General features: G+C 66.4%; 60 protein-coding genes, 1 tRNA gene and 1 pseudogene (2 of these 62 cut by a window edge). 30 read left to right on the top strand and 32 right to left on the bottom strand.

What is annotated here, in order from left to right:
* Positions 1–95, top strand: partial view of a type IV toxin-antitoxin system AbiEi family antitoxin gene (locus tag C6A82_RS22020; RefSeq protein ID WP_105345101.1) — the end only. Its footprint begins 769 nt before the window's first position; 95 of the gene's 864 nt are visible here — the last part of the coding sequence; the start codon falls outside the window, past its left edge; its stop codon occupies positions 93–95.
* 54 nt (positions 96–149) lie between these two features.
* On the opposite strand, the gene C6A82_RS22025 is transcribed toward C6A82_RS22020, so the two are convergent.
* The 6 genes from C6A82_RS22025 to C6A82_RS22050 are packed head-to-tail and all read right to left on the bottom strand — an operon-like array spanning position 150 to position 6,750.
* Complete coding sequence (locus C6A82_RS22025; RefSeq protein ID WP_105345079.1) at positions 150–1,415, bottom strand: DUF4032 domain-containing protein; 1,266 nt, start codon at positions 1,413–1,415, stop codon at positions 150–152.
* Between the two features lie 5 nt (positions 1,416–1,420).
* Positions 1,421–2,503 (bottom strand): ABC transporter ATP-binding protein, encoded by a 1,083-nt coding sequence (locus C6A82_RS22030; protein WP_105345081.1) that lies wholly within the window; start codon positions 2,501–2,503, stop codon positions 1,421–1,423.
* A gap of 28 nt (positions 2,504–2,531) precedes the next feature.
* Complete coding sequence (locus C6A82_RS22035) at positions 2,532–3,401, bottom strand: carbohydrate ABC transporter permease (protein ID WP_105345082.1); 870 nt, start codon at positions 3,399–3,401, stop codon at positions 2,532–2,534.
* Positions 3,401–4,375, bottom strand: coding sequence for a carbohydrate ABC transporter permease (locus tag C6A82_RS22040; RefSeq protein ID WP_105345084.1), 975 nt, complete (start codon positions 4,373–4,375; stop codon positions 3,401–3,403). Before C6A82_RS22040 ends, C6A82_RS22035 begins: the two co-directional genes overlap by 1 nt.
* Positions 4,375–5,745, bottom strand: a complete 1,371-nt coding sequence (locus C6A82_RS22045) for an ABC transporter substrate-binding protein (protein WP_396836507.1) — start codon at positions 5,743–5,745, stop codon at positions 4,375–4,377. Before C6A82_RS22045 ends, C6A82_RS22040 begins: the two co-directional genes overlap by 1 nt.
* A 12-nt stretch (positions 5,746–5,757) precedes the next feature.
* A complete protein-coding gene (locus tag C6A82_RS22050) occupies positions 5,758–6,750 on the bottom strand; it encodes a sugar-binding transcriptional regulator (protein ID WP_105345103.1) in 993 nt (330 codons plus the stop codon).
* 146 nt (positions 6,751–6,896) lie between these two features.
* On the opposite strand from C6A82_RS22050, the gene C6A82_RS22055 reads away from it, so the two are divergent.
* The 4 genes from C6A82_RS22055 to C6A82_RS22070 are packed head-to-tail and all read left to right on the top strand — an operon-like array spanning position 6,897 to position 11,260.
* Positions 6,897–7,895: an NAD(P)-dependent alcohol dehydrogenase gene (locus tag C6A82_RS22055; protein WP_105345105.1), complete on the top strand. Its 999-nt coding sequence runs from the start codon at positions 6,897–6,899 to the stop codon at positions 7,893–7,895.
* Positions 7,892–9,316 (top strand): mannitol dehydrogenase family protein, encoded by a 1,425-nt coding sequence (locus tag C6A82_RS22060; protein WP_105345087.1) that lies wholly within the window; start codon positions 7,892–7,894, stop codon positions 9,314–9,316. Before C6A82_RS22055 ends, C6A82_RS22060 begins: the two co-directional genes overlap by 4 nt.
* Positions 9,313–10,281 carry a carbohydrate kinase gene (locus tag C6A82_RS22065; RefSeq protein ID WP_105345088.1) on the top strand — a complete coding sequence of 323 codons (969 nt, stop codon included), beginning with the start codon at positions 9,313–9,315 and terminating at the stop codon, positions 10,279–10,281. Before C6A82_RS22060 ends, C6A82_RS22065 begins: the two co-directional genes overlap by 4 nt.
* A 22-nt stretch (positions 10,282–10,303) precedes the next feature.
* Positions 10,304–11,260: a Ku protein gene (locus C6A82_RS22070; protein ID WP_105345090.1), complete on the top strand. Its 957-nt coding sequence runs from the start codon at positions 10,304–10,306 to the stop codon at positions 11,258–11,260.
* Between the two features lie 14 nt (positions 11,261–11,274).
* Here C6A82_RS22070 and C6A82_RS22075 read toward each other — a convergent pair whose 3' ends face one another.
* Positions 11,275–11,622 carry a DUF732 domain-containing protein gene (locus tag C6A82_RS22075; RefSeq protein ID WP_158261632.1) on the bottom strand — a complete coding sequence of 116 codons (348 nt, stop codon included), beginning with the start codon at positions 11,620–11,622 and terminating at the stop codon, positions 11,275–11,277.
* A gap of 322 nt (positions 11,623–11,944) precedes the next feature.
* On the opposite strand from C6A82_RS22075, the gene C6A82_RS22080 reads away from it, so the two are divergent.
* The 10 genes from C6A82_RS22080 (at position 11,945) to C6A82_RS22125 (ending at position 19,589) form a co-directional block, all read left to right on the top strand.
* The gene (locus C6A82_RS22080) at positions 11,945–12,736 is read left to right on the top strand and encodes an SDR family oxidoreductase (protein ID WP_105345093.1); all 792 of its coding nucleotides are present in this window, start codon (positions 11,945–11,947) and stop codon (positions 12,734–12,736) included.
* A 13-nt stretch (positions 12,737–12,749) separates the two neighbouring features.
* Positions 12,750–13,835, top strand: a complete 1,086-nt coding sequence (locus tag C6A82_RS22085) for a diacylglycerol kinase (RefSeq protein WP_105345095.1) — start codon at positions 12,750–12,752, stop codon at positions 13,833–13,835.
* A gap of 20 nt (positions 13,836–13,855) precedes the next feature.
* Positions 13,856–14,173 (top strand): hypothetical protein, encoded by a 318-nt coding sequence (locus C6A82_RS22090; RefSeq protein ID WP_199193764.1) that lies wholly within the window; start codon positions 13,856–13,858, stop codon positions 14,171–14,173.
* A gap of 36 nt (positions 14,174–14,209) precedes the next feature.
* Positions 14,210–14,446 (top strand): hypothetical protein, encoded by a 237-nt coding sequence (locus C6A82_RS22095; protein ID WP_105345097.1) that lies wholly within the window; start codon positions 14,210–14,212, stop codon positions 14,444–14,446.
* A 77-nt stretch (positions 14,447–14,523) separates the two neighbouring features.
* Positions 14,524–15,750 carry an Nramp family divalent metal transporter gene (locus C6A82_RS22100; RefSeq protein ID WP_105345098.1) on the top strand — a complete coding sequence of 409 codons (1,227 nt, stop codon included), beginning with the start codon at positions 14,524–14,526 and terminating at the stop codon, positions 15,748–15,750.
* 101 nt (positions 15,751–15,851) lie between these two features.
* Positions 15,852–16,313: a DUF2834 domain-containing protein gene (locus C6A82_RS22105; protein ID WP_105345100.1), complete on the top strand. Its 462-nt coding sequence runs from the start codon at positions 15,852–15,854 to the stop codon at positions 16,311–16,313.
* Positions 16,314–16,396: 83 nt separating this feature from the next.
* Entirely contained in the window at positions 16,397–17,473 is a 1,077-nt protein-coding gene (locus C6A82_RS22110; protein ID WP_311101473.1) for a poly-gamma-glutamate hydrolase family protein, read from the top strand.
* Between the two features lie 51 nt (positions 17,474–17,524).
* Entirely contained in the window at positions 17,525–18,289 is a 765-nt protein-coding gene (locus tag C6A82_RS22115; protein ID WP_105343250.1) for a DUF1365 domain-containing protein, read from the top strand.
* A 2-nt stretch (positions 18,290–18,291) separates the two neighbouring features.
* Complete coding sequence (locus C6A82_RS22120) at positions 18,292–18,870, top strand: sigma-70 family RNA polymerase sigma factor (RefSeq protein WP_304597976.1); 579 nt, start codon at positions 18,292–18,294, stop codon at positions 18,868–18,870.
* Positions 18,867–19,589 (top strand): anti-sigma factor, encoded by a 723-nt coding sequence (locus C6A82_RS22125; protein WP_105343246.1) that lies wholly within the window; start codon positions 18,867–18,869, stop codon positions 19,587–19,589. Before C6A82_RS22120 ends, C6A82_RS22125 begins: the two co-directional genes overlap by 4 nt.
* Positions 19,590–19,621: 32 nt before the next feature.
* Here C6A82_RS22125 and C6A82_RS22130 read toward each other — a convergent pair whose 3' ends face one another.
* Positions 19,622–20,716, bottom strand: coding sequence for a glutamate--cysteine ligase (locus C6A82_RS22130; protein WP_105343244.1), 1,095 nt, complete (start codon positions 20,714–20,716; stop codon positions 19,622–19,624).
* A 182-nt stretch (positions 20,717–20,898) separates the two neighbouring features.
* Between C6A82_RS22130 and C6A82_RS22135 the strand changes: the two genes are divergently transcribed.
* A complete protein-coding gene (locus tag C6A82_RS22135) occupies positions 20,899–21,720 on the top strand; it encodes a TIGR03621 family F420-dependent LLM class oxidoreductase (protein WP_105343242.1) in 822 nt (273 codons plus the stop codon).
* 54 nt (positions 21,721–21,774) lie between these two features.
* A complete protein-coding gene (locus tag C6A82_RS22140; protein ID WP_105343241.1) occupies positions 21,775–22,005 on the top strand; it encodes an ANTAR domain-containing protein in 231 nt (76 codons plus the stop codon).
* A 181-nt stretch (positions 22,006–22,186) separates the two neighbouring features.
* Here the strand turns inward: C6A82_RS22140 and C6A82_RS22145 are convergent, their stop codons facing one another.
* Positions 22,187–22,369, bottom strand: a complete 183-nt coding sequence (locus C6A82_RS22145; RefSeq protein WP_158261609.1) for a CsbD family protein — start codon at positions 22,367–22,369, stop codon at positions 22,187–22,189.
* Positions 22,370–22,432: 63 nt separating this feature from the next.
* Here C6A82_RS22145 and C6A82_RS22150 point away from each other — a divergent pair.
* Positions 22,433–22,505: transfer RNA gene (locus C6A82_RS22150), tRNA-Arg, on the top strand.
* A 322-nt stretch (positions 22,506–22,827) separates the two neighbouring features.
* Here C6A82_RS22150 and C6A82_RS22155 read toward each other — a convergent pair.
* Positions 22,828–23,172 carry a hypothetical protein gene (locus tag C6A82_RS22155; RefSeq protein WP_142405900.1) on the bottom strand — a complete coding sequence of 115 codons (345 nt, stop codon included), beginning with the start codon at positions 23,170–23,172 and terminating at the stop codon, positions 22,828–22,830.
* A gap of 262 nt (positions 23,173–23,434) precedes the next feature.
* Here C6A82_RS22155 and C6A82_RS22160 point away from each other — a divergent pair.
* A pseudogene (locus C6A82_RS22160) lies at positions 23,435–23,625 on the top strand (helix-turn-helix domain-containing protein); the annotation flags it as partial.
* A 21-nt stretch (positions 23,626–23,646) separates the two neighbouring features.
* Here C6A82_RS22160 and C6A82_RS22165 read toward each other — a convergent pair.
* On the bottom strand, positions 23,647–23,946 hold the full coding sequence (locus tag C6A82_RS22165; RefSeq protein ID WP_199193658.1) for a hypothetical protein: 300 nt from the start codon (positions 23,944–23,946) through the stop codon (positions 23,647–23,649).
* Positions 23,947–24,700: 754 nt separating this feature from the next.
* On the opposite strand from C6A82_RS22165, the gene C6A82_RS22170 reads away from it, so the two are divergent.
* Together C6A82_RS22170 and C6A82_RS22175 are read left to right on the top strand one after the other, a co-directional pair.
* Positions 24,701–26,149, top strand: a complete 1,449-nt coding sequence (locus tag C6A82_RS22170) for an amino acid permease (protein ID WP_105343235.1) — start codon at positions 24,701–24,703, stop codon at positions 26,147–26,149.
* A complete protein-coding gene (locus C6A82_RS22175) occupies positions 26,146–27,021 on the top strand; it encodes a universal stress protein (RefSeq protein ID WP_105343234.1) in 876 nt (291 codons plus the stop codon). The genes C6A82_RS22170 and C6A82_RS22175 overlap by 4 nt, the downstream gene beginning before the upstream one ends.
* A gap of 9 nt (positions 27,022–27,030) precedes the next feature.
* Here the strand turns inward: C6A82_RS22175 and C6A82_RS22180 are convergent, their stop codons facing one another.
* Complete coding sequence (locus C6A82_RS22180) at positions 27,031–27,726, bottom strand: GAF and ANTAR domain-containing protein (RefSeq protein ID WP_311101474.1); 696 nt, start codon at positions 27,724–27,726, stop codon at positions 27,031–27,033.
* Between the two features lie 243 nt (positions 27,727–27,969).
* Here C6A82_RS22180 and C6A82_RS22185 point away from each other — a divergent pair, with 243 nt between their 5' ends.
* From C6A82_RS22185 to C6A82_RS22200, 4 genes are all read left to right on the top strand, one after another.
* Entirely contained in the window at positions 27,970–29,196 is a 1,227-nt protein-coding gene (locus C6A82_RS22185) for an acetyl-CoA acetyltransferase (protein ID WP_105345070.1), read from the top strand.
* Complete coding sequence (locus C6A82_RS22190) at positions 29,196–30,713, top strand: carotenoid oxygenase family protein (protein ID WP_105345069.1); 1,518 nt, start codon at positions 29,196–29,198, stop codon at positions 30,711–30,713. The genes C6A82_RS22185 and C6A82_RS22190 overlap by 1 nt, the downstream gene beginning before the upstream one ends.
* Positions 30,714–30,746: 33 nt before the next feature.
* On the top strand, positions 30,747–31,592 hold the full coding sequence (locus tag C6A82_RS22195; RefSeq protein WP_105345075.1) for a helix-turn-helix domain-containing protein: 846 nt from the start codon (positions 30,747–30,749) through the stop codon (positions 31,590–31,592).
* A gap of 152 nt (positions 31,593–31,744) precedes the next feature.
* Complete coding sequence (locus C6A82_RS22200; RefSeq protein WP_105345067.1) at positions 31,745–32,185, top strand: Hsp20/alpha crystallin family protein; 441 nt, start codon at positions 31,745–31,747, stop codon at positions 32,183–32,185.
* A 26-nt stretch (positions 32,186–32,211) separates the two neighbouring features.
* On the opposite strand, the gene C6A82_RS22205 is transcribed toward C6A82_RS22200, so the two are convergent.
* Genes C6A82_RS22205 through C6A82_RS22215 form a run of 3 tightly spaced genes read right to left on the bottom strand, consistent with a single transcriptional unit; the run spans position 32,212 to position 34,010 of the window.
* Complete coding sequence (locus C6A82_RS22205; protein ID WP_105345074.1) at positions 32,212–32,808, bottom strand: GNAT family N-acetyltransferase; 597 nt, start codon at positions 32,806–32,808, stop codon at positions 32,212–32,214.
* Positions 32,805–33,236: a hypothetical protein gene (locus C6A82_RS22210; RefSeq protein ID WP_105345066.1), complete on the bottom strand. Its 432-nt coding sequence runs from the start codon at positions 33,234–33,236 to the stop codon at positions 32,805–32,807. Before C6A82_RS22210 ends, C6A82_RS22205 begins: the two co-directional genes overlap by 4 nt.
* Before the next feature lie 9 nt (positions 33,237–33,245).
* Positions 33,246–34,010, bottom strand: coding sequence for an alpha/beta hydrolase (locus tag C6A82_RS22215; RefSeq protein WP_105345064.1), 765 nt, complete (start codon positions 34,008–34,010; stop codon positions 33,246–33,248).
* A 46-nt stretch (positions 34,011–34,056) separates the two neighbouring features.
* On the opposite strand from C6A82_RS22215, the gene C6A82_RS22220 reads away from it, so the two are divergent.
* Positions 34,057–34,503 (top strand): cupin domain-containing protein, encoded by a 447-nt coding sequence (locus C6A82_RS22220; protein WP_105345063.1) that lies wholly within the window; start codon positions 34,057–34,059, stop codon positions 34,501–34,503.
* Here C6A82_RS22220 and C6A82_RS22225 read toward each other — a convergent pair.
* Positions 34,493–35,218 carry a 3-keto-5-aminohexanoate cleavage protein gene (locus tag C6A82_RS22225; protein WP_105345061.1) on the bottom strand — a complete coding sequence of 242 codons (726 nt, stop codon included), beginning with the start codon at positions 35,216–35,218 and terminating at the stop codon, positions 34,493–34,495. The genes C6A82_RS22220 and C6A82_RS22225 overlap by 11 nt on opposite strands.
* Before the next feature lie 122 nt (positions 35,219–35,340).
* Entirely contained in the window at positions 35,341–36,231 is an 891-nt protein-coding gene (locus C6A82_RS22230; protein ID WP_105345059.1) for an amidohydrolase family protein, read from the bottom strand.
* Between the two features lie 22 nt (positions 36,232–36,253).
* Here C6A82_RS22230 and C6A82_RS22235 point away from each other — a divergent pair, with 22 nt between their 5' ends.
* The gene (locus C6A82_RS22235; protein ID WP_105345057.1) at positions 36,254–36,835 is read left to right on the top strand and encodes an isomerase; all 582 of its coding nucleotides are present in this window, start codon (positions 36,254–36,256) and stop codon (positions 36,833–36,835) included.
* Here C6A82_RS22235 and C6A82_RS22240 read toward each other — a convergent pair.
* From C6A82_RS22240 to C6A82_RS22265, 6 genes are all read right to left on the bottom strand, one after another.
* Positions 36,810–37,247: an SRPBCC family protein gene (locus tag C6A82_RS22240; RefSeq protein ID WP_105345055.1), complete on the bottom strand. Its 438-nt coding sequence runs from the start codon at positions 37,245–37,247 to the stop codon at positions 36,810–36,812. The two genes, C6A82_RS22235 and C6A82_RS22240, sit on opposite strands and share 26 nt — an antisense overlap.
* Before the next feature lie 4 nt (positions 37,248–37,251).
* A complete protein-coding gene (locus tag C6A82_RS22245) occupies positions 37,252–37,434 on the bottom strand; it encodes an antitoxin (protein ID WP_105345053.1) in 183 nt (60 codons plus the stop codon).
* Between the two features lie 15 nt (positions 37,435–37,449).
* The gene (locus C6A82_RS22250) at positions 37,450–39,825 is read right to left on the bottom strand and encodes a cation-translocating P-type ATPase (RefSeq protein WP_105345051.1); all 2,376 of its coding nucleotides are present in this window, start codon (positions 39,823–39,825) and stop codon (positions 37,450–37,452) included.
* Positions 39,822–41,363, bottom strand: coding sequence for a serine hydrolase (locus C6A82_RS22255; protein WP_396836833.1), 1,542 nt, complete (start codon positions 41,361–41,363; stop codon positions 39,822–39,824). Before C6A82_RS22255 ends, C6A82_RS22250 begins: the two co-directional genes overlap by 4 nt.
* Before the next feature lie 78 nt (positions 41,364–41,441).
* Positions 41,442–42,566, bottom strand: a complete 1,125-nt coding sequence (locus C6A82_RS22260; protein ID WP_105345049.1) for an MBL fold metallo-hydrolase — start codon at positions 42,564–42,566, stop codon at positions 41,442–41,444.
* Positions 42,567–42,569: 3 nt separating this feature from the next.
* Positions 42,570–43,304, bottom strand: a complete 735-nt coding sequence (locus C6A82_RS22265; RefSeq protein ID WP_105345048.1) for an enoyl-CoA hydratase — start codon at positions 43,302–43,304, stop codon at positions 42,570–42,572.
* A gap of 27 nt (positions 43,305–43,331) precedes the next feature.
* Here C6A82_RS22265 and C6A82_RS22270 point away from each other — a divergent pair, with 27 nt between their 5' ends.
* Positions 43,332–44,837, top strand: coding sequence for a carboxyl transferase domain-containing protein (locus C6A82_RS22270; protein WP_105345046.1), 1,506 nt, complete (start codon positions 43,332–43,334; stop codon positions 44,835–44,837).
* Here C6A82_RS22270 and C6A82_RS22275 read toward each other — a convergent pair.
* The 5 genes from C6A82_RS22275 to C6A82_RS22295 are packed head-to-tail and all read right to left on the bottom strand — an operon-like array spanning position 44,834 to position 46,280.
* Positions 44,834–45,082, bottom strand: a complete 249-nt coding sequence (locus C6A82_RS22275) for a hypothetical protein (protein WP_105345044.1) — start codon at positions 45,080–45,082, stop codon at positions 44,834–44,836. The genes C6A82_RS22270 and C6A82_RS22275 overlap by 4 nt on opposite strands.
* Positions 45,079–45,294, bottom strand: a complete 216-nt coding sequence (locus C6A82_RS22280) for a DUF3072 domain-containing protein (protein WP_105345042.1) — start codon at positions 45,292–45,294, stop codon at positions 45,079–45,081. The genes C6A82_RS22275 and C6A82_RS22280 overlap by 4 nt, the downstream gene beginning before the upstream one ends.
* Positions 45,295–45,331: 37 nt before the next feature.
* Entirely contained in the window at positions 45,332–45,535 is a 204-nt protein-coding gene (locus tag C6A82_RS22285; RefSeq protein ID WP_233216915.1) for a hypothetical protein, read from the bottom strand.
* A complete protein-coding gene (locus C6A82_RS22290) occupies positions 45,532–45,723 on the bottom strand; it encodes a hypothetical protein (RefSeq protein ID WP_311101475.1) in 192 nt (63 codons plus the stop codon). Before C6A82_RS22290 ends, C6A82_RS22285 begins: the two co-directional genes overlap by 4 nt.
* Positions 45,724–45,740: 17 nt before the next feature.
* Positions 45,741–46,280, bottom strand: coding sequence for a TetR/AcrR family transcriptional regulator (locus tag C6A82_RS22295; protein WP_105342864.1), 540 nt, complete (start codon positions 46,278–46,280; stop codon positions 45,741–45,743).
* An 87-nt stretch (positions 46,281–46,367) separates the two neighbouring features.
* Between C6A82_RS22295 and C6A82_RS22300 the strand changes: the two genes are divergently transcribed.
* Both C6A82_RS22300 and C6A82_RS22305 read left to right on the top strand, forming a co-directional pair.
* Positions 46,368–47,516: an FAD-dependent oxidoreductase gene (locus C6A82_RS22300; protein WP_105342869.1), complete on the top strand. Its 1,149-nt coding sequence runs from the start codon at positions 46,368–46,370 to the stop codon at positions 47,514–47,516.
* Positions 47,517–47,546: 30 nt separating this feature from the next.
* Positions 47,547–48,917 (top strand): NAD(P)/FAD-dependent oxidoreductase, encoded by a 1,371-nt coding sequence (locus C6A82_RS22305; protein WP_199193638.1) that lies wholly within the window; start codon positions 47,547–47,549, stop codon positions 48,915–48,917.
* A gap of 81 nt (positions 48,918–48,998) precedes the next feature.
* On the opposite strand, the gene C6A82_RS22310 is transcribed toward C6A82_RS22305, so the two are convergent.
* The 4 genes in view from C6A82_RS22310 to C6A82_RS22325 are tightly spaced (at most 60 nt apart) and all read right to left on the bottom strand, a layout consistent with a single transcriptional unit that may run on beyond the window.
* Positions 48,999–50,873, bottom strand: a complete 1,875-nt coding sequence (locus C6A82_RS22310) for an ABC transporter ATP-binding protein (protein ID WP_105342865.1) — start codon at positions 50,871–50,873, stop codon at positions 48,999–49,001.
* The gene (locus tag C6A82_RS22315) at positions 50,870–52,813 is read right to left on the bottom strand and encodes an ABC transporter ATP-binding protein (protein ID WP_105342872.1); all 1,944 of its coding nucleotides are present in this window, start codon (positions 52,811–52,813) and stop codon (positions 50,870–50,872) included. Before C6A82_RS22315 ends, C6A82_RS22310 begins: the two co-directional genes overlap by 4 nt.
* A gap of 48 nt (positions 52,814–52,861) precedes the next feature.
* Positions 52,862–54,763, bottom strand: coding sequence for an ABC transporter ATP-binding protein (locus tag C6A82_RS22320; RefSeq protein WP_105342867.1), 1,902 nt, complete (start codon positions 54,761–54,763; stop codon positions 52,862–52,864).
* 60 nt (positions 54,764–54,823) lie between these two features.
* Positions 54,824–54,969: the 3' portion of a hypothetical protein gene (locus tag C6A82_RS22325; protein WP_105342874.1), read on the bottom strand. Its footprint extends 343 nt past the window's final position; only the last 146 of its 489 coding nucleotides appear in the window; the start codon falls outside the window, past its right edge — the gene reads right to left on this strand; its stop codon occupies positions 54,824–54,826.

Consider the following 54,969-nt stretch of genomic DNA (forward strand, 5'->3'; position numbering starts at 1 on the left):
TCAAAGAACACAGCAGGCGATACAACCTGCACCGCGTCCGAGACGCATTCGCCAAACGAGGCTGGACACCACCGAGATCTGCGCGTGGGTCGTGAATCCGCGAGATATACGACCCTCACGTAGAACTCGCGTGCCCGAACAACGCGCCGCTAGTCGTCCAACTCGATGACGGGCATGGGCGCCGTCGGCACCTCCGCGACGACCATCTTGGCGGCGGAGTCGGTCGGAATGACGTCGCCGCGCAGTGCGGCCAGCGCAGCGTTGGTGCCGACGTCGCGGCCCGCCTTCTCGCTGAGCAGCCACCGCACCTCGAGCAGGTCGCAATAGGCCTGGATGGCCGTGCCGGTGTTGTTCAGCGCAGCGTGAGCCAGGTATTCGGTGGGTGTCACCACCTCGATCACCCACAACCGCGCGGCCGTCGACTCGTCGACGTGATGACCGACCTCCCGGCAGAGCTGCGCCCGGTAGGCCTGTAGGTCCCCGAGCAGAATCCGGGCCTGCCCCTCGCCGACGTCCAAACCGGTCAGCTCCCGCAAACGCTGGGCGTGGTAGCGCCGATCACCAACCGCGACATGGATTTTCAGTCGGCTCGGATCGTCGGAGACCGGCTGCAGCGACACCTCGTCGACGGCGAAGCCCAGCTCGTTGAGCCGACGGACCGTCCCCTCGACGCGATAGCGGTCGGCGAAACCGAACACCGGCTCGGCGTGCAGCACATCCCACAGCGCCTCATAACGATCGCGCAGATGCTCGGCCTCGGCGATGAGCGTGTCCTGTAACTGCTCCGGCGCCTCCAGCCGCTCGGCGAGATCGACCAGTCCCATCGCGACGTTCTCCACCATGATCTCGATGTCGTGCCCGCGCTGTCCACGGCTCAACGTGGGGTGCACCTCAGAGGTTTCGGCGTCGACGAGCCACGCCTGCAGCGTCTGGCCGTCGCGGGAGAACAAGGTGTTCGCCAGCGAACAGTCGCCCCAGAACACGCCGTGCCTGTGCAGTTCCACCAGCAGGCCCGCCATCCCGTCCAGCAGCCGGGCCCGGTGTTTCGGCTGGTCGGGCGGCAGCCGCAGGAACAGGCGACGGTACTGCCACGACCCCTCGAGGTAGCGGGTGACCAGGATTGCCGTGTCGAATTCGGGTTGCACAACCAGACCCGCCGGGCGCACGGCGGGCAGCTCCATCTCCTCGAGCCTGCGAAGAACCTCGTACTCCTTGGCGGCGAGCCGCGCGGGCATGTCCTTGACCGCCCATAGCGCGTCGTCCGCCTCGACGAACTTCACCAGGTGCCTGCTGGGGCCGACGGCGATGTCGCGCAGTGGGACATCGGGGATGTTCCACTGCGACAACGGCTGGTCCCACGGCAGCGCCAGCAGACCGGCGGTGGGCGTCCGAAGCCGGAACTCCGGCGCGCGCACGGTCGTTAGTTGATGCGCTCGCCGGTGTCCGGATGGAACAGGTGAACCTTGCCCTCCGGCTTCTGGCGCAGCTCAACGGTGTCGGCGAGCTTGACCGGCGTGCGGGACAGCGACCGCGCCACCAGCTGCACGTCGGGATGGGCGTGGGTGTAGAGGTAGGTTTCGCTGCCCAGGTCCTCGATCAGGTCGATCACCACGTCGATGCCGCCTCCGGGCGAGACCTCGAGATCCTCGGGCCGGACGCCGACGGTGACCCTGTCGACCCCGGCATCGTGAAGCCGGGTCAGCTCGTCGCGCTCGAGCGGCAGCGTGGAGTCCTCACTGATGCGCACACCGTCGGACGCGATCGGCGCGGTCAGCAGGTTCATCGCCGGCGAGCCGATGAAGCCTGCGACGAATGCGTTTGCAGGCCTGTCGTACAGCGCGTTCGGCGAGGCGAATTGCTGCAGCTTGCCGAACCGCAACACCGCGACGCGGTCACCCATCGTCATCGCCTCGACCTGGTCGTGGGTGACGTAGACGGTGGTTGTGCCGAGACGCCTTTGCAGCGCGGCGATTTGGGTGCGCGTCTGCACACGCAGCTTCGCGTCGAGGTTCGACAACGGCTCGTCCATGCAGAACACCTGCGGCTCGCGGACGATGGCGCGGCCCATGGCGACGCGCTGCCGCTGACCGCCGGAGAGCTTGGCGGGCTTGCGATCCAGGAACTCGGTGAGGTCGAGGATCTTGGCGGCGTCCTCGACCTTGCGGCGCCGCTCCTGGGCCGAAACGCCGCGCAGCTTCAACGCGAAGCCCATGTTCTCTGCGACGGTCTTGTTCGGGTACAGCGCGTAGTTCTGAAAGACCATCGCGATGTCGCGGTCCTTGGACGGCACTCCCGTCATGTCCTTGCCGCCGATCTCGATGGCGCCCTCGTCGATGTCCTCGAGCCCGGCGAGCATTCGCAGCGCGGTGCTCTTGCCCGACCCGGACGGCCCGACCAGGACGACGAACTCGCCGTCTTGGATGTCGAGGTTGAGGTTGTCGACCGCGAGCTTGTCGGAACCCTCGTAGATGCACGAGGCGTTCTTGTAGGTGATTGCAGCCATGGTTGGTTCTCCTTCGAAGTGGGGGAAGTTACTTGATCGCGCCGAATGAGAGCCCGCGCACCAGTTTGTTCTGCGCGAACCAGCCGCACAGGATCACGGGAAGTGCGGACAAGGTTGCGGCCGCCGACAGCACGGCCCAGTACTGACCCTGACCGGCGATGAAGCCGACGAGGTACACGGGCATGGTTTGAGCGTTGACGGCGGTCAGGTTCACCGCGAAGAAGAACTCGTTCCAGGCGAAGATCACGCAGATCAGCGCGGTGGCCGCGATGCCGGGTGACACCAGCGGGAGAATCACCTCACGCACCGACCGCCACAGGCTCGCGCCGTCCAGGCTCGCCGCCTCGAGCAGTTCGCCGGGCACCTCGAGAAAGAACGACCGCATCATCCACACCGCGATCGGCAGGTTCATCGCGGTGTACAGGATCACCAGCGCCCAAATGTTGTCCAGCAGACCGATGTTCGACACTATGACGTACAGCGGCAGAATCACCGCGACGATCGGCAGCATCTTGGTGCTCATGAAGAAGAACAGCGCATCCTGCGTCTTGCGCACCGGCCGTAGCGACAGAGCGAACGCGGCAGGGACACCTAGCAGCAATACCAGCACTGTGGAGATGCCGGTGGCGAACACCGAGTTCAGGAACGCCGGGCCGATGCCCTGCTCGAAGACGGCCTTGAACTGGTCCAGTGTCGGGCTGAAGATCAGCTTCGGCGGACTCGTGGCCGCGTCGGCCTCCGACTTGAAGGCGGTCAACACCATCCAGAACACCGGGAAGAAGAACCCGAGACCGGCGAGCCAGGCAAGGACTCCCCACGGACTGAACTTTCGAGCCTTCTTTTTCGATGGCGCGGCGGAACTCGGCGTCGCGGCGGTCTTCTCGACTGTTGTGGTCATCAGGCGGCCTCTTCCTTGCCGGAGAACGATTTGAAGATCAACCGAAGGGCGAAGTTCGCGATGATGATCGTGAAGATCACGACCACCACGCCCATTGCCGCGGCTTGGCCCATATCGAAGCCGAGGAACGCGCGCTGGTAGATGTAGAACGGCAGGTTCGCGCTTGCAATGCCCGGCCCGCCCTGCGTCATCATGTAGATGGCGTCGAAGGTGTTGACCAGATAGATCGCGCCGAGCACGACGCCCAACTCGATGAAGCGCCGAAGGTGGGGCAGCGTCAACTCCCGGAAGAGTTGGAACGCGGCCGCACCGTCGACTCGACCGGCCTCCAGGATGTCGCGAGGCATCGACTGGAGGCCGGCGAGGATCAACAGCATCATGAACGGCGTCCACTGCCAGATCAGTTCGACCATGACCATCGTCAGCGGGTACTCACCGATCCAGTCGACCGGACCGATCCCGAGGAGTGACAGCAGCCAGTTCAGGATGCCGTTGGTGGGATCGAGGATGGTCGTCTTCCAGATCAATGCCGCCGCAACGGGTGTGACGAGGAAGGGCGTGATCAACAGTGTCCGGACGACGCCGCGTCCGAGGAAAGCCCGGTCGAGCAGTAGCGCGAGCAGAAGACCGAGCAGCGCCGACACCAGCACGACCACAACGATCAACAGCACTGTGTTGATGCCGACCCGCCAGAACTGGCTGTCCTGCACCACGGCGATGTAGTTGTTCAATCCGACGAACTGACGTGACCCCGGACGGACCAGATTCCACGACAGCGTCGAGTAGTACAGCGTGAGCAAGAACGGAATCTGCGTCACGACGATCATGAAGATCAGGGCGGGAAGCAGTGGCCCGCGCCGTCGCCAACCCTCGGCACGGCTCACGCCGACGTTCTGGCGCTCCCGTATCTTTCGAACCCGTTCGGCCACGGCCCTTTCGTCGGCCTCGGTCGCGGTCTCAGCGGTAACGGTCATCACTTCTCCTGGTAGGTCCGGCCGACGACCTCGGCGTATTTCTGTGATTGTTCGAGCGCGTCGTCGACCGATTTCTGGCCGGCGATGGCGGCGCTGATCTGTTGGCTGACCCGCGTACCGAGATCCTGAAACTCGGGGATGCCGACGAACTGCACGCCGGTGTACGGAACGGGTTGCACCGTCGGCTTGTTCGGCGTCGCGTTCTTGATCGACTGCAGTGTCAGCGGTCCGTAGGACTTCGAGATCGCCTCGTATTCAGGAAGTTCGGTGTATGTCGAGGTTCGGCTGCCCGGTGGGACGCGAGCCCAGCCCAGCTTTTCGCCGACCATTCTCAAGTACTCTCTACTGGTCATCCACGAGATGAACTTCCATGCACCATCGGGATTCTTGGCTCCCTGCGGAATGCCCAGCGACCAGGTGTAGAGCCATCCCGAGTTCGCCTTTTCGGCGATTGGGGCAGCCAGGTAGCCGATCTTGCCCTGAAGTTCGGGATAGGACTTGGGGTCCTCGAGCACCGACACCGCCGAGGTCGCGTCGTACCACATCGCGGTCTGGCCCTGGCCGAACAGGTTGGCGCACTCCTGGAAACCCGATGAGGATGCGCCGAGTTCGCCGGCCTGACCTATGAGGTCGACGTAGAAGTTGACCGCCCTCTTCACCTCGGGGCTGTTGAGCTGGGCGTTCCAGTTCTCGTCGAACCACCGGCCGCCGAAGGTGTTGATGACGGTGTCCAGCGGTGCGAGCACCTCGCCCCAGCCCGGCTTCCCGCGTAGGCAAATGCCGGCCCGGTCATCGGTCTTGACCGTCTTGGCCCAGTCCGCGACCTCTTGCCAGGTGGGTTGATAGCTCTTGTCCTGGTTGACCTTGATGCCGGCCTGTTCGAACAGATCCTTGCGGTACATCAGAAACGATGACTCGCCGTAGAACGGCACCGAGTACATGTTGCCCTCATAGGACAACGAGTCACGCAGTGAAGGGATGAAGTCGTTCTCGTCGTAACCGGGCGTGTTCTTCGCGTACTCCGAGAGATTGAGCAGCCAACCGTCTCGTGCCCACTGGGGTGTCTCGAAGTTGCTGATCATCACGACGTCGAACTCACTGCCGCCCATCGCCGCCGACATGGTGATCTTTGCGCGGGCCTGGTTCTCCGACAGCGTGATGAACTTGAGTTTCGTGCCGGGGTTCTTCGCCTCGAAATCTGTCGAAAGCTCTTGGGCGTCCGTCATCTGCGAGTTCGAGACCAATGCGATTGTCACCTCGTTGTCCGAGGCTCCGAAGCTTCCCGCGCCGGCACAGCCGGCGGTCAGGACGAGCCCCGATACGGCGGCACACACAGCCAACCGGTGCAGTGCTCTTCGTAACGGCTTCACCTTCAACCTCCCTTAATCCTGCGCCAATAACCAACGGGCACAATCGATGTCACAAACCAATAGTCGGGCGAGCTTTCCTCGGAGCGCGCCCAGCGTGGCGTGGTGTTTGGCCGCGCCGCTGGAAATCAGGATCGTCTTCTCGCAGGCCTTGATGTCCTCGAGCGGAACCGACACAGCACGCAACTGCAGTTCGGTCTCGACCGGTGCGCCATGACCGTCGAAGAACCGCCCGCCGATCTCGCCCACCGCACCGAGCTTGATCAGCTCGTCGAGCATCCTGGTGTCGAGGAAGCTGCCCTCGAATAGGGTTGTCGAGGTGGAAACGGCGCCGACGCCGAACAACATCACGTCGGCACGCCTGCCGGCCTCGAGCGTGCGTGATATCAGCGAGTCGCTCCGCATGGACGCCACGGTTGACGGATCGGCATACAGGGGCGCGGGCAGGCGGATCGTCGTCGCCCGCAACACATCTGCGCAGCGGCTGAGAATGAACTCGGTGCCGGTCTGATACGCGGCGCTCGACATGGCGCCGTCCAGCTGGACTACCGCGCGGCAACTCGCCACACCGGGCGCCATCGCGGTGGCGACCGCGACCTGTTCAGGACCCCAGGTGAAGCCGAGGACGTCGGTGGGTGTCAACCGGCGCATCAAGAGTGCCGCCGCCGCGCGGCCGACGCTGGCGAACGCTGCCGGCCGCCCTGGCGCCCCGACGTCGATGCCGTGACCGGCGACCACCGCTTCGGTCAGGCCGAACCGCCGCTCGAGTTCGCGCTCCTCATCGGCATGCAGATCGTCGCGCAGGTCCGGCGGGACGACGACGTCGATGCGGACGAGGCCGTTGGCCTTGGCCCGCGCGATCAGCCGTCCGGCCGTCGGCCGCGACACCCCCAGCCGACTCGCGATCTCAGCCTGGGTGAGCCCGTCGAGGTAGTAGAGCTTCGCCGCGCGCAAAGCCAAGCGCAGGTCTTCTGGGCTGGCGCCACGGTCCTTGTGCGAGCCATCGATCGTCCCGGCGACCTCGCCGTTCGACGTCGATGCGACCACGGGCCGACCTACCTTTCAGCCAACCTGTGAGCAAATGCTCAGGGGTGCGAGTAGATGTTCATCACGCTAGCATGGTCAGTGTGACGTACACAACACTTCCGACCCTGATGCGGGTTGCCGTCCTCGTCGAACCAGGCCGAATCGAGTTGGAGCAGCGGCCTGTGCCGTCACCGGCGCCGGGTGATGTGTTGGTCCGGGTCTCATCGGTCGGCGTCTGCGGGTCCGACACGCACTACTACCGCCACGGCCGAATCGGCGACTTCGTCGTCAACGCCCCGTTGGTACTCGGCCACGAAGCGGCCGGGACGATCGTCGGTGTCGGCGAGTCGGTGGACCCGTCGCGCATCGGTCAGCGGGTGTCGATCGAACCTCAGCGCCCCGATCCCGACAGCGCGGAGACCCGCCGCGGTGACTACAACCTCTGTCCGCACATGCGGTTCTTCGGCACTCCGCCAATCGACGGGGCCCTGTGCGAATACGTGACGATAGGCGCCGCGTTCGCACACCCGGTGCCCGACACCGTCTCCGATGATGCCGCCGCGCTGTGCGAACCGCTGTCGGTCGGCATCGCCGCGCTTCGCAAGGCGGGCATCGGCGAAGGGGCGAAGCTGCTCGTAGCCGGTGCGGGACCCATCGGCATCGTGATGGTCCAGCTCGCTCGGGCCTATGGCGCAGCCGAGATCGCCGTGTCCGATCTGGATGAATCGCGCCGTGACCACGCGCGGGCCAATGGCGCCACCGTCGCGCTCGACCCCGCGGCGAACGCGATGCGCACCGGCTTCGACGCGTTCATCGATGCCTCCGGCGCGCACGCCGCGGTGACTGCGGGCATCCGCGCGCTTCGGCCCGCAGGAACGGCCGTGCTGGTCGGCTCGGGAGCCGAGTCGATGGAGCTCCCGACGCAGCTGATCCAAAATCGCGAACTGACGCTCACCGGCGTGTTCCGTTATGCCAACACATGGCCGGAGGCGATCTCGCACGTCGAGTCCGGCCGAGTCGATCTCGACTCCATGGTTACCGGACGATTCCCGCTCGAGCGGACCGCAGAGGCCCTGGACTCCGACCGCACGCCGGGTAGCGTCAAGACGATGGTGGCCGTGTCATGAAGCTGTGCAGCTCGACGCTGGCGCAGATACCGATCAGCAAGCCGAACTACGATCGCGCTGAAATCGGCGTTGGCATCGTTCATTTCGGCGTCGGCGGCTTCCACCGGGCCCATCAGGCGATGTACGTCGACCGGCTGTTGGCGGCAGGCACCGCCACGGACTGGGGCATCTGCGGCGTGGGTGTCATGCCGTCGGACCGCAAGATGGCCGACGTCCTCGACGCTCAGGACGGTCTGTACACGCTGGTGCTCGAGAATCCGGACGGCAGCCGTGACGCGCGGGTGATCGGGTCGATCGTGGACTACCGCTACGCCCCCGACGACGCGGAGTCGGTGATCGAGCTGCTGGCCGCGCCGACGACCCGCATCATCTCGCTGACCATCACCGAGGGCGGCTACAACGTCGACACGATCGAACCCGGCGACGTCAGCGTGTTCGGCCTGGTGGCCGAGGCGCTGGCGCGACGCCGCGACAGGAACATCGCGTCACCGACCATCGTGTCGTGCGACAACATCGAGGGCAACGGCGAGGTCGCGCGGCAGGCGTTCACCAGCTTCGCCGAGCGTGTGCACCCCGGGCTCGCGGAGTGGATCGCCACCAACACGCGCTTCCCGAATTCGATGGTCGACCGAATCACGCCCGCCACCTCACCCGAGGTCATCGAGAAGCTCAAAGACGAATTCGGAGTGGAGGATCAGTGGCCCGTCGTTGCCGAACCGTTCACCTCGTGGGTGCTCGAGGACGACTTCTCCGACGGTAGGCCGCCGTTCGAGGACGTCGACGTGCTTCTCGTCGACGATGTGCGGCCCTACGAGCTGATGAAGTTGCGGCTGCTCAACGCCAGTCACCAAAGCCTCTGCTATTTCGCCTATCTCGCCGGTTACCGGCTGGTGCACGATGCAGCGGGCGATCCGCTTTTCGCCGACTTCCTGATGCGGTACATGGACACCGAGGCGACGCCGACACTACTGCCGGTCCCGGGCATCGATCTCCCCGAGTACAAACAGACCCTGATCGAGCGGTTCGCGAACCCCGGCGTGCGCGACACCATCGTCCGGCTCTGCTTCGGCTCGTCGGACCGCATCCCGAAATGGCTACTTCCGGTGATTCGGGCGAACCTGGCCACCGACGGGCCGATCCGGCTGTCGGCGGCGACGGTGGCCAGCTGGGCGCGCTACGCCGAAGGCGTCGACGAGCAGGGTGAGCCGATCGACGTCCAAGACCAGTTGGCCGACACGCTTGTTCCGCTGGCTCGCTCACAGCGCGACAATCCGACGGCGTTCATCGAAAACACTGATGTATTCGGCGATCTCGCCACGTCAGTCCGGCTCGTCGAGGCGTATCGATGGACCCTCGACTCGCTGCATCGCGACGGGGCGAGGGCGACGCTCGAGGCGTTGATGAAGGACGAGTCGGCATGAGCGCGCCCGGCGCACCGCAGCGCGCGCTCGTCATCGGCGAGGCGCTGATCGACATCGTCGAGCGCGACGGTGAGCTCATCGGCGAGCACGTCGGCGGCAGCCCTCTCAACGTCGCGGTCGGGTTGGCGAGGCTGGGACGCGGCGTCGATTTCCTCACCCACATCGGCGACGACGCCCGCGGCCATCGCATCGCCGACTACGTCACGGGTGCGGGCGCGGACCTCGTCGCAGGAAGCGTCACCGCCGGGCGCACGCCCACCGCACTGGCAGCGTTGGACGAGAGCGGCAAGGCGCAGTACACCTTCGACATCGACTGGCAGTTGTCGGGCACACCCGAGGTGTCGCCGCCGTTGGCGGCTCACACCGGGTCCATTGCGACCATCCTCGAGCCGGGGTGCCGCGCTACGGCAGCTCTGCTGGACGCTTATCACCCCTCGGCCACAATATCTTTCGACCCAAACGTGCGTCCCGGGCTGATCTCCGACGACGAGCAGGCGCGCACCCGCATCGACCGGCTTGTCGAGAGATCGGATGTGGTGAAGGTCAGCGACGAGGATCTGCACTGGATCGACCCGAACCGCACACCCGAACAGGTCGCCGCCACATGGCTGAGCCTGGGCCCCGCGGTCGTCGCGGTGACTATGGGCGAGCACGGCGCGTTCGCCCTGTGCGAGGCCGGGATCGCGCGCGTACAGGCGCGGCGCGTCGACGTCGTGGACACCGTGGGCGCAGGAGACGCGTTCATGACCGGGCTGATCGACGCACTGTGGTCGTTGGGTCTGCTCGGCGCCGGGCATCGTCGGGACCTCCGCCGCGTCGCCGTCGACACACTGACGCGAGCGCTGCAGACCGCGGCGCTGTCATCGGCGCTGACAGTCGCGCGGGCGGGGGCCGATCTACCGGATCGGGCGACGCGGGATGCGGCGGCCGCCGAGATTACGAACGCGCAGACGTATCGTGACTAGCTGATTAGGGAATACTGGGGAAATGCGGTCCATTTGGAAGGGCTCGATCTCGTTCGGACTGGTGAACGTCCCGGTCAAGGTCTACAGCGCGACCGAAGACCACGACCTGAAGTTCCACCAGGTCCACGCCAAGGACAACGGACGGATCCGCTACAAGCGGGTGTGTGAGGTCTGCGGCGAGGTCGTCGAGTACCGCGACATCGCCCGTGCCTTCGAATCCGACGACGGCCACATGGTGGTGATCACCGACGAGGACATCTCGACACTGCCCGAGGAGCGTAGCCGCGAGATCGAGGTCGTCGAGTTCGTTCCCGCCGGCGACCTCGACCCGCTGATGTACGACAAGAGTTACTTCCTCGAGCCCGACGGCAAGTCGTCGAAGTCCTACGTGCTGCTGGCCAAGACCCTGGCCGAGACCGACCGAGTGGCGATCGTGCACTTCGCGCTGCGCAACAAGACTCGGCTTGCGGCGCTGCGGGTCAAGGACTTCAGCAAGCGCGACGTGATGGTTATCCACACGCTGCTGTGGCCCGACGAGGTTCGCGAGCCCGATTTTCCCGTGCTGGACAAGGAAGTCGATATCAAGCCGGCCGAGTTGAAGATGGCCGGACAGGTGGTCGAGTCGATGACCGACGACTTCCACCCCGAACGTTTCGAGGACACCTACCAGGAGCAGCTCAGGGAGCTCGTCGAGGCGAAACTCGAAGGCGGAGAAGCTTTTACCACCGAAGACGCCGAGCCCAAGGAACTCGACGAAACCGAGGACGTCTCGGATCTGCTTGCCAAGCTGGAAGCCAGCGTGAAGGCGCGCCGTGGTGGCGGCAGCTCATCGGACGACGGTCAGGCCAAGAAGTCGGCCGCCAAGAAAGCGGCGACGTCGAGTTCCGCCAAGAAAGCGCCCGCGAAGAAGGCGGCCAAAAAAGCCGCCAAGAAGGCGCCTGCGAAGAAGACAGCCAAGAAGGCCGCGGCCAAGAAGTAGCGATCAGCGCGGCGTCAGCAGCCGAGGTGGTTGATCGCGGTGATGGTGATCTCGTAGGCCGCAGAAGCGGATATGCCGTAGTGCTTCACCAGCATCGGGACAATGTCGGAGGCGGGCAGACCGCTAGCGGCGGCCGAGCACACCGAGTTGCCCGCCGAGATCAGCTGTGACGCGCTCATCGACGTGTACCGGGGTTGGAGGGCTTCCAGATAGGTGCCGCCGTCGGCGGCCGCGGGCGCCGCAAGGCCGGTAGCCGCGACCGCGGACAGAGCGCCGAGGGTGAACACCCCGGTGACCCACCTGGCACTCTCCGCTCCTCGCGTGCGCGGTGAACCGGATGCGGTTTCAGCTTGCTTGGCCACGCGATTTGCTCCTATCCAGGATGCGAAGGCTACGGATTCCGTCGCAGTTATTTAACGTTAACACTAATTTCGTTGTGAAAACCCGGTCAGCAGGGCTTTTACGTTTGCCTGTGACCAAATTAACTTCGCTAACCAACTGGACCCCGCTCACAACAAGCGGCCGCGACTTCTGCACCACGGTCGCGGTCACGGACGATCGACGACCCTGGAGCAGACCTCGCGGCTGAGACCCTGGTAAGAAACTAGAACGTGTTTCAGAAACGCGGTACGTCGTGGACCCGGCCTTGTTACGGTGTCGCCCGGCGAGGGAAGAGAGGCTGACGTGATTCTCGACAGATTCCGGCTGGACGACCAGGTCGCGGTGGTGACGGGAGCGGGCCGCGGGCTCGGTGCGGCGATGGCGCTGGCATTCGCCGAAGCCGGTGCCGACGTGCTCATCGCATCGCGGACTCGGTCTCAACTCGAAGAGGTCGCCGAGCAGATCGAGGCCGTCGGGCGGCGTGCGCACATCGTCACCGCCGACCTCGCCCACCCGGAGGACACCGCCACGCTCGCCGGCACCGCGATCGAGGCGTTCGGCAAACTAGACATCGTCGTGAACAACGTCGGCGGCACCATGCCGAACACGCTGTTGACCACATCAACCAAGGATCTGCGCGACGCCTTTACGTTCAATGTCGCGACGGCGCACGCGCTGACCACGGCAGCGGTACCGCTGATGCTCGAACACTCCGGCGGCGGAAGCATCATCAACATCACGTCGACCATGGGTCGCCTTTCGGCCCGTGGCTTCGCGGCCTACGGCACCGCAAAGGCTGCGCTCGCCCACTACACGCGGCTGGCCGCACTCGACCTGTGCCCGCGGATCCGGGTCAACGCGATCGCGCCAGGCTCGATCCTCACCTCCGCCCTCGACATCGTCGCCTCCAACGACGAGTTGCGCGAGCCGATGGAGAAGGCGACGCCGATGCGGCGCCTCGGCGACCCGCTCGACATCGCCGCCGCCGCCGTCTATCTCGCGTCGCCTGCGGGCAGCTTCCTGACCGGCAAGACACTCGAGGTCGACGGTGGGCTGACCTACCCGAACCTCGATATCCCAATCCCCGACCTCTGAGGAGAAGTACTACATGGCCATACGTGTCGCGCTGATCGGCACCGGCAACGTCGGCAAGCCCGCGCTCGTCCAGCTGATCAACGATTCGCGGTTCGAGCTGACCGGCGTCTGGGTCTCCTCGGAGGCCAAGGCCGGCAAGGACGCCGCCGAGCTAGCGGGCCTCGACGGCTCGACCGGCATCAAGGCGACCAACGACCTCGACGCGATCCTCGCGACCGATCCGGAGTGCGCCGTCTACACCGCGCTGGCCGACAACCGGCTACCCGAGGCGCTCGAGGACTACCGGCGCATCCTCGCCGCAGGCGTCAACGTCGTCGGCAGCAGCGCGGTGTTGCTGCAGTATCCGTGGCAGGTCATTCCCGCCGAACTGCTCGAGCCGATCGAGGACGCCGCGGAGGCGGGCCAAGCCAGCGTGTTCGTCAACGGCATCGATCCAGGTTTCGCGAATGACCTTCTGCCACTTGCCCTTGCGGGCACCTGCCAAAGCATCGACCAGATTCGCTGCATGGAGATCATCAACTACGACACCTACGACAGCGCCGACGTCATGGTCGGCGTAATGGGCTTCGGAAGGCCGCTCGACGAGATTCCGATGCTGTTGCAGCCGGGCGTGCTGAGCCTCGCGTGGGGTTCGGTGGTCCGTCAGCTCGCGGCAGGCCTCGGCATCTCGCTCGACGAGGTGAACGAAACCTACGAACGCGAGCCGGCGCCGGAGGACTTCGACATTGCGTCCGGTCACATCGCGAAGGGCAGCGCTGCCGCGCTGCGATTCGAGGTGCGCGGAATGGTCGACGGCAAGGCCGCCGTCGTGCTCGAACACGTCACCCGGCTGCGCAACGACCTGTGCCCGGAGTGGCCGCAACCGGCCCAGGACGGCGGGTCCTACCGCATCGAGATCACCGGTGAGCCGACCTACGCTCTTGACCTCTGCCTCAGTAGCCCGAACGGCGACCACAACCATGCCGGTCTCGTCGCGACGGCCGCCAGAGTCGTCAACGCCATCCCCGCCGTCATCGCCGCTCCGCCGGGTGTCAGGACGACGCTTGACTTGCCCCTGATTACCGGCAATGGGTTGTACGCTGGCGGTGAGTCGGGCTGAACAACCGAAGGACGCTGCCTATGGGGATGCCCCTGCGCTACCTGTTACCGGTTATGGCAGTGGCCGGCGCTGCTGCTGCTGCTGTCGCTGCCGCGCCCGTCGCGGCAGCCGATCCAGACGATTCGACCCTGCCCCAGTGCACCGCCGTCGGCGGCGATCAGGACGTCGGCACCGCGACGACCGAGTGCGCGACGCCGGGCAACGTACAGCTCAATGCCACCGCTCCTAGCGTGCCTGCCTACGCCTACCCGTGGGATGACGAGTTCTACGGTCCTGCCTTGATCATGGGCGGCGGCGCATGGGGAACCCACGGCATGGGTGGCGGCGGCCACCGCTAGCCCGCATCTTTTCTTGGCCCATCGAGGAGGCCAACCATGAGCAGTAAAGCTCGTTCTCTGACAATACTTTTCGCAGCGGCGGGCGTTTCGGCCGCCATCGCCGTGGCACCCGTCGCTGCAGCCGCGCCGCAGTGCACCAACACCGGCCCCAACACCACGCAGTGTGAAACCAACGGAAGCTCGCAGATCGTCACGTCGCCCCCGCCCAACAACAACTACGGGTATTGGGGCTTCCCGATCATCGGCTTCGGCGGGTGGGGCTTCGGTTGGTGACCCCGGCCTAACGACCGCGCCAGCGTTTCGGCTAACCTAACTTTTCTATTCGAAGGCCCGGATAGAAGGGTGGTGAGTTGCTGCGCGATTCCGAGACGCGGTTGCGTCCAAGCTGGTTGTTGCTGGGCCCGGCGTTCGTGGCTGCAATCGCCTACGTCGACCCGGGCAACGTCGCGGCCAACATCAGCGCCGGGGCGCAGTTCGGCTTCCTTCTTGTCTGGGTCATCTTCCTGGCCAACGCGATGGCGGGACTGGTGCAGTATCTGTCGGCCAAACTCGGACTCGTCAGCGGACGGACGCTGCCGGAAGCCGTCGCCGACCACACCCGGACCCCCACTCGCATCGGCTACTGGTTGCAGGCCGAAATGGTCGCCATGGCAACCGATCTCGCCGAAGTGGTCGGCGGCGCGATCGCGCTGAACCTCTTGTTCGAGCTTCCGCTTCTTGTCGGCGGCATCATCACCGGCGCGGTGTCGCTGCTGCTGCTGGCCCTGCAGAACCGCCGCGGTCAACGGGTGTTCGAGCGGGTGATCAGCGGCCTGCTGCTCGTCATCGCGATCGGATTTCTGACCAGCCTGTTCGTCGAACCGCCGCCGCTGGCGGACGCCGCAGAAGGATTGGTTCCACGCTTCCAGGGCGCCGAGAGCGTCCTGCTTGCCACCGCGATGTTGGGCGCGACGGTGATGCCGCACGCGGTGTACCTGCATTCCGGCCTCGCCCGCGACCGGCACGGCCACCCCGAACCCGGGCCACGGCGCCGGTTATTGCTCCGGGTGACACGCATCGACGTCGGGTTGGCGATGCTGGTCGCGGGCACGGTGAACCTCTCGATGGTGCTCGTCGCCGCGACCAACCTGCAGGGCCGGGACGACACCGACTCCATCGAAGGTGCGCACTCGGCCGTTCGCGACACGCTCGGGCCCACCGTCGCGCTGTTCTTCGCCATCGGTCTGCTGGCTTCGGGTCTGGCGTCGACATCGGTCGGCGCCTACGCGGGGGCGATGATCATGCAGGGCCTGCTGCACCGCACCTATCCGCTGCTGGTGCGCCGCCTGGTGACGCTGATACCGGCGCTGGTGATCCTTGCGATCGGCGTCGATCCCAGCCGCGCACTGGTCATCTCGCAGGTCGTGCTGTCGTTCGGGATACCGTTCGCCTTGATTCCGCTGATACGCCTGACCGGCGACCGGGCGCTGATGGGCGACGACACCAACCACCGAATCACCACGCTGCTCGGCTGGGTCGTCGCGGCGCTGATCATCGGCCTCAACGTGGTGCTGATCTACCTGACCGTCCGCGGCTAGCCGAAAACCGTTTTGAACGTGTCCGGATAGTGGCCATGGCCGGTCACGGGCAGGACTGTAGAAATCGCTCGGCGCGTGGATGCGCTGGTTATCGTGCCGACATGACAACGGTCGACCAGGCCAACCGCGCCTCATCCATGCCTACTTCGCGAAAACTTCTCTGTGCCGTCTACGGCGCTATCGCTGTGGTCGCGCTCATCGCGACGTTCAGTCAGATGCTGCCGTACTCGGACAAGGGCGCCGGGTCGCTACTCGCTTTCTGGCAAGACGCCCGGATGTTGCCCGCGTCCCGGGCGCTCACTTCCGACCTGATGCTGTTCGGCCTTGCCGCTGTGATCTTCATGGTGGTGGAGGCCCGCAAGCAGGGCATCAAGTTCGTGTGGCTATATGTCGCGGCGTCATACGCCGTTGCGATCAGTGCGGCGTTTCCCGCCTTTCTGATCGCACGCGAACTACAGGTCAACAAGTCCGATACGTCCGGCCTTCGCGCAATAGACACGGTCCTGCTGGCGGTGGTGGCGATTTTGACCGCGCTGTTGACTATCTGGATAGACCTCGGCTGAGCCGGCTTAGTTGTTGCCCGCGCACGTCGCGGGCTGACGCGCTGCGGCGGGACGTCCGCGTAAGGCCCTATATCCTGGGATGAATGCTTGCCGGAGGCCACACCTACTTCGCGTACGGGTCCAACCTGTGCGTCGACCAGATGGCGCGGCGCTGCCCGAACGCCGCTGACCCCCGGCCTGCGACGCTGGCCGACCACGATTGGCTGATCAACGAGCGGGGCGTCGCGACGGTCGAACCGTTCGACGGGTCGCAGGTTCATGGTGTGGTGTGGCAACTCGACGACCACGACCTCGCCACCTTGGACAGCGCAGAGGGCGTACCGGTGCGGTATCGCCGCGACCGGCTCACCGTGCACACCGAAACGGGGCCGTCTCAGGCGTGGGTCTACATCGATCATCGCGTCGATCCCGGCCCTCCTCGGCCGGGCTATCTCGAGCGAATCATCGACGGAGCGCAGCACCACGGGCTGCCGCACCGCTGGGTCGAGTTCCTCCGCCGGTGGGATCCGTCGCAGTGGCCGGTCCCGAAAGACAACGCGGGTGCCGGTGCGCCGCAATCGCTTTCAGAGCTACTGGCTGATCCGGCGGTGCGCGAGGAGAGCACACTGCGCTCGCGATTCGGCTTCATGGCGATCCACGGCGGCGGGTTGGAGCAGATGACCGACGTCATCGCCGAACGGGCCGCAGACGCGGCGGGCGCATCGGTGTATCTGCTGCGTCATCCCGCGGACTACCCGCACCACCTGCCGTCGAGGCTCTACGTGGCCGAGGAGTCCGAGCGGCTCGCCGAGTTCCTCGAGCACGTCGAGGTGATCGTCTCGCTACACGGCTACGGCCGGTTGGGCCGCAGCACCCAACTGCTCGCCGGAGGCGGCAACCGGGCACTTGCCGAGCACGTCGCCTGCCACTTCGACGTTGCCGGCTACACCGTCGTCACCGATCTCGACGCGATGCCCCGCGAGCTGCACGGCCTGCATCCGGACAACCCGGTCAACCGGGCCCGCGCCGGAGGCACCCAACTCGAGCTCTCACCCCGGCTGCGCGGGATCAGCCACCGAAGCGCGCCGCCGCCTCAGGAGGACGGCCTCTCCGCACCGACGTCTGCGCTGATCCGGGGGCTGGTGGCGGCTGCCCACAGCTGGGAGCTGACGGCCACGTAGTTCTGCACACCCGAGACCCATCCGCACGGCCGCCTGCCCCGAATACCGGATGTGCAACGAACGGACTGGCGCGCCCACGCACCGGCGCTTTATCGAACCCGGATCACCCACCTACGTCGAGCTCCGGTTCACCACTATTTCGAGCATCGCAGCTACAGCTGGTATGTCGACGTCGACGCACTACCAGAGGTGCCGCAGTGGTTGAAGTCCTTCGCCCGTTTCGAGGCTGTCGACCACTTCGACGGCGAACCGGGCGACACGCTTCGCCAGCGCATCGACCGCTTCCTCGCGTCGCGCGACATCGAACTGCCCGGCGGCACCATCACGGCGCTGCTACAGCCGAGGGTGCTCGGGTTGGTCTACAACCCGCTGAGCCTGTACTGGTGCCACGACGCCAATGGTGTACTCCGCCACGTCCTCGCCGAGGTGCACAGCCCACGCGGGGGCCAACACACCTATCTGCTACCGCCCGACTCCGGCGAGCCGACGATCGTGCAGAAGCGGCTCTACGCCTCGCCCTTCAACGGCGAGGGCGGTCACTATCTCGTCCGGGCGCCCCGACCCGAGGCAGAGCTGGATGTGACGATCTCACTGCACCGCGACGACCAGCCGGCCTTCGTCGCGACGCTGCGCGGTACCCGGCTGCCGGCCACCGCCGCCCAACTCGTGCGGTTGCAGATGGTGGCTCCACTGGCGCCGTTGATGGCGAAAGTCGGTATGTGGGCGCAGGGATTGACGCTGCGACTGAGAGGAGTTCCGGTGCTCCCGGAGTCGGTCGTTCCCGAAAGACAAAGACAGACGGTTGGGCAGCTGTGACCCTGGCGCCCGCCCGGGTGGTTAGGCTACCCCTCGTGACCACCGATCTGGCTGCGCTGTTGCGCCAGGTGGCCCAGCGGGATGTCGACGCGTTCGCCACCTTCTACGACCTCACCCGGTCCCGGGTTTTCGGTCTCGTGACTCGCGTGCTGCGCGACCCCGGGTACAGCGAGGAGACCACCCAGGACATCTATTTGCAGGTGTGGCGTTCCGCAGCCAACTACGACCCGAACGCGGGCTCGCCGCTCGCATGGCTGCTCACGGTGGCGCACCGGCGCGCGGTGGACCGCGTGCGCGCCGAGCAGGCGGCCAGCCAGCGCGAGTCCCGGTACGGGTCGGCCAACGTCGACCCGCCGGCGGACCACGTCGCGGAAACGGTCATCCTGGCCGACGAACGCCAGCAGGTCACCGACTGCCTCGGCTCGCTGACCGACGTGCAACGCGAAGCCATCCAGCTGGCCTACTACGACGGGCTCACCTACGTGCAGGTGTCGGAGCGGCTGTCGGCGAACCTCGCCACGATCAAGTCGCGGATGCGCGACGCCATCCGCGGACTTCGCAGATGTCTGGGGCTCGCATGACAGAACCACTGAGTCCCGATGTCGTCGCGCTGGCGACGCCCTACGCGCTGCATTCGATCACCGATGCCGAACGCGCGGAGATCGAACGCCGGGTGAGCGCCGCGCCACCCGAGGTGGCCGAGGAGTTCTACGCGCAGGTGCGCGCCGTGCACGAGACGATGGCTGTGATCTCCGCGGCGACGGCCCTCGAGCCGCCCCCGAGCATGCGCGACCGGCTGCTGGCGACCGTCGCCTACGACGAACCGCCGGTCCAACAGCTTCCGCTGAAGCGCGCAAATCGCTGGCGCACAACAGTTCTCGCCGCAGCCGCCGTGCTCGCAATCGGGCTGGGTGCCCTGGGGGTCGGGATCGCATTGCGGCCTGCGCCGACGGTGTCCACCGCCGAGCAGGTGTTCGCGGCGCCCGACGTGCAGACCGTGTCGGGCCCCATCCCGACCGGTGGCACTGCGACGCTGGTCTTCTCCCACGAGAAGGATGCGGGCGTGCTGGTGATGAACAACGTTCCGCCGCCACAGCCGGGCACCGTGTATCAGATGTGGTTGGTCGGCGAGGGCTCGCCCAAGTCGGCGGGGACGATGGACGCGAAGTCCGTCGCACCCTCGACCACGGCGGTGCTGCCCGATCTCGGCACCTCCCGCACGCTGGCCTTCACCGTCGAACCGGGCGCCGGCTCGAACCAACCGACGGGCCCTGCGTTCGCCGAACTGCCGCTGGCCTGACGAGCTTTCGTGCCCATTCCGCGCGGGCGTCGCTATTCCAGCGTCGCGATGGCCGCCTCGGCCAGAACGTCGTCGATGTCGTGCCCGCGCTGCCATGCGCGGCGCTGCCGCATCGCGCCGTTGCCATGCTCGGCGACGCGGCTGAGTTCGGAACGCACCATCTCGTAGTCGCCGACCTGTTGCAGCGCGGACCGGATGCGATCGACGAGGCCGCCGAGCAGGTCGATGGCGGGCACCGACGCGTGGCTTTCGGCCAGGTCGATCGCGTCGCCGTCGAGGCCTTCGCGAGCCGATTTCCAGTAGGCCGCCCGCAGCGCGTGGGGCGCCAACGGCGCAAGCGGTTCGCCTCGCCGCTCATCGTCCAACGCCGTCATCACGACGCCCCGCACCAGGGCCGCGAACAGAACCGTTTCGGCCACCGTCGCGGGCACGTCGGCGACACGCACCTCGATCGTCGGAAAGTTGGCCGACGGGCGCACGTCCCAATAGACCATCCCGTCGTCGAGCATGGCACCGGTGTCCTGAAGCATCCGCACGACAGCGTCGTATTCGTCGGCGGAATCGAAGTGCGGCGGCGGCCCCGCGCTCGGCCAGCGCTGCCACAGGATGCTGCGCCAGCTGGCATGGCCGGTGTCGGTGTTGCGGTAGATCGCCGAGTTGGCCGTCACCGCCAAGAGCAGCGGCAGCCACGGTCGCAGCCGGTTGCTCACATGAATCGCGGCCTCGCGATCGGGGACTGCGACGTGCACATGGCAACCGCAGATGCCCTGTTCGTGGGCGATCATCCCGAACCGCTCCGCGATGCGGCGGTAGCGCGGGTTGTCGGTGATCGGGAACTCGTGCGGCACCGTCGGCGGCAATCCGACGGCGAGCAGCCGCGCGCCGCCCGCCTCTGCGGCCTCGGCGGCAAGGCGACGCAGCCTGGTCAGTTCGGAGCGCAGTTCGTCGCTGGTATCGGCGACCTCGGTCGTCGTCTCGACCTGGCAGCTGGTCAACTCCAGCTGCAGCTTCACCCCACGCGCTTCGGCATGGCTGGCGACGGCTTCGTTGCGGGCGACAGGTGCACCGGTGTCGCGGTCGACGAGAAGGAACTCCTCTTCGACACCGACGGTGGGATTGACGGGCACGGTGCCTCCAAAATATTGATCCGGCCCGTCGGAAGGGGTTTCACGACGGGCCGGATCGCGCGGTGGCTCCTGTGCGGTGAGTCCGCTGGGCCGACAAGTCTGGCGGGGATTTAAATTGCCCGAACCGCCGACTGCCAAACATCGAATCTCATTGGGTGTTTCGACCGGCCTAGGATCGCGGGATGACCAAGGACTTCCGGTTCGGGGTGGGCCTGCGCGCCGCCAAGTCGCTGTCGTCGGTGCAGGACGAGGCCCGCCGCGCCGAAGCCCTCGGCTTCGACGTGCTGCATCTGCCCGACCACATCGGCGCGCCCGCCCCCTTCCCCACGCTGATGGCCGCGGCCACGGCGACGACGAGGTTGCGGATGGGCACCTTCGTGCTCAACGCGTGCTTCTACAAGCCGGCCTTGCTGGCGCGCGATGTAGAGGCGCTGCGCGACCTCTCCGGCGGGCGGTTCGAGTTGGGCCTTGGCGCGGGTTACGCGCAGCACGAGTTCAAGGCCGCCGAACTGCGGTACCCGAGCGCCCGCGAGCGCGTCGAATATGTAGGACACGTCACCGAATACATGGGCGAGCACATGCCGGATGTGCCGGTGCTGATCGCGGGCAACGGCGACAGACTTTTGACCGTGGCGGCGCGGCATGCCGACATCATCGGCCTCACCGGAGGTCAGCCGATCACCGAGGCGGCCGATCCGCTCGCCGAGCGCGTCGAGTTCGTCCGGCGTGCCGCCGGTGACCGCTTCGACGATCTCGAGTTCAACATCGCGATCACCGCGCTGCCGCGTGACGGGTCCGGGCACCCTGACCTCTCGATCACCCGCAGGGCGCTTCCGCACATGTCCGACGAGGAACTACTCGCGACGCCTGCTGTGCTGTCGGGGTCGACGCGGGACATCGCCGACACGATTCGCGGCTACCGCGACACCTACGGCGTGAGCTACTTGATCGTTCAGGACAAGCACGCCGAGGCGTTCTCGAAAGTCATTGCTGAACTGCACTGATCACGTCGCCGCGACGAGGTTTGAAAGCCCGTATTGCGGGAATAGCAACTTCTCATGGAGATCGATCGCGCAGTCGGGGTGCTGGTCACCCTGCGGCGGTGCGCTCTCGATGAGGCATCGGACGAACTGCTCGACGCCGCCAAGCGACATCGGCTCACGCCGTTGGCGATCGCGCGGGCGTTGGTGGCACTCGCCGAAGGCGTGAGCCATGACGATGCACCTTCGGTTGAGGCCGCCCGCTATGAGTGGGGACTTCTGTTGGAGGGGGAGGTGGTATCGCGATGATCCAACGCGCCGCCGCGCACACCCGACGAGCTCTCATTGGCGTATGGCACTGCCCGGACACCTTCGCCTGCTGGCTGCGCGCCGTCTATCCGGACTGGGCGCCCAGACGCGGCCACGTGGCACTGGTCGCGTTGTGTGGACAGGAAGGTTCGCTGCTCGAGCAGCGACCTCGATCTGCGAACTAGTACCTGCGCCCGCGCAGCCTGTCCTTGACGCGTTCACCCGTCTTGCGTACCCGGGCGCGCATCTGATCGGACCGGCCCTCGTCGCGCATACGCGCGTTCCCCGTAGCCTCGCCGATCTCTTTCTTGGCCCGGCCGACAATGCGGTTGAACTCGTTCTTGGCTTTCCGCGTTGCACTCATGGATGCAGTGTTTCCGCTGCGCATCAGGAGAAACCTGGCGCCACGGTAAGCTCCCAGCGTTCCGCCCTCGTAGCTCAGGGGATAGAGCACGGCTCTCCTAAAGCCGGTGTCGCAGGTTCGAATCCTGCCGGGGGCACTTTTGTGATGTCTCGGGACATCGGTGACAGGTGTCTATCTAGTGAAGTGTCCCGCTTCACTGAAACGCCGTCTACCACCGTTTATCGCGCTCGAGAATTCACTGGCTTCACAAACTAGGAAACTAAATTGGGAGCGCGAGCGGCCTACTCCGGCTATCCCAAGACGCCGGGGGGCAGATCAAACGCCAACACCCAACACAGCAAGAGGTACCGATCCGGCGTCCAGGAGTCGCTGCCGCCACCGCCATCAGTGCCACCTGTCGGTATGCCGTCTGGGTTGGCGCCTCCCGAACCGCAGCCGTCACCGCTGGGCGCGGCGCGTTACTTGATGTTCTGGGTGATGGTCACCGCCGTGTCGCTTGCCTTCTTAAGCATGTTGGACATCGTGCCGACCGCCTTGGCCCTGCGATCCATATACATCTGCATCCGCATCGATTCAATTTCGGTCATTTCGCCGTCCTCGCCGAGGTTGGCGAGGTGGCGCTCGACGATGCGGAACCCGGGCGGCAAGGTCGACAGGTCTTCCGGCGGTGGTACGTCCAAACCGGCGACTATCACGTTATCGTCGGAGCCTGAGTTCGATGGTGGCTGTGCTGATGCCACCCCGGCAAGGGGAACAGATACGGCTGCCGCAGCGGCGGCGATGACGAACAATTTCTTTCGCATGTGCTTTCCTCCCAATGGCTGCGAGCGCGACCGCTCACGTCACCGATCCTCACGCCTGCCGACCGGGCCGCATTCAGTAGTCGACTACTGGGATCCGGAGCGCATGGAGTAGTCGGCTACTGCAAGCTGTGGATCTGCGACCCATCGAACGGCTCGTCGGGCACAGCGGCCACACCCGCCGATCAGTCAACTCGGCAGGCAACAAACCGTTTGTTTCAGGCGGTTTCCGCCTCACTCCAGGTTGATCCTTGACACTCCCTAGATGAGGGAGTTGAGCGTCGCCGCGCAGCGGTATCAGGCCGTGTTGGCGGTGATGGGTTGTCGATTTCGCAGGTCGCTTCGAAGGTGGGGGTGTCGCGTCAGACGCTGCACTCGTGGTTGGCCCGGTATGAGGCCGAGGGTCTTGAGGGGCTGGTGGATCGGTCGCACCGCGCCGCCGCTGCCCCACACCAAAGGACAGATACGACGCCCATGTCAGTCATCACAGTCGTCGCAGGGATGCACACGCGCCCTCCACGCCTCGCGCTGCTCACGGAGGTTCTGAAGTTGTTGACTCAAACGCGTGATATCCGCATGCACGTCGCCACGCATCAGCTTCGCCGCGCTGCTTATGTAATGCTCCAAACTCGCTTCGAGGTTAATCTCCCGTATGACGGCGGCCGATTCGTTCTTAATGGTCGGCTGGGTAGGGCCATCGGACGAGGTAATGGCACCGGAGTCCGCAAGCGCGGCGTCGGCAGGACCGACTAAAACTACGGTGCTGGCCGCCAGCACCGCCCCGACTGCTATTCGCGTGCGCATCGCTGGCCGCGCATCATGGGGGCCATAACAAGTGCCCCTCACTATTTCCGTTATCGAGAACTCGCGTGCTGAGCGCGACGTTAGGGGCGCAGAAGGCGGGTGCCGTCAGTAGTCGGCTACTTCTTCTGATCGAACCGTGGGAGGAGGCTCCCAGCCGCGCTGCCCGGACACCCAAGGGGCATAGCGTCTCGGGTTCTGTAAGGGTTACAGAAGCATCGCCGACAACCTTCGTCGGCGCTTCCACCGTACTTAGGCAGACCCACGCTCACGCAGCAGCTTCCAGCCCTGCACGCAAAGTGAAATGCCGCCATATACGAGTTAGCCATCCGCGACAGCGGTTAGTTCGAACCTGCCGGGTGCACGTCAGGCGTTGTTGTTGGGGGCCAACGAAGTCCGTCCGTCAGTCACATCAATGGGGGCGGAAGAAGCAGTCTCGCCGGCTGCTCTGCAGAACCGGCGAGACCTAAGTCGGCGGGATGGCCGACCACCTCGCAATACCTGGCCTCGACGCTACGCTTCGGCTGGCTCGAGCAACAGCCCCGTGCGATCGGCCGCAGACCGGTTTGGGGGAATGGCATCGGCGGGCGGTGTGTGACCGGGTCTGGACTGCCCGCGATCTTCGGCAACGAGGACCATAGATGCGCAAGATGCGCGAGGGTCGGCTTCTCCATTCCACGCTGGGATCGCCTCTGAAGCGTCATGATCAAAATGACCCGAGGAGGAGCTCATGCCAGCACTTCGTGAACAGGTATTGCGGCGCAAGCCGGTAGAGGAGATGGCGGCCGAAACCGGCGCCGACACCGGACAGAGTGAGCTCAAGCGCACGATCGGCCTCTGGAGCCTCGCCGCGATCGGCATCGGCGGCACGATCGGCACCGGCATCTTCTTCATCCTCAGCCAGGCCGTACCGATGGCCGGGCCCGCGGTGGTCTTCTCGTTCCTGATCGCCGGACTCGTCGCCGGGCTGACCGCAGTGTGTTACGCCGAACTCGCCGGCGCCGTCCCGGTCGCCGGGTCGTCATACTCCTACACCTATGCGACCCTCGGCGAGTTCGTCGCCATGGGCGTGGGCGCCTGCCTGCTTCTCGAATGGGGCGTCGCGGGCGCGGCCGTCGCGGTGGGCTGGTCGGAGTACCTCAACCAATTCATCGGCAACGTGTTCGACGTCCAACTCCCCGAGGCGATCTCGAACGCTCCCGAGCAGGGCGGCATCATCAACCTGCCCGCGGTGATCCTCATCATCATGTGTGCGCTCCTGCTCATCCGCGGCGTCAGCGAGTCGGCGAAGACCAACGCCGTCATGGTGGTCATCAAGATCTGCGTGCTGATCATGTTCATCGTGATCGGTGTGCAGGGCTGGAATTCCGACAACCTGGCCAACTTCGCCCCGTTCGGCTTCGCTGGAATCTCGGCGGCGGCAGGTGTCATCTTCTTCAGCTTCGTCGGACTCGACAGCGTCGCCGCCGCGGGTGAGGAAGCCAAGAACCCAAGGCGTAACCTCCCGCTGGCGATCATGATCGCGCTCGGCACCGTCACGGTCCTGTACGTGCTCACCGCGCTCGTCGGGGTCGCGGCCCAGCCGACCGAGAAGTTCGAAGGCCAGGAGGCCGGGCTGGCGCAGATCCTCGAAGATGTGGTCGGCTCGTCGTGGCCGGGCACAGTGCTCGCCGCAGGGGCGATCATCTCCATCTTCAGCGTGACGCTGGTGTCGATCTACGGTCAGACTCGAATTCTCTTCGCGATGTCGCGCGACGGGATGATCCCCGAGATCTTCCACCGGGTGAACCCGCGCACGCTCACCCCGATCCACAACACCGCCATCGTCGCTGTGGTCATCGGCCTGATGGCCGGGCTGATCCCGATCAACTTCCTGGCCGAGATGACCAGCATCGGCACCCTCGTGGCGTTCATCGCCGTCTCGATCGGGGTGATGGTGTTGCGCAAGCGCGCCCCCGACCTGCCGCGCAGCTTCAAGGTTCCGCTGTTCCCGGTGACCCCGATCCTGTCGATCGCCGGCGCACTGTGGATCATTTTCAGCCTGCGGCCGATCACCATCTACGTGTTCTTGATCTGGGTCGCGGTGGCCTTCGTGTGGTACTTCTTCTACTCGCGTCACCACTCCCATCTGGGCCGCCACGAGCACGTCGGCCTCGCCGGTGAGGACAACCAACCGTGACGATCGTCGTCGGCTATCCCCCGAACCGGAGGGGTAAGGCGGTTCTGAACCTGGCCGCGCTGCTGTCGCGTTCCAGTGGCGACGATCTCCTCGTGTGCACGGTCGCGCCGCCGCGCTGGCTGCCCGGCGTGGTCAGGGAGGACGCGGCGTATCAGCAGCAGATCGATGACATGACCGACGGTGCGCTGGCGCAGGCCCGCGCGGAGCTGCCTGCCGATGTCACGGCCGAATTCACGACGGTCAAGGCGCGGTCGACGCCGACCGGCCTGCTCGAGGTCGCCGAACGGCACCAGGCAAGCCTGATCGCGGTGGGTTCGTCGGCTGCCGGGTTGTTCGGCCGCATCTCGATGAGCAGCGTTGCCGATCGGCTGCTGCACAGCTCGCCTATTCCGATTGCATTGGCGCCCCGCGGTTTTCGATCCGACGACACAGCCAAGGTGGATCGCGTCACGGTGGCCTACACCGGAACCGAGCAGTGCGATTCGCTACTGCGCTCCGCGGCGGATCTCGTCGACCAGCTCCATACGAAAATGCGGCTGGCGTCGTTCGCCGTCCAGCCCGCGCCGCCGGTGACCGCCATGTTCCGCGCCGAGTCAGCCGATGTGCTCGCCGAGTGGACCGCCACCATCGAGGCTGCCGCGCGCCGGGTGCTCGGCGACATGAAGGATCCGGACGCCGGTGTGGCCATCGGACAGGGACACGATTGGGAAACCGCACTCGACGACATCACCTGGCACGAGGGGGACCTGCTGTTGATCGGCTCGAGCGAGTCGGGACCCGTCGCGCGAGTCTTCCTCGGCTCACGGGCCGCCAAGATCATTCGGCACACCCCGGTGCCGGTCCTGGTGGTTCCTCGCGACGCAGAAAGCTAGCGCGCCTGCTCAGCGAGCGCCGTCACCCCTGGTGTCGATGACGCGCTGGGCGATATCGACCAGCCGGGTGTTGCTGTCCTGGGACAGCTTGCGCAACATGTCGAAGGCCCGGACGTCGTCGACGTTGAAGCGCTCCATGATGATGCCCTTGGCCTGGCCGATACGGTCGCGGGTGCTCAGCGCCGACTGAAGCTCCTCCCCCTCGCGACTGGCCAGGATGGCCGCCGCCGCGTGGGCCGCCAGTACCGTGCCGATCGTCTCGTCCTGCCCGTCGAACGCGTGGGGCTTGAACGAGAACAAGTTCAGCGCGCCAGCGGTTCGACTGGTGGTGTACAGCTTGAACGACACCCCGCTGAGCACACCCAGCTCGACAACGGCCGGCGAGTATTTCGGCCAGCGGTTCTCGGTGCGGAAATCATCGGTACGCACGATCACTTCGTCGAGGGCCGCCTGCACACACGGCCCCTCGTTGAACGTCATCTGCAATTCATCGAGCTTGTGCGGCAACTCGGTGATGCCCGCCAGCGACTCGAACTTCCCACCCTTGCCGATCATCAGCACCCCGGCGGTGTCAGTGCCCGGGATCAGTTCCATCACTGCGGTGGTGACGTCGGAGAGCACGTCGTTCACACTGCGTGGCCCCGCTACGGTGCGGGCCAAATCGGCCATCCGCACAGCCAGATCGTGGTCCTGCTGCTCGGTCATGACTTGAAGTGTTCCCCATGCAGCCCCTCCGCACACCGCCGGGGTTATACCGTCTGTCGGCTCTTGGCTGATCAACGTTTGTTCTTCGCTGTGCTTGGCAATGCTGCGGGTCAGGTGAGAGCCGCGGTCGACCGCTGCGCTCACTGAGGTCTCGTCGGTTCAGACCAGAAGCCGGCGGGGCCGACCCTACCGCGGTGCCCGCTCCCCACAGTCACTCTGTTAGTTGTAGTATCGTCGCGGCGTATGGGGTCCTCCAACGTCTGGATTCTCGGCGGCTACCAGAGCGACTTCAGTCGCAACCTGAGTCGCGAAGGCCTCGATTTCGCAGACCTCACCACCGAGGTGGTCGCCTCGACCCTTGACGCCGCGGGCGTTGACGCCGACGCGATCGACGTCGTACACGTCGCCAACGCGTTCGGCGAGTTGTTCGCGCGCCAGGCTCACCTCGGGGCGATGCCCGCCACGGTGCACGAAGGGCTCTGGGATACGCCGTCGTCGCGGCATGAGGCGGCCTGTGCCTCGGGCAGCGTCGCGACACTGGCCGCGATCGCCGACCTGCGCTCCGGCGCATACCGCACCGCGTTGGTGGTCGGCATCGAGTTGGAGAAGACCGTCCCGGGCGACACCGCTGCCGAACACCTCGGCGCGGCGGGCTGGATCGGGCACGAAGGCGCCGACGCGAAGTTCATGTGGCCCAGCATGTTCGCCCGCGTCGCCGACGAGTATGACAAGCGGTTCGGTCTCGACGAAAGCCATCTGCGCGCGATCGCCTGCCTGAACTTCGGCAACGCACGATCGAATCCCAACGCCCAGACGCGCGGCTGGAACGTTCCGGATCTGCGCGCGGGCACAGACGATGAGGTCAACCCTGTCATCGACGGCCGGCTGCGTCGGTTCGACTGCAGCCAGATGACCGACGGAGGTGCCGGTGTGGTCCTGGTGACCGACGACTACCTGCGCGACCACCCCGACGCCCGCCCGATCGGGCGGATCGACGGCTGGGGGCACCGCACCGTCGGGCTGGGCCTGCAGCAGAAGCTGGACCGCTCCTCCGACGAGCCCTATGTGCTCCCACATGTCCGCGGCGCCGTGCTCGACGCGTTCGGCCGCGCCAACGTCGGCCTCGACGACGTCGACGGCTTCGAGGTGCACGACTGCTTCACGCCGAGCGAATACCTCGCGATCGACCACATCGGGCTCACCGGCCCGGGCGAATCGTGGAAGGCGATCGAGAACGGCGAGATCGAGATCGGCGGGGCGCTGCCGATCAACCCCAGCGGCGGGCTCATCGGCGGCGGCCACCCCGTCGGCGCATCGGGGGTGCGGATGCTGCTCGACGCGGCCAAGCAGGTCAGCGACAAAGCCGGTGGCTATCAGGTCGAGGGCGCAAAGACGTTCGGCACGTTGAACTTCGGCGGTAGTACGGCCACCACGGTCAGCTTCGTCGTCGGATCGGCAGAGGAGTTCTGATGGATGTCGAGGTGGTTGGCAAGTACCTGTCGACGCTGCCCGAGGACGACGACCATCCGTACCGGACCGGCCCGTGGCGGCCGCAGACCACCGAGTGGGATGCCGGCGATCTCACCGTCGTCGACGGCGAGATCCCGTGTGATCTGGACGGGGTGTACCTACGCAACACCGAGAACCCGCTGCATCCATCGTTGAAGTTCTACCACCCGTTCGACGGCGACGGCATGATCCACGTCGTCGGCTTTAGGGACGGAAAGGCGTTCTACCGCAACAGGTTCATCCGTACCGACGGGTTGCTGGCCGAGAATGAAGCAGGCGGCGCGCTGTGGCCGGGTCTCGCCGAGCCTGTGCAGGCCGCCAAGCGTGACTACGGCTGGGGTGCGCGGACCCTGATGAAGGACGCTTCAAGCACCGACGTGATCGTGCACCGCGGCACCGCACTGACCAGCTTTTACCAATGCGGAGACCTCTACCGCGTCAACCCGCTGACAGCCGAGACCGTCGGCAAGGAAGATTTCAACGGCGGCTTCCCGACCGAGTGGGGCGTGTCAGCACATCCGAAGGTCGACGACGCCACCGGCGAACTGTTGTTCTTCAGCTACAGCAAGCAGGCGCCGTACATGCGCTACGGCGTGGTCGACGCCGGCAACGACCTGGTGCATCTCACCGATATCCCACTGCCCGGCCCGCGGCTGCCCCACGACATGGCGTTCACCCCGAACTACGCGATCCTGAACGACTTTCCGATGTTCTGGGACCCCAGGCTGCTCCAAGCCGATATCCACCTGCCCGGCTTCCATCCGGAAATGCCCTCGCGGTTCGCGGTCATCCCGCGTCGCGGCGGGCCGGACGACATCAGGTGGTTCGAGGCCGACCCGACGTTCGTGCTGCACTTCACCAACGCCTACGAGGACGTCGACGAGATCGTGCTCGACGGCTTCTACGAGGGCGATCCCGCACCGGTCGACAGCCTGACCGGTGATCGTTGGCAGAAAGCCTTCCGCTTCCTCGCGCTAGACCGGCTGCAGACCCGGCTTCGTCGCTGGCGGTTCAACCTCGTCACCGGCGCCAGCACCGAGGAGCAACTGACCGACACCATCACCGAGTTCGGCAGGATCAACTCGGCCTACGGCGGGCTCGACTACCGCTACACCTACGCCGCCTCGGCCCGGCCGGGCTGGTTCCTGTTCGACGGCCTCGTCAAGCACGACCTGAAGACCGGCGCCGAGGAGCGCTACTCATTCGACGACGGTGTCTACGGCAGCGAGACGGCGATGGCGCCGCGCGTCGGCAGCACGGGCGAGGACGACGGATATCTGGTGACCCTGACCACCGATATGAACGACGACGCGTCCTATTGTCTGGTGTTCGACGCGGCCAGGGTAACCGACGGCCCAGTGTGCAGACTACAACTGCCCGAGCGGATTTCCAGCGGCACCCACTCGACGTGGGCCGACGGATCATCGCTGCGGCGCTGGCACGACACCGACGACGCAGCCGCGGCGATCGGGCTGTAGGTGGTGCGTTCGGAGCCGAACGCTGTCGCCAGGATGCTCGGAGTGCTCGGCGACGAGTGGACGCTGCTGGTGCTCCAGCAGGCCCTGACGGGCGCCACCCGCTACGGCAATTTCCAGTCGCGCCTGCCGATCTCGCATTCGGTCCTGTCGAACCGTCTCAAGTCGCTGGCCGACGACGGATTGCTGGAACGCCGTGTCTATCAGACGAACCCGCCGCGCTTCGAGTACCTGACCACCGCGCGGAGCCGCTCGGTGTGGCCTGTGCTGGTGTCGATCTGGGAGTGGGAGCGGCGCTGGGTGCCCGAGCACGCCGGCGCCCTGCCCGCGATGCGGCACACCGGTTGCCAGGCCGAGTTCTCCCCGCAGCTGACCTGCCGCGCATGCGGCGAAGCCGTCAACGACAAAGACGTTGTCGCACAATGGGGTCCGAGCGGTTCCTGGCCGCGCTCGGTGCCGACGTCGGCGACCAGGCGACGATCGGATCAACGCCAGGCCGGGCTGTTCCCCCAGACGATGAGCGTGCTCGGCAACCGCTGGGGCTTCGCGCTGCTGGTCGCCGCGTTCGTCGGGATGAGCCGGTTCACCGACTTCCAGACCCAGCTCGGTGCCCCGCCCGGGTCCCTCGCCGACCGACTCTCCCTCTTCGTCGCCAATGGGGTGCTCATCGCAGCGGACGGACGTTATGGCCTCACCGAGAAGGGCCGTGCCCTCTTCCCCGTTCTCATCGCCGCGCTGCAGTGGGCCCAGCGCTGGTTCCCTGCGCCGGAAGGACCGGCGGTTCTGCTGACACACACGGCGTGCGGCAGACGCTTCACCGCAGTCGTCACCTGCGACCAGTGCACCCGGCCGCTGCACGGCGCCGAGGTCGCGGCCCGGTAGCCCCGCGCCTTGAAAAAATGCGCCGAAAAGCGATCTGTCAGCGGTTTCGCACTAGCACTCGTCAGGCGAGAGTGCTAATATCGGCGCTGCACAGTGATTTGGCTGCCCGCCAGGGTGGCGGGCTCTTGAGACGACGTGGGAGGTGAATTGCTGTGCTTCGTTTTGATCCGTTCAGTGACCTTGATGCATTGACCCGGGGCTTCCTTACCAGCCAGACCGGATCAAACCGCACTCCTCGGTTCATGCCGATGGACCTGTGCAAGATCGACGACCACTACGTGCTGACCGCCGACCTGCCCGGTGTCGACCCCGGTTCGGTCGACGTCGATGTCGACAACGGCACGCTGACGATCTCGGCACACCGCACGGCACGCAGCGACGACTCCGCTCAATGGCTGACCAATGAACGCTTCTTCGGCAAGTACCGGCGTCAGCTGTCCCTCGGCGAGGGGGTCGACACCAGCGCCATCTCGGCGACCTACGAGAACGGCGTGCTCACGGTGACCATCCCGATGGCCGAACGCGCGAAGCCGCGCAAGATCGACGTCGCACACGGTGGCGCCCAGAAGAGCATCACCGTCGACGCCGACTAGTACCGCTGCTGCGACGGGTCGCGGCGCTAGCCGTGGCGGTCCAACCGGAACTGCAGATGCGTTCGAACGGTGGGCCACTCGACATCCAGGATCGAGTACACCGCGGTGTCGCGCCGCGTCCCGTCGGGCACCAACTGGTGGCTGCGCAGCACGCCGTCGAGCTTTGCGCCCAGCCGCTCGATCGCTGTTCGGCTGGCGAAGTTGAAGAGGTGGGTGCGGAATTCGACTGCCACGCAGTGCAATACCTCGAAGGCGTGGGTCAGCATCAGCAGCTTGGTCTCTGAGTTGATGCCGCTGCGACGTGCCGACGCGCCGTACCAGGTGTTGCCGATCTCGAGCCTACGGTTGGGCGGGTCGACGTTGAGGTAGCTCGACGAGCCGACCAGAGTGCCGTCGAGGCGGCGCACCACGAACGTCACCCCGGTGTCCGGGCTCTGCAGCCCGAGCCGCATGTTCACCCACTGGGCGGCGGTCTGCGGCGACGGTGCGCCGGTGAACCACAGGGCGCCCACATCACCGTCGGCCGACGCGGACGCGATCTCCGGAACATGCTCACGGCTAAGGGGTTCCAGCCTCACCCAGCGTTTACCCGTCAACGTCACCGGTTCGATGAAGCCGCTCATCGCCGCCGCCCGACCGATGACCACGCCGCCACCATCGTCCACACCGACAGTGCGATGGCAAGGACGGTCACGGCCGAGCTGATGTAGAAGCCGTAGGCTGCGGACACCGGCCCATGAACATACAGCCGGTAATACCACAACGTCAGAACCGCGATCAGCACCGAGATCGCCAGGGCCGCAGACGATGCCGCGCGAGCCGACAATCCGCGCGCCGCCATCGCTCCCGCGACGAGCAGCGTGGAGGCCAGAAGTGCGATCAATTGACCCGCGCTGAAGTGGGGCGGCAGCGTCAGATTCCCCTGCACCCCGCCGACGGCATTGGCGCGACCGCCGCCGGCTGCTTGCGTGGTCAGCCAGGGCAGCCACACGACGACCGCGAGGATGGCGGCACAGAACGCCACCAGCCAGCCCGGGCTCAGTCGAAGCATGAGTCGACACTATCGGGTGTGGCGCATGGTCCAGGCCAGTGCGTGATCGGCGACGTCCTGCCAGCCGTCGAGCACCGTGATGAGGTGCGGCCTGCCGTGGAACACCTTGAAGTCCGTCGGCGCCGACGAGCGCCGGTACCGATTGAAGTTCTCATAGACCACCGACTCCGGAATGACGTGGTCGCGGTCGCCCGCGATCAACAGCAGCGGCGCGCGGTCGGAATTCGCGAAGTCGATCGCACTGGCCGCTCGCGCCCTCGGGAGGAAGTCTGCGGCGGCCACGTCGAACAGCACGCTGCCCGGAGCGGGGATCGCCAGCTTCTCGTGCCAGCGGTCGGAGTCGGCACGCGGAATCGTGTTGGCGAACACGTAGTGAAAGTGGGACGGGCTGATCGGCACGGCTTGGCCCCGGTTACGGGGATCGCGCAGCCACGGCCATACCGACCGCCACATCGACAGCGGCGCCCGCAGCACGCCGCGCGGCTTCGACGGCGCGATGGCCACCCCCGCCACGCCCAGCCCGCGGTCGAGCAGCAACTGCGTGACCAGTGCGCCCATTGAGTGCCCGATGATGATCGGTGCGTCGGGCAGGGAGCGGACGAACGCGTCGAAGTGGTCGGTGGCCGCGGCCAATCCGATACCGGGGTCTGCGGGCCAGTCCGGTGCGTGCACGATGCGGTCGGCCGCCCGATACGTGTCGACCCAGCCCTGCCAGCTATCGGCCGACAACCACAGCCCGTGGATCAGCACAATCGGCGGCGCGACATTCGACATCGTCTCTAGTGTGGGTCTTTGACACGACATTGAGGGCGGTAATGCGATGAGCGAATTACCCGATTGGGCGCAGCGGCTCGATCTGTCACCTCACCCCGAGGGTGGCTGGTACCGCGAGACGTGGCGCAGCGGGTTGACGATGCCGCAGTCGGCGCTACCGCCCGACTACGCCGGCGCGCGCAGCGCCGGAACCGCAATCTTGTTCCTGCTCATGCCCGGCCAGCAGTCGGCCTGGCACACCGTGCGCAGCGCGGAGCTGTGGCTCTATCACCGCGGAAGTCCGCTGCTGCTCGAGGTCGGCGCCGAACAATCGACTGCGACAACGCATCTGCTCGGGGCCGACATCGCAGCGGGCGAGGGGCCGCAGCTTGTCGTCCCGGAGGGGCACTGGCAACGCGCCCGTCCGCGGGACGACGAGCCGTCGCTGGTCAGCTGTGTCGTGGTGCCCGGCTTCGACTTCGCGGACTTCGCGTTGGGCGCTCCTACCGACTGAGCAGCCGTACCGCCGCCGAAACCAGTGCGGCGTTGTCGGGGGCGGTGGAGCCATCGGGCAGCAGCAGGGTGTCCTCCAGCCCGATCCGCGTCTGTAAGCCGCGTGCGCCCGCGTGTTCCAGCAGCGGCCAACAGCTTTCGTTCATACCGTGCAGCAGGACGGGAGCCGGCGAACCGGCCGCCAGCACCTCGCGCAGTACGGCGTCGGCGGTGGCGGTGTCGCCGTCGGGACCGAGTTCGACCATCACCCGCATGCAGTGCGCGACCATCTCCGACTTCGCCCACGCCGCAGCCGCCTCGGCGTGGAAGATGCCGACCTCGACGCCGACGCCCATCTGCAGCAACTGGTGCGCCAACGGCTCAGATCCGGGCTCGTGCCAGTTCACCGACGCGAAATCGGGCAACACCGTCCAGCCCTCCACGGTGCGCAGCCGTTCGTCGGGATCCGACATCGCCCAGAAGCCCGTCGTCACCCCGAGCGGCAAGCCCGGCATAGCGTGTCGCACCGCGTCGACCGCCGCCGCGACGACCTGGGGTTGCAACGAGTCGACGCCGTCGACGGTCTTGGGGTGCACGTGCACCGCCTTGGCGCCCGCCCGGTGCGCGTCGACCGCCGCCGCGGCGAGTTGGTCGGGACTCACCGGCAGATTCGGGTGCTGATCCGGGGTGCGGGCACCGTTGAGGCATGCCTTGAGGTAGCTCACGAGCCGTGGCATGCCCCCATTCTCCACCGCTGGGTTCAATATTTTCACTGCTGACACTGAGACGTAAAAGCCCCTTTCCTCCGGCGTGTCGGGTCCTTTTGCGTTCCCCAGCTGGCGCGTGGGCCCAGCTCGCGCTAAGAGGTGACCCCGAGAACGCGAAGGGCGTTCTGCTTGAAGATCAGCGGCAGCACCTCGGGTTTCATGTCCAGCGCCTCGAAGTCGCGACGCCAGCGGTCCACCTCGATGTAGGGGTAGTCGGTGCCGAACAGCACCTTGCCGCTCAGCGCCCGGTTGGCCGCGCGGACCAACTGCGGCGGGAAGTACTTCGGCGACCAGCCCGACAGGTCGATGAACACATTCGCCTTGTGCTGGGCGATGGCGATCTGCGCGTCGACCCACGGCACCGCGGGGTGAGCCATCACGATCGTCAACTCGGGGAAGTCGGCGGCGACGTCGTCGAGCAGCATCGGGTCGGAGTAGCGCAGCTTGACCCCGTGCCCGCCGGGCAGCCCGGAGCCGATGCCGGTCTGGCCGGTGTGGAAGAGCACGGGCACGCCTGCCTCCGCGATCGCCGTATAGATCGGGTAGTGGACACGGTCGTTGGGCTCGAAGCCCTGCAGGCTCGGATGGAACTTGAAGCCCTTGACGCCCAACTCGATCTGTCGCTGCACCCCGGCGACGGCGCGGCCACCGGTGAGCGGGTCGACGGAGCCGAACGGGATCAGCACGTCGTTGTTGCGCGCTGCGCCCTCGATGAGGTTCTCCACGGAGTTGGGTTCACGACCGGACGCGGTCTGGGAGTCGATGGTGAACACCACCGCAGCGGTGTTGCGCTGCCGGTAGTAGTCGGCGACGGAGTCGACGGTGGTCGGTTCGGAGTCGAGCTTGAAGTACTGCTTCGTCGCGGTGATCAGCTCGTCGTCGTACGCGCAGTGGCCGTGGTCATCGGCCTCGATGTGAGCGTGGATGTCGATTGCGTCGACGGCATCGAAATCGATGCCGTATGCGTACTTTTCCCCGGCCATCGTTGCAGCCTAGTCTCTAACGATGTCGTACAAGATCGACCAAGATGTGCTGGCCGCGGTCGCCAAAGAGGTCGCCGCACAACCCTTGGCGGGTGGCGAGCTCATCACGCGGACGACGGAGCTACTTGCCGCGGCATATCCCGATCTGATCGATGCAACGCCTGGCCGCTGGGTGGGCAGCAAGGCGGGTGGGATCCTGGGCAAGGTGCGCTTCCTGTACTTCAGCCCACGCGAATATGTCGTGATGTTCGGGTCTCCCACTGGCACACAGGGATTTTCGGGCCGTTACAAGCACGTCGACATCCACAAATTCCTGATCGCGGGCCAAATCGATTCCTACGACCTGGAATCAGACGACCTGACCCCGATGACACTTCGTCCGGGCGAGCACACCTGCCTTGAGAGGGGCCGGGCGCGCGGGCTGACCATCGCGCCCGGCTCGTTCCACATCGAATACGGCCGCGGGGCGGTGATGACGACGCTGCCGTTCGCGATGGTCGACACCTTGTTCGTCTCGCTGGAACTCGAATCGGTCCGTCGGTCGACGGTGGAGTTCGGCAGGCTCGTCGCCAAACGCTTCAGGCGCCGGCGAAAACCCTCTTGAACCTGTCCAGCGACTCGCGGATGTCGCCCTTGAGGGCCGCGGCCACCACCATGCCGATCGGGCCGAACAACGCGGGCCCGCCGAGGTGGACGTCGAACGTGACGGTGGACCCGTCACCGGACGGCTTGACCTTGCCGATCAGCTTGACCTTCACGCCACCGACGCCTTCGCCGTTGAGCGTCATCGCCTCGGGCGGCTTGAAGTGGACAATGGTCCAATTGATCCGGTTGGGCATGCCCTTCACTTCGACGATGGACACGATGACCGTGCCCTTCTCCAGGGTTTCGGGCAGCTTGCTGCGCCACACCCGGTGAATCGTCAGCCATTCCTTGAAACGGGACAGGTCAGATGCGCACTCCCACGCCTTCTCCGGCGGCAGTGGAACGTCAACGGAGACGGACAGTTTGGCCATAGATCTACGGGGTCTGCGGGTTTGTCTTGTCGACGGCCTTCTTCGCAGCGTCCTGCACCTTGGCGACGTGGCCGGTGTACTTGCCCTGGGTCTTCTTGTCGACGATGTCGCCTGCCTTGTCGATCGCGGTGTCAACCTTGTCGGCGTTCTTGGCTACCAGGCCCTTTACCTTGTCTAGAAATCCCATGGGGTCACCCTACCGCTACCTCCAGAGCCGTCGTCGTTCGCCGATGAACGCGCCCTGAACCCACCACAACATCTCGATGACAACCGCGCCCACGACCCCGATCACCAGCGCAACAGTGGTCACCGCGACGTTCGAGGGATCGAGCATGAATACCTTCTGAGCTAGCGGAATGGAGAAGATCACCAGATACGCCAGACCCGAGAAGGCGACCAGCGCCACCCGCCACCACTCGTAGGGGCGGGCCACGACGGCCAGCACCCACAGCGCGGTCACCAGCAACGTGATCAGCGCTGCCGTCGAGGCCTGCGTCTGCTGTTGTGCTCCTGCTTCGCGGCCCTCATAGGCCGCCAGGTAGGACGCGAAGGTCGCGGCGCCGACGATGACCCCGGACGGCAGCGCCTGCGTCATCACGCGCCGGACGAAGTCCGGGTGCGCCCGCTCGTTGTTGGGCGCCAGCGACAGGATGAACGAAGGAATGCCGATGGTGAACCAGGCCGCGATGGTGACGTGAATCGGCTGGAACGGAAACAACAGCGGGTCGGAGCCGAAGAACTTCGACGCCAGCCCCGCGAATCCGACCAGGACGGCGAGCAGAACCGAGTAGACCGTCTTGGTCAGGAACAGGTTCGAGACGCGTTCGATGTTGCCAATCACCCTGCGGCCCTCGCCGACCACATGGGGCAGTGTCGCGAACTTGTTGTCCAACAGCACGATCTGGGCCACCGCACGTGATGCCGCGCTGCCCGCGCCCATCGCGACGCCGATGTCGGCGTCCTTGAGCGCCAGCACGTCGTTGACGCCGTCGCCGGTCATCGCGACGGTGTGTCCACGTGACTGCAGCGCATGGACCATGGCGCGCTTCTGATCGGGCCGCACCCGGCCGAAGGTGGTGCACTCCTCGAGTGCGTCGGCCAGTTGGTGAGGCTCCGACGGCAGCTCGCGGGCGTCCATGGTCGCGCCCGCCAGGCCGAGCGAACCCGCTACCGCACCGACCGACACCGCGTTGTCACCGGAAATGACCTTGATCGAAACGTTCTGGGAGGCGAAGTAATCCAAGGTGTCGCGGGCGTCGGGCCGGATCCGCTGCTCGAGCACCACCAACGCGACGGGTGTCACCGTGCCCGGTGCGCCCGGGTGGTCGACGGGCAGGTCGCTCGACCCGAGCAGCAGCACCCGCACGCCTCGGCTGCCGATCCGCTCGGCCTGCTCGGCGACTGCAGACGCCGGGTCGAGCAGCACGTCCGGCGCACCGATCACCCAGTTCCCGTTGTCGCCGTAAGACGTCCCGCTCCATTTGGTCGCCGACTTGAACGGTGCGCTTGCACTGGCGGTCCAGCCCGGCGGCATCTTGTAGGCCTCACCGATGGCGGCCATGCTGGCGTTCGGGCGCGGGTCGTCGGCGGCCATCTGCGCGAGCACGTTTTCGACGTCGCCCTCGTCCAACTGCTGCAGATCCGACACCCGCATACCGTTCTCGGTCAGCGTGCCGGTCTTGTCGGCGCAGACCACGTCGACGCGGGCCAGGCCCTCGATAGCGGGCAGCTCGTTGACCAGGCACTGCCGCCTGCCGAGCCGAATCACGCCCACCGCGAAGGCAATCGACGTCATCAGCACCAGGCCCTCGGGCACCATCGGCACCAGTGCGCCCACCATCCGCAGCACCGAATCCCGCCAACCGGCATCGGTGGTGAACAGTTGGGTGTAGATGATCAGCAGGCCTGCCGGGACGAGCAGATAGGTGATGAACTGCAAGATCTTGTTGATCCCACTGCGCAGTTCGGATTTCACCAGCGTGAACTTGCTGGCTTCTTCGGCGAGCTTGGCGGCGTAAGCCTCTCGGCCCACCTTGGTGGCCCGGTAGGCACCGCTGCCCGCGACGACGAAGCTACCCGACATCACCCGCTCGCCCGCATCCTTGGCGATCGGGTCGGCTTCGCCGGTGAGCAGCGACTCGTCGACCTCGAGGTTGGCCTCCTCGACAATCTCGCCGTCGACGACGATCTGGTCGCCGGGACCGAGTTCGATGATGTCGTCGAGCACCACTTCGCTCGGCGCGCGCGGCTCGGTGCCGGACACTCGGCGCACCATCGGTTTCGCCTGCCCGACTATGGCGAGCCGGTCCAGCGTCTGCTTGGCGCGCAGCTCCTGGATGATGCCGATCGCGCTGTTGGCGACGATCAGCAGCCCGAACGCGCCGTTGATCACCGAACCGGTCGACAGCACGATGATCAGCAGCACGCCGAGGATCGCGTTGATCCGCGTGAACACGTTGGCGCGCACGATCTCCGAGACGCTGCGCGCGGCTCGTGTCGGGACGTCGTTGGTCTGGCCCTCGGCCACCCGCTGGGCAACCTCGGCGTCGGACAGACCGGCGACGACGGCGATCGTCATCGGGTGAATGTCCCCTTGCCGTCCTCGTCGTAGTACTCCAGTGTCAGCTTGTTCTGATCAAACGTCGCCTTGCCGACCGACCCGGGTGGCGAGTTCTCGCTGACCCACTCGTAGGTGAACACGTTGCCGTCCCAATTCATCAGCGGCACAGACAACTTCTTCCCCAGCTCGAGGTGCAGATTGCCGTCTTTCTCGCTGACCCTTGCTGGGCCCCAGTAGGCGTTACTGTACGTACCGACGTAGGACGCGCGCGGCGCTGACGGCGCCGGGTTCGCGGGTGGTTTTCTACCGGAGAGGGAGCCGACCGGCTCCTCCATCTGCTTGAATACGTTGTTGTACAACGTGTACCAATCCTCGCGAACCTCGCCGAACTGCACGCGGTCGGCGAATTCGGCGGTGAGCGCCTCGGGAACTCCCGACGGCGTGGCGTTGGTGAGCGCGACGATCGCCACATCGGCCGACGGGATGATCACGAAGTTCGTCCCGGAGCCGAGTTCGAACGCGCCCGAGTGACTCAGTGAGGTGCGCGCCGCCGATGTGGTACCGACGTTGAAGCCGAAGCCGTAAAAACCGCTGCGCATCGCCGGTTCACTCGGCGGGCTCGACAGGATCTGCGGACTCACTGCGGGCAGAAGAGCTTTCGCGTCGACGATCTGCTTGCCCTGGTAGCTGCCATCGGCCAACATCAGCGCCAGCCAGTGCGTCAGGTCGTTAACCGACGAACTCACCCCGCCCGCCGGCGCCTGCGGTTGAGGGTCCCTGACATAGCGCGGTTCATAGCGGCCGTCGATGTGGATGTGCCCGAGCGCGCGATTCTTCCGGCCTTCGAAGTCGGCGAACCGAAAGCTCGTCGAGGCCATGCCGAGCGGCTTGAACAGCACGTCGTCAGCGAGGTCCTCCCACGACTTGCGCGCGTTGACGGCCACCGCCTCGGCCGCCGACGTCAGGCCGAAGTTGGTGTAGGCATAGGAGATCCGGAACGGGTCCAGCGGCTGGTCGCGAAGCCGCTCGAGCACGTAGCGCCGGTCGTACCCCAGATCGTCGAGCATGTCGCCGGCGTGGTCGGGCAGCCCGGACCGGTGGGAAAACATGTCGCCGACGCTGACCATCTTGGTGATCACAGGATCCGACAGCGCGAACCACGGCAGCTTCGATACGACCGGCGTATCCCAGCCGATCGCCTTCTCACTCACCTGCTGCGCCACCACGGTCGAGGAGATTGACTTGGACAGCGACGCCAGCTGAAACACCGTGTCCGAGTCGACCTTTTCACCCTTCTTGATGTCCTTGACACCGAAACCCTTGGCGTAGACGGCTTTCCCGCCATGAACGACGGCTACGGCCATGCCCGGGATGCCCGACTTCTTCATCAGGCCGTCGGCGATGCCGTCGATCTTGGCGATCGCGTTCTCGATCGCGTTGTCCGGCAACGGCATGGCGGGTACGAGCGGTGGCGGGATCTCAGACAGCGTCGGCGCCGTCTCCTGCGCCGACGGCTTGGTGTCCTGGGCGGGTCCGGAGCCGCAGGCCGCCACCATCGACATCGTCGCGGCGAGAACGAGCGCGGGGGCAAACGCGAGGCGGGCTGTGATCACAGCCAGCACGCTAGCGGGTTATCACTGCCACCACGGCTTGAATGTCGACGGCGCGCTGGGTGTCGCGGGGTCGACTCGTTCGCCCGGGCGCGGCACGATCACCTCGACTCCCGCCGGCTCCGCGGCGGCGAGCAGTCGCTCGATGGGCTCGGCCCACGGATGCGGCGCGAGCCGGAACGTCGCCCAGTGGATCGGCAGCAGCAAGCCTTTCCCTGCTTCGGCGATGTCGAGATGAGCCCGTACGGCCTCTTCCGGGTTCATGTGAATGTCTGGCCACGCCGGGTGGTACGCGCCGACGGGCATCAGCGACATGTCGAACGGCCCGTGATCCCTCCCGATCTCGGCGAAGCTCTTCGTGTAACCGGTGTCGCCGCCGAAGAACGCCCGGTGCCGGGGGCCGATGATCACCCACGATGCCCACAGCGTGGTGTTGCGGGTGAACAACCGTCCGGAGAAATGGCGGGCCGGCGTGCACACCAGCGTCAGGTCGCCGATCGTATGGCTCTCGTGCCAGTCGAGTTCGACGATGCGGTGCGCGGGGATCCGCCACTTTCGCAGATGTGCGCCAACCCCCAGCGGAACGACGAACGGCGCCCGTTGGCTGTGGGCGAGCGCGACGACGGTGTCCATGTCCAGATGGTCGTAGTGGTCGTGGCTGATGATCACCGCGTCGAGCGCGGGAAGCGCCTCCAGCGGAATGGGCACGTCGTGCATCCGCTCGGGCCCGACAGTCCGCGACGGCGAACACCGCCTGCTCCATATCGGGTCGGTGAGCACGCGGTAGCCGTCGACCTCGACCAGCGCCATCGAGTGGCCGTACCAGCTGGCGGCGAGGTCGAGCGGTGTGGTGTCTACCTTCGCCGGCACGGCGAGCGGAACGGGTTTGTGCGGTCGCGTGGCGTCGCGCGAGCCGACGAGTTCCCGGATGAGCAGGTTGCGCTGCTCGGCCTCGAGGTTCATCTGCGACGCGGGATCGACGTTGACGAACACGCCGTCCTGATAGTTCGGCGATCGCCGGGCGACGGGCCAGATTTCGTCGGGACGGGCGCCGACCGCGGTGGGGCTTCCCTGCAAGGCCCGCAGCACCCACCCGCTGGCCGCAACGGTGGCGGTCCCGATCGCGAATCGCAGCGCGGCGCCCAGCATGCGTCAGGCCCCCCGGAAGTTCGGCGGCCGCTTCTCGATCCGGGCCATCTGCGCCTCGATCACGTCCTGGCTGCTCCACGCCTTGTCGAAGAGTTCTTGATGCACGGGCCGGGGCTCCTCGTAGGCGCCGTCGTCGTTGAGCACTCGCTTGGCGTGCTGCAGTGCCAGCGGCGCGAACCCGGCGATCTCAGCAGCCCACGCCTGCGCGTCGGCAAGCGTGCCGATCCGGTTGGCCATGCCGGTCTGCAGCGCGACGTCGGACGTCAGCCGTTCCGCTCCGAACAGCATGCCTCGCGCCCGGCCCGCACCGACCAGTGAGGTCAGTCGGCGGATGCTCCAGTTGTCTAGCGCCAGGCCGTATTTCGCGACGGGAAACTGGAAGTACGCGTCTGGCGCGACGACGCGCAGGTCGCAGATCAACGACAGGATGACACCGGCCCCGATCGCGGGCCCGTTGATGGCGCCGATCACGGGCACCGGCGCCGCGTCGATGGCGAGGTTGAGCGCCTTCGCCTTGTCGGGAAGCTCCTCGGCGACGCTCGACGGGTCGCTGAGATCGGCACCCGAGCTGAACACGTGGCCCTGGCCGGTCACCACGACGGCGCGGACGTCCTCGCTTGCGGCCTTCTCGATCGCTTCGCGCAGCCCGTCGACCAGAGCGCTGTTGAGCGCGTTGCGGCGCTCGGCGCGCTGCATCTCCAAAGTCATCACGTGGCCGCTGCGGGTCACTCCAATCATGGGCCCAAGCCTATATAGGGTCAGGCTGTGAGCCGGATCGGTGCCCTCGAGCTGCGGGATGCCGTGCTGGATGAGGGATCCTTCCGCAGCTGGGACTCCCCGCCGGTGCCGATCGCCCGCAGCGACTCGTACCGCCGCGAGCTGGCCGACGCCGAGGCTGCCACGGGTCTCGACGAGTCGGTCATCACCGGCGAGGGCCGTGTTCTGGGCAGGCGCGTGGCGGTGGTGGCGTGCGAGTTCGACTTCCTCGCCGGATCGATCGGGGTGGCCGCCGCCGAACGCATCACCGCCGCCGTGGCCCGGGCCACCGCCGAACGCCTGCCACTGCTGGCCTCGCCCAGTTCGGGTGGCACCCGCATGCAGGAGGGCACGGTCGCGTTCCTGCAGATGGTCAAGATCGCCGCGGCCGTCGAGCTGCACAAGCGGGCCCATCTGCCCTATCTCGTGTACCTGCGCCACCCCACCACCGGCGGAGTGTTCGCGTCGTGGGGCTCGCTGGGCCACATCACGGTCGCCGAGCCGGGTGCGCTGATCGGCTTTCTGGGCCCGCGCGTGTACGAGCACCTCTACGGCGAGCCGTTCCCGTCCGGCGTTCAGACCGCGGAAAACCTGCAGCGCCACGGCGTCATCGATGCCGTCATCCCGCTGGACCGCCTTCGCGGTGTGCTGGACCGCGCGCTCAAGGTCGTCGCCGACGCTCCAGAACCGCCGCCGCCCGCACCACCGACCGAACCCCAGCCCGACGTGCCCGCGTGGGATTCGGTGGTGGCTTCGCGACGGCCGGACCGCCCCGGCGTCGCGCAGCTGCTGCGCCACGGGGCGACGGAATGGGCCTTGTTGTCGGGCACCGCCTTCGGTGAGGGCGCCACGACGCTGCTGGCGCTGGCCCGGTTCGGCGGCCAACCGGCGGTGGTGCTGGGGCAACAGCGGCTGGTCGGGGGGACCCGCACGCGAGGAGGAGAAGAAGGTCTCGTCGGGCCGGTCGCATTACGCGAAGCGCGGCGCGGTATGGCGCTGGCCGCGGGGCTGAAGCTGCCGCTGGTGTCGGTGATCGACACGGCTGGGCCGGCATTGTCGGCCGAGGCCGAGCAGGGCGGTCTGGCCGGCGAGATCGCACGCTGCGTTGCCGAGTTGGTCACCCTCGATACGCCGACGGTGTCGGTCTTGCTCGGGCAGGGCAGCGGCGGTCCCGCGCTGGCGATGGTGCCCGCCGATCGGGTGCTGGCGGCGCTGCACGGGTGGCTCGCGCCGCTACCGCCTGAGGGCGCGAGCGCGATCGTGTTCCGCGATGTCGACCACGCTCCCGAACTTGCTGCGGCGCAGGGCATCCGGTCGGCCGACCTATTGCGCGACGGCATCGTCGACGTCGTCGTCGGTGAGCTCCCGGACGCCGCCGATGAACCTGTCGAGTTCATCGAAAGGATGTCGGCGGCCATCGCGGGTGAGCTACACCGGCTGCGCGCGGTTCCCGACGAGCAGCGCATGGCCGCCCGATTCGAGCGGTACCGCCGCATCGGGCTCCCGGGCGGCTAACCGCCGAGTTCGGCGACCGTCGTCTCCAGAATCGCCGCCTGCTCCTCGATGACGCGGTCTGACAGGTCCTGCGCACCGATTCGTTGCAGAAGATCGTCGCGGGAGATCACCTGCAACGCGCCTCGGTACTCCGGTGATTCTGTTTGCCGCGGCGAGACGACCTCGATTCGTCCCTCGATCAGGACCAGCACCGCTTCGGGGTCGTCGTGCTCGAGCAGTCGTCGCACGTCATCGGCGGAGATCACGAGTTCCCCCGCCCGGTCTGATTCTGCAACCGGTCGATCAGTTCCGAGGCCTGGGCCTTGGTGAGGTTCTCCGGAATCTGTTCGCCGGCCTCCTGCGCGAGGGTGTTCAGGTAGCTGCGTTGCGGGCCGGTCATCGGCTCGTCCCCTGTCGCCCAGTCCGACCGGTCCTTCTGCGGGTTCTCCTGGGGCGCGGCGCCCGGATCGTCACTCATGGCCTAGCTATGCCCGGTAATGAACGGGTTTAAGCCCCTACTCCGGTCTGCCGACCGCGCGTGCATTGCCGCGGCTGCGGAGCCACAGCACCGCGACGGCGATCAGCACCTCGATCATCGACAGGCCCATCGTCAGTGTCATGACGATCGACTGCGGTACAACGGCTTCCACCGACTCGTGGGTGACGTGATGGGCGCCGGAGACCGTTAGGTGCACGGCGACCATGGCGAGGTTCATCACGGCGACCAGCGTCCAGGCCCGTGTCGACCCCGAGAGCCACATTCCCGTGCGCAATACAGGCAGACGATGGCCATGCCGGCGATCAGCACCGCCGATGCGACGTTGCCCACATGGTTGAGCATGATTGCGTGCAGCGCGGCCGAGATCGCAGCAAGCAACGCTGCGATCCGCCGCGCGACGAGGGGCATCCCGCCATTGTCGTGCACTACTGGAACAGGTACCGCGCAATCGTGGGTCCGAGCCACCCCACCACCTCGTCGTGTGACATCGCCACGATCGGCGGCAGCCGCAGCACGTAGCGACACAGCGCCAGGCCGAGCATCTGCGACGCCACCAGGCTGGCGCGGCGCTCGGGACGCACCGGATCGATGGCGGCGATCACAGGGATCAGCTGCCCGGCGAAGATCTCGCGCATCCGCTGGGCGGCCACGTCGTTGGACGTGCTTGATCGCAGCAGCACGACGAGCGCCTCGTCGCGTTCCCAGCGGTCCATGAAGTAGTCGACGATGCGCGCGCCGACGTCCGCGTCGGCCACCCCGGAGAGGTCGGGAATCTGCAGGTCGAAGTCGGCTGCCGCGGCGAACAGCTGATCCTTGCTGCCGAAGTACCGCATCACCATCGAGGGGTCGATGTCGGCGTCGGCGGCGATCGCGCGGATTGTGGCGCGTTCGAAGCCCGATTGGGCGAACCGCTCCTTGGCCGCAGCCAGGATCACCGCCTTGGTCTCTGTAGAGGATCTACGCATGCCAACAACTGTATGCCAACAACTGTTGACTTTCACCCTCCGGCTAGCGCATAGTTATGCCAACAAGTGTTGGCAAAGGAGACCACGATGAACAGCACATATGACACCGACGTCCTGGTAGTAGGCGCGGGTCCGACAGGTCTGACGCTGGCCGCATCCCTGGTTGCGCGGGGCATCGCGACCACCGTCGTGGACCGGCAGGCCGCCGGCGCGAACACCTCGCGGGCAGCCGTCGTGAATGCGCGATCCCTTGAGGTGCTCGAAGGCCTCGATGTGGCGCGTCGCCTGGTCAAGGAAGGCATACCGGCGCCCGTGTTCACCATTCGCGATCGGCAGCACACTCTGATCGAGATCGACTTCAGCGGGCTACCGACCGCTTATCCCTACTCGCTGATGGTGCCCCAATCGACGACCGAGAAGCTGCTGGGAGACCGTCTGGTCGAACTCGGCGGCACCGTCATCCGACCCAAGACGCTGACGTCTCTGGCGCAGGACGCCGACGGCGTGACGGCGTCGTTCGACGACGGCGACGTCATCCGTGCGCGCTATCTGGTTGGCGCCGACGGTATGCACAGCGGGGTGCGCGAACACGCCGGCATCGGCTTCGAGGGCGGCCGGTACGAGGAGTCCTTCGTGCTGGCGGATGTCCTGTTGTCCGGCGAGGTCCCCGCCGACGAGGTCCTTCTGTTCTGGGCGACCGCGGGGTTGACCGTCGTCGCGCCGCTGCCGGACGGCAGTTACCGCGTCGTGGCGCCGGTCGCCGACGCGCCGGAGCATCCGTCGGTCGAGTTCGTCCAGCGACTGCTCGACGAACGCGGCCTCGGCGCCGGACGAATGGTCGTCGCGGACGTGGTCTGGGGATCGCGCTTCGGCATCCACCATCGCGTCGCCGACACATACCGGGCCGGACGCCTGCTGCTCGCGGGCGACGCCGCGCATGTACACAGTCCCGCGGGTGGGCAGGGCATGAACCTCGGCATCCAGGACGCCGTCGCGCTGAGTGAGGCTCTTTCGGCTGTCCTTGGCGGCGGCACCCAGTCACTGCTCGACGATTACAGCGCGGCCCGTCGCCCGATGGCCCGCGATGTCGTCTCATTGACCGATCGGCTCACCCGGCTGGCGACGATGCCCCGCATGGCTCGTCCGATCCGCAATCTCGCGATCGGCCTGGCAGGACGGTTCCCCTTCGTCCAGCGGGCGCTGGCGATGCGGCTGAGCGGACTCGTCTACCGCTGACCGATAGCATCGCCTCCGGGAGGCAGCAGTTTGGCGACTATCGAAGCCGACTATCTGGTGATCGGGGCGGGTGCCACGGCGATGGCGTTCGTCGACACGTTGGTCAACGAGAGCGACGCGCGCGTCGTCATGGTGGACCGCAACCACTCCCCCGGCGGGCACTGGAACGCTGCCTATCCCTTCGTGCGACTGCACCAGCCCTCCGCCTACTACGGCGTGAACTCGCGGCGGCTCGGCAGCGACACCATCGACAGCACCGGGCCGAACAAGGGCTACTACGAGCTGGCAGGCGGCGCGGAGGTGTGCGCCTACTTCGACGCGGTGATGCATCAGCAGCTGCTGCCGACCGGCCAGGTCAAGTACTTCCCGATGAGCGAGTACGTCGGCGACGGCCGCGTCCGCACCCTCGGCGGCGACGACGTCGACGTGGCGGCCCGAAAAATCGTCGACTCGACGTTCGTCGGGATCACGGTGCCGTCGATGCGGCGCCCGCCCTACGACGTGGCAGCCGGGGTCGACTGCATTCCGCCCAACGAACTGCCCCGCCACAAGGCCCGCGATCGCTATGTGATCGTCGGGGCCGGCAAGACCGCAATGGACACCTGCCTGTGGCTGCTGCGGCACGGCATCGCGCCCGAGCGGCTCTCCTGGATCAAGCCCCGCGACTCCTGGCTGCTCAACCGCGCCAACGTCCAGCCGGGGCCGCAGTTCACCAAGAAGGTGCTCGCCGACGTCACCGCCCAGCTGAAGTCCGTCGAGAAGGCCGAATCGATCGACGACCTGTTCGCCCGGCTTGCCGATGCCGAGTCGCTCCTGCGGATCGACGAGTCGGTGCGACCCGAGATGTATCGCTGCGCGATCGTGTCGCTCGCCGAACTCGAGCAACTGCGCCGCATCACCGACGTCGTTCGGATGGGACACGTGCAATCGATCGAGCCCGGCCGGGTCGTGCTCGACGACGGCACTGTGCCGGTGGCCGCATCGGCGCTGCATATCGACTGCACCGCAGTGGGTTTGGGCCGCGGCGACGTGACCGCGGTATTCGACGACGACCGCATCACACTGCAGACGGTGCGCACCTGCCAGCCGGTATTCAGCGCGGCGTTGATCGGGCATGTCGAGGCGACCTACGGCGACAACGGCGCCAAGAACTCGCTCTGCCTGCCGATCCCCAATCCGGAGGTTCCGCTGGATTGGCTGCGAATGATGCGGATCTACAACGAGAATCAAATCCGGTGGTTCGACGAACCCGACATGATGGCATGGCTCGATTCGGCCAGGCTCAACATTCTCAGCCACTCGACGGCGTCGGTCAGCCCGCGCGCACGGGAGAAGATCATCGGGGTGATGCGCGCGCAGCTGCGCAAGACCAACGACAAGCTCGAAGCTCTGCTGGCGTAGGCACCAGGCGCATCGAGACTGCGCTGACGGCGAGGCCTACTCGCACTTCCTCGCCACCACTGCCGTCTCGCGCGCGAGCCGTCAGGCCAGCGACTCGATCCACGCCCGGTGCAGCGCGGCGTATCTGCCGTCGCTGCGGTGGATCAGTTCGGCGGGCGGGCCGTCTTCGACGATGCGGCCGTGCTCGAGGACCAACACGCGATCGGCCACCTCCACCGTCGACAGCCGGTGCGCGATGACGAGGGCCGTGCGGTCGGCAAGCACGGTATCCAGCGCCCCCTGCACCATGCGCTCGCTCGGGATGTCCAGCGACGACGTCGCCTCGTCGAGGATCAGCACGGCCGGGTCGGCGAGGAAAGCCCGCGCGAACGCGACGAGCTGCCGTTGCCCTGCTGACAACCGACCGCCGCGCTTGGCCACATCGGTGTCGTATCTCTCCGGCAGGCTTTCGATGAACCGGTCCGCGCCGACGGCGGCCGCCGCCCCCTGCACCTCGTCGTCGGTGGCGTCAGGCCGCCCGAACCGGATGTTGTCGGCGACGGTGCCGTCGAACATGAAGTTCTCCTGGGTGACCATCACGACGTGGCGGCGCAACTCGCTCTGCGACAGCTCACGAAGGTCGATGCCGTCCAGCGTCACCGCACCCGATGTCGGATCGTAGAACCGCGCGATGAGCTTGGCGATGGTCGTCTTGCCCGCGCCGGTGGTGCCGACGAGTGCGACGGTCTGCCCGGCGGGGACCGTCAGGTTCAGATCCGGCAGCACCTCGCGCCCGGGCACATACGAGAAGTGCACGTCGCGGAAAGCGACGTCGCCGCGCACCGAGTCCAGCCTCACCGGATGTTCGGGATCCTCGATACCGGGACGCTCGGCGAGTACGCCCGCCAGCTTCTCCAGCGCCGAAGCCGCCGACTGAAAGGTGTTGAAGAACTGCGAGATCTCCTGCATCGGCTCGAAGAACATACGCAGATACAGCAGGAACGCAGCGAGCGTGCCGATCGTCATCTGCCCGTGCAGCACCCGGTAGCCGCCGTAGAGCAGCACCACGGCGGTGGTGATGTTGCCGACCAGCTTCACACCCGGCATGAAGATCGCCAACAACTTGAACGTGCGCTCGTTGTCGGAGCGGTAGCGGTCGGCGATGTCTTCGAAGATCTGCTGGTTGCGCGGTTCGCGGCGATAGGCCTGCACAGCCTTGATGCCGGTCATCGTCTCGACGAACTGCACGATCACCAGGGCCGCGCTTTCACGGACCCGGCGATACGTCTTGGCCGACTCGTTGCGGAACCACCACACCAGCAGGACGAGGATCGGGAACGCCACAAGGCACATCAGCCCGAGGCGCACGTCGAGTGCGATGAGGAGGATCGACGTACCCGCCAGCGTGAGAACGGCGGTGATCAGGCTGTCGAAGCCCGTTTCGAGCATGTCCTGGATGGCTTCGACGTCGTTGGTCGACCTGCTGACGACACGACCGGAGGTGTAGCGGTCGTGGAAGGCGATGTCGAGGCGCTGGAAATGCCGGAACACCCGGCGCCGCAACTCGAGCAGCACCTTCTGGCCGATGCGTCCCGAACGGCGCAGGAAGAACATCCGGCTGAAGGCCTGCACGACGACGACCACGCAGAGCGCGCCGACGACCGCCATCAGCGTGTGGGCTGGCCCGCCGTCGATGATCGGCGGGATGCCGTGGTCGATGCCGCGCTGTACAAGTAGCGGGACCGAAAGCCGCGCAGCGTTTTCCACCACGACGATGACGGCGAGAAACGCGACCGTCCACCGGTACGGCCGCAGCAGCGAGTACAGCAAGGCACGCGCTTCACGCCTGCGGGGCAGCGCCTCGTCGATCGGCAGGTCGTCGTCGCGCTGCTCGTCGAGCCGGCCACGCCAGCGCTCGATGCGCTGCTCGTCGGGATCCTCGGGGACGTCGACCGGGGCGGTGTCAGTGGCGGTCATCGGCCCTCGGCCTCACTCGTGACGAACTCGCGGTCGCGGGCCTCGCACGCTCTGTCGGTGGCCTCGTGCTCCTGATAGGCCTTGCCGAGCCTGCTGCGGTTCTCGTCGTCCTCCCATGGGCACGCACGCTCGACGCCGTCGTCGAGCTCGTCGTCGGCGGCAAGCAGGTACCGGTACTGAGGCACCGTCGCGAGAAGCTCCGAATGCGTGCCGACGTGGGTGATGGTGCCGTCTTCGAGCAGCGCCACCTTGTCGGCCAGCAAAACCGTCGACGCGCGGTTCGCCACGACGATGCCCGTCACCGCGTGCAGCACGCGTCGCAGCGCCTTCTCGACGACCGCCTCGGTGTGGACGTCGAGAGCGGAGAGGGTGTCGTCGAGCACGAGGATCTTCGGCGCCGACAGGATCGCGCGGGCCAGCGAAAGCCGTTGCCGCTGACCGCCGGACAGGCTCATGCCCTGTTCGCCGATCCGGGTGTCGAGGCCGAACGGCAGGTCGTAGACGAACTCTGCTGCCGCCACTTCGATGGCTCGGGCCATCTCGTCCTCGGTCGCACGCGGGCGGCCGAGGCGCAGGTTCTCGGCGACCGACATGGAGAACAGCGTCGGGTCCTCGAACGCGGTCGCGACGGTCTGGCGCAGCGCGGGCAGCGACAGATCGCGGATGTCCGTGCCGTCGATGCGGATGGCCCCCTCGGTCACGTCGTAGAGCCGTGACAGCAGGCTCGCGAGCACCGACTTGCCCGATCCGGTGGCGCCGATGAGGGCCAGCGTCTCGCCGGGTTCGACGGTGACGTTGACGTGCCGCAGCGCCCATTGGTCCGGCTCGCCGTCGGGGAACCGGAAGCCCACGTCGACCAGCTCCAACCGGCCTTTGCCCGATGCCTGATCCCGTGCGCCGTCCTCGATCTCGAGTGGCGCGTCGAAGATCTCGGCGATGCGGTTCGCCGCGGTGAACGACTCCTGGGTCATCGACAGCAGGAAGCCAAGCGACGCGATGGGCCAGACGAGCGACAGCATCATCGTGATGAACGCGACAAGCGTGCCCATCGTCACGTAATTGTGGCCCGCAGCGTAAGCCCCCAGGCCCAGCACCACGATCAGCGTCAGGTTCGGGATGATCTCCAGCAGCGTCCAGAACTTCGCGGACACCGACACTCGCCTGACCTGCGTGTCGTAGAGGTTGTTGAGCTGGTCGTCGAACCGGTCGTAGACGTACTCCTCGCGGCCGAACGACTTCACCACCCGAAGGCCGAGCGCCGATTCCTCGACGTGCGTGGCGACGTGACCGGACTGGTCCTGCGCCAGCCGCGACAGCCGGGTGTACTCCTTCTGGAAGTGCAGCACCGTCGCCGCGATCGGCGCGATCGACACCAGCACGACGACGCCGAGCGGCCAGTACATGGCCAGCAGGATGGCCGTTACGACGGTGATCTGGATGACGTTGAGAAGCAGGAAGACCATGCCGAAGGACATGAAGCGGCGAATCGTGCTCAGGTCGTTCATGATTCGCGACAGCAGCTGGCCCGACTGCCAGCGTCCGTGGAAGGACATCGGCAGAATCTGCAGTCGGGCGTAGAGGTCCTTGCGGATGTCGGCCTCGACCCCCATCGTGCCGCGGGCCACCAGCCAACGGCGGATGAACCACAGCACCGCCTCGGAGATGCCGATGCCCATCGCGGCGCTGCCGAGCAGCCACAGACCGCGCTGATCCTGATGGCGCACCGGCCCGTCGATGACGGCCTTGGTCATCAGCGGGATCGCCACGGTGGCGACGAGGCTCAGCAGCGCCACGGAGATCATCGCGATCCAGCGCACCCGATACGGCATCAGATACGGCAGCAGCCGCCAGAGGTCCGAGCTGGTGCGCTTGCGAGCCGGTGGCGGCGCCACTGCGGACGCCGCGCGCAGCGTATCCAGGTTCGGTTCAGTCAAAGTAATTCCAATTATCGCCAAAGCGGCAAATCAATATCGGTTGCTTCCAGGGTCTCACGCGGCGACGACATCTTCCGCCGCTGCCTGCTTGCCGAACTGGGTCTCATACAGCTCGGCGTAGCGGCCCTCGAGTGAGAGCAGCTGGTCGTGGTTGCCGCGTTCCACGATACGGCCGTCCTCGACGACCAGGATGGTGTCGGCCGCACACACGGTGGACAGCCGGTGGGCGATCACGATCGAGGTCCGACCGGCGAGAGCCTCGCCGAGGGCTTGCGAAACGGCGGCCTCCGACGCCGAATCCAGCGATGCGGTGGCCTCGTCGAGCACCACCACCCTGGACCGGCCGAGCAGCAGCCGGGCGATCGTCAGCCGCTGGCGCTGACCGCCGGAGAGCCGGTAGCCGCGCTCCCCCACCACGGTGTCGAGGCCGTCGGGCATCTGGGCGATGACGTCGGCCAGCCGGGCGCGCTCGAGCGCCTGCCACAGCTCCTCGTCCGTCGCGTCGGGTGCGGCCAGCCGCAGGTTCGACGCGATCGTCTCGTGGAACAGGTGGCCGTCCTGGGTCACCATGCCCACGGTCTCCTTCAGCGACGCGAACGAGACATCACGGACGTCGGCCCCGTTGAGCCGGACGGCACCGGAGTCGACGTCGTAGAGCCGGGCCAGCAGCGACGCGATCGTCGACTTGCCCGCTCCAGAGGAACCGACCAGCGCGATCATTTCGCCCGGCTGTGCGGTGAACGAGATGCCGTGCAGCACTTCCTCTCCCCCGCGGATGTCGGTATCGCTGAGCACCGCGACCTCTTCGAGCGACGCCAGCGACACCTTGTCGGCCGACGGGTAGGAGAACCGGACGTCGTCGAACTCCACCGACACCGGCCCGTCGGCCACCGGCGTTGCGGCGGGCTTCTCCTGGATCAGCGGCTCCAGATCGAGTACCTCGAAGACACGCTCGAAGCTGACCAGCGCGCTGGCGATCTCGACGTGCGCGTTGGCCAGGGCGGTCAGCGGCGAGTACAGCCGGGTCAGGAGGAGCGCCAGGGCGACGATCGCCCCCGTCTGCAGGTGCCCGCCGATGGCCAGCACGCCGCCGAGCCCGTACACCAGGGCCAGCGCGAGCGCCGACATCAGCGTCAGCGAGTTCATGAACACCGACTGCAGCATCGCGGTGCGCACGCCGATGTCGCGGACGCGGTCGGCACGCACCTCGAACTCGCGCGACTCGGTGGTGGGACTGCCGAAGAGTTTCACCAGCGTCGCGCCCGGCGCCGAAAAGCGTTCGGTCATCTGGGTGTTCATCGTCGCGTTGTGCACCGCGGCCTCTCGGGACAGCCGCGCCATGGTCCGCCCGATCCAGCGGGCGGGCAAGAGGAACAGCGGCATCAGAAGCAGCGAGAGCAGGGTGACCTGCCACGAGATCCGCAGCATCACCACCAGCGTCAGCGTGAGTGTCACCACGTTGGTGATGACGCCGGAGAACGTGTCGGAGAAGGCGCGTTGCGCGCCCATCACGTCGTTGCCGAGCCTGCTGACCAGCGCGCCGGTGCGGGTCCGCGTGAAGAACGCGATCGGCATCTTCTGGACGTGGTCGAAGACCGCGGTGCGCAGATCGAGGATCAGGCCTTCGCCGATCGTCGAGGACAGCCACCGCGTCACCAGCGAGACACCCGCCTCGGCGAGGGCGACGGCCGCGATCACCACGGCCAGCATCACCACCACGCCGATGGCACCCCTGCCGATCTCGTCGACGACCCGGCCGGCCAGCAGTGGCGTGGCCAGTCCAAGCACTGCGCTGACCACGCTGACCCCGACGAAGATGCCCAGCTTGCGATGGTGCCGGGCGGCGAAGCGCCAGATCCTGGTCAGCAGTGTGCGGTCGACCAGCGACCGTAGGTCACCGCCCTTGCCATGCGTCTGCCGGTACAGCGACTGCCGGGCTACCGTCTCAAAGCTCATAGATTCACCGTAAAACCTCAACAATGGATGAGGTCAACGACTTCCCGACAGGTCGGAGCGCTAAACCCGCTGGCTGATCCGCGCGAGGTCGGCCTCGATGCCGGCGACCCTCGCCGGATCGATGCCCCACGGCTCGTCGACACCCACGTGCTCGTCGAGGTCCCACAGCACGCACTGTTCGCCGGGTTCGGCGACCATCGACCATG

Origin of the sequence: Mycobacterium sp. ITM-2016-00318, from assembly GCF_002968285.2 — a bacterium.
Classification (GTDB): Bacteria; Actinomycetota; Actinomycetes; order Mycobacteriales; family Mycobacteriaceae; genus Mycobacterium.

What these genes read in the sequence shown, in the direction of transcription:
- C6A82_RS22030 (WP_105345081.1), bottom strand. Translation starts at nt 2,503, where the DNA reads ATGGCTGCAATCACCTACAAGAACGCCTCGTGCATCTACGAGGGTTCC.
- C6A82_RS22035 (WP_105345082.1), bottom strand. Translation starts at nt 3,401, where the DNA reads ATGACCACAACAGTCGAGAAGACCGCCGCGACGCCGAGTTCCGCCGCG.
- C6A82_RS22040 (WP_105345084.1), bottom strand. Translation starts at nt 4,375, where the DNA reads ATGACCGTTACCGCTGAGACCGCGACCGAGGCCGACGAAAGGGCCGTG.
- C6A82_RS22055 (WP_105345105.1), top strand. Translation starts at nt 6,897, where the DNA reads ATGCGGGTTGCCGTCCTCGTCGAACCAGGCCGAATCGAGTTGGAGCAG.
- C6A82_RS22060 (WP_105345087.1), top strand. Translation starts at nt 7,892, where the DNA reads ATGAAGCTGTGCAGCTCGACGCTGGCGCAGATACCGATCAGCAAGCCG.
- C6A82_RS22065 (WP_105345088.1), top strand. Translation starts at nt 9,313, where the DNA reads ATGAGCGCGCCCGGCGCACCGCAGCGCGCGCTCGTCATCGGCGAGGCG.
- C6A82_RS22070 (WP_105345090.1), top strand. Translation starts at nt 10,304, where the DNA reads ATGCGGTCCATTTGGAAGGGCTCGATCTCGTTCGGACTGGTGAACGTC.
- C6A82_RS22085 (WP_105345095.1), top strand. Translation starts at nt 12,750, where the DNA reads ATGGCCATACGTGTCGCGCTGATCGGCACCGGCAACGTCGGCAAGCCC.
- C6A82_RS22090 (WP_199193764.1), top strand. Translation starts at nt 13,856, where the DNA reads ATGGGGATGCCCCTGCGCTACCTGTTACCGGTTATGGCAGTGGCCGGC.
- C6A82_RS22095 (WP_105345097.1), top strand. Translation starts at nt 14,210, where the DNA reads ATGAGCAGTAAAGCTCGTTCTCTGACAATACTTTTCGCAGCGGCGGGC.
- C6A82_RS22105 (WP_105345100.1), top strand. Translation starts at nt 15,852, where the DNA reads ATGACAACGGTCGACCAGGCCAACCGCGCCTCATCCATGCCTACTTCG.
- C6A82_RS22110 (WP_311101473.1), top strand. Translation starts at nt 16,397, where the DNA reads ATGCTTGCCGGAGGCCACACCTACTTCGCGTACGGGTCCAACCTGTGC.
- C6A82_RS22125 (WP_105343246.1), top strand. Translation starts at nt 18,867, where the DNA reads ATGACAGAACCACTGAGTCCCGATGTCGTCGCGCTGGCGACGCCCTAC.
- C6A82_RS22135 (WP_105343242.1), top strand. Translation starts at nt 20,899, where the DNA reads ATGACCAAGGACTTCCGGTTCGGGGTGGGCCTGCGCGCCGCCAAGTCG.
- C6A82_RS22140 (WP_105343241.1), top strand. Translation starts at nt 21,775, where the DNA reads ATGGAGATCGATCGCGCAGTCGGGGTGCTGGTCACCCTGCGGCGGTGC.
- C6A82_RS22145 (WP_158261609.1), bottom strand. Translation starts at nt 22,369, where the DNA reads ATGAGTGCAACGCGGAAAGCCAAGAACGAGTTCAACCGCATTGTCGGC.
- C6A82_RS22155 (WP_142405900.1), bottom strand. Translation starts at nt 23,172, where the DNA reads ATGCGAAAGAAATTGTTCGTCATCGCCGCCGCTGCGGCAGCCGTATCT.
- C6A82_RS22170 (WP_105343235.1), top strand. Translation starts at nt 24,701, where the DNA reads ATGCCAGCACTTCGTGAACAGGTATTGCGGCGCAAGCCGGTAGAGGAG.
- C6A82_RS22180 (WP_311101474.1), bottom strand. Translation starts at nt 27,726, where the DNA reads ATGACCGAGCAGCAGGACCACGATCTGGCTGTGCGGATGGCCGATTTG.
- C6A82_RS22185 (WP_105345070.1), top strand. Translation starts at nt 27,970, where the DNA reads ATGGGGTCCTCCAACGTCTGGATTCTCGGCGGCTACCAGAGCGACTTC.
- C6A82_RS22190 (WP_105345069.1), top strand. Translation starts at nt 29,196, where the DNA reads ATGGATGTCGAGGTGGTTGGCAAGTACCTGTCGACGCTGCCCGAGGAC.
- C6A82_RS22195 (WP_105345075.1), top strand. Translation starts at nt 30,747, where the DNA reads ATGCTCGGAGTGCTCGGCGACGAGTGGACGCTGCTGGTGCTCCAGCAG.
- C6A82_RS22205 (WP_105345074.1), bottom strand. Translation starts at nt 32,808, where the DNA reads ATGAGCGGCTTCATCGAACCGGTGACGTTGACGGGTAAACGCTGGGTG.
- C6A82_RS22210 (WP_105345066.1), bottom strand. Translation starts at nt 33,236, where the DNA reads ATGCTTCGACTGAGCCCGGGCTGGCTGGTGGCGTTCTGTGCCGCCATC.
- C6A82_RS22215 (WP_105345064.1), bottom strand. Translation starts at nt 34,010, where the DNA reads ATGTCGAATGTCGCGCCGCCGATTGTGCTGATCCACGGGCTGTGGTTG.
- C6A82_RS22220 (WP_105345063.1), top strand. Translation starts at nt 34,057, where the DNA reads ATGAGCGAATTACCCGATTGGGCGCAGCGGCTCGATCTGTCACCTCAC.
- C6A82_RS22225 (WP_105345061.1), bottom strand. Translation starts at nt 35,218, where the DNA reads ATGCCACGGCTCGTGAGCTACCTCAAGGCATGCCTCAACGGTGCCCGC.
- C6A82_RS22230 (WP_105345059.1), bottom strand. Translation starts at nt 36,231, where the DNA reads ATGGCCGGGGAAAAGTACGCATACGGCATCGATTTCGATGCCGTCGAC.
- C6A82_RS22235 (WP_105345057.1), top strand. Translation starts at nt 36,254, where the DNA reads ATGTCGTACAAGATCGACCAAGATGTGCTGGCCGCGGTCGCCAAAGAG.
- C6A82_RS22240 (WP_105345055.1), bottom strand. Translation starts at nt 37,247, where the DNA reads ATGGCCAAACTGTCCGTCTCCGTTGACGTTCCACTGCCGCCGGAGAAG.
- C6A82_RS22245 (WP_105345053.1), bottom strand. Translation starts at nt 37,434, where the DNA reads ATGGGATTTCTAGACAAGGTAAAGGGCCTGGTAGCCAAGAACGCCGAC.
- C6A82_RS22250 (WP_105345051.1), bottom strand. Translation starts at nt 39,825, where the DNA reads ATGACGATCGCCGTCGTCGCCGGTCTGTCCGACGCCGAGGTTGCCCAG.
- C6A82_RS22255 (WP_396836833.1), bottom strand. Translation starts at nt 41,363, where the DNA reads ATGGTGGCGGCCTGCGGCTCCGGACCCGCCCAGGACACCAAGCCGTCG.
- C6A82_RS22260 (WP_105345049.1), bottom strand. Translation starts at nt 42,566, where the DNA reads ATGCTGGGCGCCGCGCTGCGATTCGCGATCGGGACCGCCACCGTTGCG.
- C6A82_RS22265 (WP_105345048.1), bottom strand. Translation starts at nt 43,304, where the DNA reads ATGATTGGAGTGACCCGCAGCGGCCACGTGATGACTTTGGAGATGCAG.
- C6A82_RS22280 (WP_105345042.1), bottom strand. Translation starts at nt 45,294, where the DNA reads ATGAGTGACGATCCGGGCGCCGCGCCCCAGGAGAACCCGCAGAAGGAC.
- C6A82_RS22290 (WP_311101475.1), bottom strand. Translation starts at nt 45,723, where the DNA reads ATGCCCCTCGTCGCGCGGCGGATCGCAGCGTTGCTTGCTGCGATCTCG.
- C6A82_RS22295 (WP_105342864.1), bottom strand. Translation starts at nt 46,280, where the DNA reads ATGCGTAGATCCTCTACAGAGACCAAGGCGGTGATCCTGGCTGCGGCC.
- C6A82_RS22300 (WP_105342869.1), top strand. Translation starts at nt 46,368, where the DNA reads ATGAACAGCACATATGACACCGACGTCCTGGTAGTAGGCGCGGGTCCG.
- C6A82_RS22310 (WP_105342865.1), bottom strand. Translation starts at nt 50,873, where the DNA reads ATGACCGCCACTGACACCGCCCCGGTCGACGTCCCCGAGGATCCCGAC.
- C6A82_RS22320 (WP_105342867.1), bottom strand. Translation starts at nt 54,763, where the DNA reads ATGAGCTTTGAGACGGTAGCCCGGCAGTCGCTGTACCGGCAGACGCAT.